The sequence below is a fragment of the Pantoea sp. GM01 genome (assembly GCF_000282675.1).
GTDB classification, from domain to species: domain Bacteria; phylum Pseudomonadota; class Gammaproteobacteria; order Enterobacterales; family Enterobacteriaceae; genus Pantoea; species Pantoea nemavictus.
Genome location: NZ_AKIU01000085.1, coordinates 1 through 57,671, shown reverse-complemented (window position 1 = coordinate 57,671; position 57,671 = coordinate 1). Strand labels below are relative to the sequence as shown.

Annotated in this window: 51 protein-coding genes and 1 pseudogene (1 of these 52 running past the window's edge); 21 read left to right on the top strand and 31 right to left on the bottom strand. The window is 57.4% G+C overall.

Features of this window, described 5'->3' with window-relative positions:
- Together PMI17_RS21835 and PMI17_RS21830 are read right to left on the bottom strand one after the other, a co-directional pair.
- A protein-coding gene (locus PMI17_RS21835; RefSeq protein WP_007892921.1) for an amidase crosses the window boundary here: on the bottom strand, window positions 1-1,037 show its 5' portion. The gene continues 307 nt to the left of window position 1, outside the view; the window shows 1,037 of its 1,344 coding nt (coding positions 1-1,037); the start codon lies at window positions 1,035-1,037; its stop codon lies off the left edge, out of view.
- Between the two features lie 12 nt (window positions 1,038-1,049).
- Window positions 1,050-1,730 (bottom strand): DUF2848 domain-containing protein, encoded by a 681-nt coding sequence (locus PMI17_RS21830; RefSeq protein WP_007892919.1) that lies wholly within the window; start codon window positions 1,728-1,730, stop codon window positions 1,050-1,052.
- Between the two features lie 114 nt (window positions 1,731-1,844).
- Between PMI17_RS21830 and PMI17_RS21825 the strand changes: the two genes are divergently transcribed.
- Window positions 1,845-2,519: a GntR family transcriptional regulator gene (locus tag PMI17_RS21825; protein ID WP_007892918.1), complete on the top strand. Its 675-nt coding sequence runs from the start codon at window positions 1,845-1,847 to the stop codon at window positions 2,517-2,519.
- Between the two features lie 29 nt (window positions 2,520-2,548).
- Here PMI17_RS21825 and PMI17_RS21820 read toward each other — a convergent pair whose 3' ends face one another.
- From PMI17_RS21820 to pth, 3 genes are all read right to left on the bottom strand, one after another.
- Window positions 2,549-2,938: a cupin domain-containing protein gene (locus PMI17_RS21820; RefSeq protein WP_007892917.1), complete on the bottom strand. Its 390-nt coding sequence runs from the start codon at window positions 2,936-2,938 to the stop codon at window positions 2,549-2,551.
- Window positions 2,939-3,232: 294 nt separating this feature from the next.
- Window positions 3,233-4,324 carry a redox-regulated ATPase YchF gene (gene ychF, locus PMI17_RS21815; RefSeq protein ID WP_007892915.1) on the bottom strand — a complete coding sequence of 364 codons (1,092 nt, stop codon included), beginning with the start codon at window positions 4,322-4,324 and terminating at the stop codon, window positions 3,233-3,235.
- 111 nt (window positions 4,325-4,435) lie between these two features.
- A complete protein-coding gene (gene pth / locus PMI17_RS21810; protein WP_007892912.1) occupies window positions 4,436-5,023 on the bottom strand; it encodes an aminoacyl-tRNA hydrolase in 588 nt (195 codons plus the stop codon).
- 258 nt (window positions 5,024-5,281) lie between these two features.
- Here pth and ychH point away from each other — a divergent pair, with 258 nt between their 5' ends.
- Window positions 5,282-5,557: a stress-induced protein YchH gene (gene ychH / locus PMI17_RS21805; RefSeq protein WP_007892909.1), complete on the top strand. Its 276-nt coding sequence runs from the start codon at window positions 5,282-5,284 to the stop codon at window positions 5,555-5,557.
- Here ychH and PMI17_RS21800 read toward each other — a convergent pair.
- From PMI17_RS21800 to lolB, 4 genes are all read right to left on the bottom strand, one after another.
- A complete protein-coding gene (locus tag PMI17_RS21800; protein WP_007892906.1) occupies window positions 5,554-6,729 on the bottom strand; it encodes a GGDEF domain-containing protein in 1,176 nt (391 codons plus the stop codon). The genes ychH and PMI17_RS21800 overlap by 4 nt on opposite strands.
- A 228-nt stretch (window positions 6,730-6,957) precedes the next feature.
- A complete protein-coding gene (gene prs, locus PMI17_RS21795) occupies window positions 6,958-7,905 on the bottom strand; it encodes a ribose-phosphate diphosphokinase (RefSeq protein ID WP_006118899.1) in 948 nt (315 codons plus the stop codon).
- 136 nt (window positions 7,906-8,041) lie between these two features.
- Window positions 8,042-8,899, bottom strand: a complete 858-nt coding sequence (gene ispE / locus PMI17_RS21790) for a 4-(cytidine 5'-diphospho)-2-C-methyl-D-erythritol kinase (protein WP_007892898.1) — start codon at window positions 8,897-8,899, stop codon at window positions 8,042-8,044.
- Entirely contained in the window at window positions 8,896-9,519 is a 624-nt protein-coding gene (gene lolB / locus PMI17_RS21785) for a lipoprotein insertase outer membrane protein LolB (protein WP_007892895.1), read from the bottom strand. Before lolB ends, ispE begins: the two co-directional genes overlap by 4 nt.
- Before the next feature lie 216 nt (window positions 9,520-9,735).
- Here lolB and hemA point away from each other — a divergent pair, with 216 nt between their 5' ends.
- Genes hemA through kdsA form a run of 6 tightly spaced genes read left to right on the top strand, consistent with a single transcriptional unit; the run spans window position 9,736 to window position 15,042 of the window.
- Window positions 9,736-10,992 carry a glutamyl-tRNA reductase gene (gene hemA, locus PMI17_RS21780; protein ID WP_007892893.1) on the top strand — a complete coding sequence of 419 codons (1,257 nt, stop codon included), beginning with the start codon at window positions 9,736-9,738 and terminating at the stop codon, window positions 10,990-10,992.
- A gap of 41 nt (window positions 10,993-11,033) precedes the next feature.
- Window positions 11,034-12,116, top strand: coding sequence for a peptide chain release factor 1 (gene prfA / locus PMI17_RS21775; RefSeq protein WP_007892891.1), 1,083 nt, complete (start codon window positions 11,034-11,036; stop codon window positions 12,114-12,116).
- Complete coding sequence (gene prmC, locus PMI17_RS21770; RefSeq protein ID WP_007892888.1) at window positions 12,116-12,955, top strand: peptide chain release factor N(5)-glutamine methyltransferase; 840 nt, start codon at window positions 12,116-12,118, stop codon at window positions 12,953-12,955. Before prfA ends, prmC begins: the two co-directional genes overlap by 1 nt.
- A 2-nt stretch (window positions 12,956-12,957) precedes the next feature.
- Window positions 12,958-13,356 (top strand): SirB2 family protein, encoded by a 399-nt coding sequence (locus tag PMI17_RS21765; RefSeq protein WP_007892885.1) that lies wholly within the window; start codon window positions 12,958-12,960, stop codon window positions 13,354-13,356.
- Entirely contained in the window at window positions 13,353-14,162 is an 810-nt protein-coding gene (sirB1, locus tag PMI17_RS21760; RefSeq protein WP_007892883.1) for an invasion regulator SirB1, read from the top strand. Before PMI17_RS21765 ends, sirB1 begins: the two co-directional genes overlap by 4 nt.
- A 25-nt stretch (window positions 14,163-14,187) precedes the next feature.
- On the top strand, window positions 14,188-15,042 hold the full coding sequence (gene kdsA / locus PMI17_RS21755; protein ID WP_007892881.1) for a 3-deoxy-8-phosphooctulonate synthase: 855 nt from the start codon (window positions 14,188-14,190) through the stop codon (window positions 15,040-15,042).
- 74 nt (window positions 15,043-15,116) lie between these two features.
- Here kdsA and chaA read toward each other — a convergent pair whose 3' ends face one another.
- Window positions 15,117-16,202, bottom strand: a complete 1,086-nt coding sequence (gene chaA / locus PMI17_RS21750; RefSeq protein ID WP_007892878.1) for a sodium-potassium/proton antiporter ChaA — start codon at window positions 16,200-16,202, stop codon at window positions 15,117-15,119.
- Window positions 16,203-16,570: 368 nt separating this feature from the next.
- Here chaA and PMI17_RS25015 point away from each other — a divergent pair.
- Both PMI17_RS25015 and PMI17_RS21745 read left to right on the top strand, forming a co-directional pair.
- Window positions 16,571-16,721: pseudogene (locus PMI17_RS25015) on the top strand (ChaB family protein).
- 235 nt (window positions 16,722-16,956) lie between these two features.
- Window positions 16,957-17,625, top strand: a complete 669-nt coding sequence (locus tag PMI17_RS21745; RefSeq protein ID WP_007892873.1) for a gamma-glutamylcyclotransferase — start codon at window positions 16,957-16,959, stop codon at window positions 17,623-17,625.
- Window positions 17,626-17,631: 6 nt separating this feature from the next.
- Here the strand turns inward: PMI17_RS21745 and PMI17_RS21740 are convergent, their stop codons facing one another.
- The 8 genes from PMI17_RS21740 to PMI17_RS21705 all read right to left on the bottom strand — a co-directional run bounded on the left by PMI17_RS21740 (window position 17,632) and on the right by PMI17_RS21705 (window position 26,604).
- A complete protein-coding gene (locus tag PMI17_RS21740) occupies window positions 17,632-19,047 on the bottom strand; it encodes a serine/threonine-protein kinase (protein ID WP_007892872.1) in 1,416 nt (471 codons plus the stop codon).
- Between the two features lie 66 nt (window positions 19,048-19,113).
- Window positions 19,114-20,064 (bottom strand): hypothetical protein, encoded by a 951-nt coding sequence (locus PMI17_RS21735; protein ID WP_007892870.1) that lies wholly within the window; start codon window positions 20,062-20,064, stop codon window positions 19,114-19,116.
- A 13-nt stretch (window positions 20,065-20,077) separates the two neighbouring features.
- On the bottom strand, window positions 20,078-20,854 hold the full coding sequence (locus PMI17_RS21730) for a PP2C family serine/threonine-protein phosphatase (protein ID WP_007892868.1): 777 nt from the start codon (window positions 20,852-20,854) through the stop codon (window positions 20,078-20,080).
- Window positions 20,851-21,963, bottom strand: a complete 1,113-nt coding sequence (gene tagH / locus PMI17_RS21725) for a type VI secretion system-associated FHA domain protein TagH (RefSeq protein ID WP_007892865.1) — start codon at window positions 21,961-21,963, stop codon at window positions 20,851-20,853. Before tagH ends, PMI17_RS21730 begins: the two co-directional genes overlap by 4 nt.
- Before the next feature lie 33 nt (window positions 21,964-21,996).
- A complete protein-coding gene (tagF, locus tag PMI17_RS21720) occupies window positions 21,997-22,695 on the bottom strand; it encodes a type VI secretion system-associated protein TagF (protein WP_007892859.1) in 699 nt (232 codons plus the stop codon).
- A 13-nt stretch (window positions 22,696-22,708) separates the two neighbouring features.
- Window positions 22,709-24,823 carry a type VI secretion system membrane subunit TssM gene (gene tssM / locus PMI17_RS21715; RefSeq protein WP_007892857.1) on the bottom strand — a complete coding sequence of 705 codons (2,115 nt, stop codon included), beginning with the start codon at window positions 24,821-24,823 and terminating at the stop codon, window positions 22,709-22,711.
- Complete coding sequence (icmH, locus tag PMI17_RS21710; protein ID WP_007892855.1) at window positions 24,823-26,037, bottom strand: type IVB secretion system protein IcmH/DotU; 1,215 nt, start codon at window positions 26,035-26,037, stop codon at window positions 24,823-24,825. The genes tssM and icmH overlap by 1 nt, the downstream gene beginning before the upstream one ends.
- 72 nt (window positions 26,038-26,109) lie before the next feature.
- Window positions 26,110-26,604 carry an SH3 domain-containing protein gene (locus PMI17_RS21705; protein ID WP_180821976.1) on the bottom strand — a complete coding sequence of 165 codons (495 nt, stop codon included), beginning with the start codon at window positions 26,602-26,604 and terminating at the stop codon, window positions 26,110-26,112.
- A 484-nt stretch (window positions 26,605-27,088) separates the two neighbouring features.
- On the opposite strand from PMI17_RS21705, the gene PMI17_RS21700 reads away from it, so the two are divergent.
- From PMI17_RS21700 to PMI17_RS21655, 10 genes are all read left to right on the top strand, one after another.
- Window positions 27,089-28,309 carry a nitrate regulatory protein gene (locus PMI17_RS21700; RefSeq protein ID WP_007892853.1) on the top strand — a complete coding sequence of 407 codons (1,221 nt, stop codon included), beginning with the start codon at window positions 27,089-27,091 and terminating at the stop codon, window positions 28,307-28,309.
- Between the two features lie 259 nt (window positions 28,310-28,568).
- Window positions 28,569-29,825, top strand: a complete 1,257-nt coding sequence (locus tag PMI17_RS21695) for a CmpA/NrtA family ABC transporter substrate-binding protein (RefSeq protein WP_369751419.1) — start codon at window positions 28,569-28,571, stop codon at window positions 29,823-29,825.
- Window positions 29,826-29,836: 11 nt separating this feature from the next.
- Entirely contained in the window at window positions 29,837-30,709 is an 873-nt protein-coding gene (ntrB, locus tag PMI17_RS21690; RefSeq protein WP_007892849.1) for a nitrate ABC transporter permease, read from the top strand.
- Between the two features lie 10 nt (window positions 30,710-30,719).
- The gene (locus PMI17_RS21685) at window positions 30,720-31,508 is read left to right on the top strand and encodes an ABC transporter ATP-binding protein (protein ID WP_007892847.1); all 789 of its coding nucleotides are present in this window, start codon (window positions 30,720-30,722) and stop codon (window positions 31,506-31,508) included.
- Window positions 31,509-31,517: 9 nt separating this feature from the next.
- Complete coding sequence (gene nirB, locus PMI17_RS21680; protein WP_007892846.1) at window positions 31,518-35,585, top strand: nitrite reductase large subunit NirB; 4,068 nt, start codon at window positions 31,518-31,520, stop codon at window positions 35,583-35,585.
- Complete coding sequence (locus tag PMI17_RS21675; protein WP_007892845.1) at window positions 35,582-38,185, top strand: nitrate reductase; 2,604 nt, start codon at window positions 35,582-35,584, stop codon at window positions 38,183-38,185. The genes nirB and PMI17_RS21675 overlap by 4 nt, the downstream gene beginning before the upstream one ends.
- An 11-nt stretch (window positions 38,186-38,196) precedes the next feature.
- Complete coding sequence (gene cobA, locus PMI17_RS21670) at window positions 38,197-39,030, top strand: uroporphyrinogen-III C-methyltransferase (RefSeq protein ID WP_007892844.1); 834 nt, start codon at window positions 38,197-38,199, stop codon at window positions 39,028-39,030.
- 87 nt (window positions 39,031-39,117) lie between these two features.
- On the top strand, window positions 39,118-40,269 hold the full coding sequence (flhB, locus tag PMI17_RS21665) for a flagellar biosynthesis protein FlhB (protein WP_007892843.1): 1,152 nt from the start codon (window positions 39,118-39,120) through the stop codon (window positions 40,267-40,269).
- Window positions 40,262-42,349, top strand: a complete 2,088-nt coding sequence (flhA, locus tag PMI17_RS21660; RefSeq protein ID WP_007892841.1) for a flagellar biosynthesis protein FlhA — start codon at window positions 40,262-40,264, stop codon at window positions 42,347-42,349. The genes flhB and flhA overlap by 8 nt, the downstream gene beginning before the upstream one ends.
- Entirely contained in the window at window positions 42,349-42,756 is a 408-nt protein-coding gene (locus tag PMI17_RS21655) for a flagellar protein FlhE (protein ID WP_007892839.1), read from the top strand. The genes flhA and PMI17_RS21655 overlap by 1 nt, the downstream gene beginning before the upstream one ends.
- 45 nt (window positions 42,757-42,801) lie before the next feature.
- On the opposite strand, the gene PMI17_RS21650 is transcribed toward PMI17_RS21655, so the two are convergent.
- The 8 genes from PMI17_RS21650 to galB all read right to left on the bottom strand — a co-directional run bounded on the left by PMI17_RS21650 (window position 42,802) and on the right by galB (window position 50,265).
- On the bottom strand, window positions 42,802-44,115 hold the full coding sequence (locus PMI17_RS21650; RefSeq protein WP_007892837.1) for a cytochrome c: 1,314 nt from the start codon (window positions 44,113-44,115) through the stop codon (window positions 42,802-42,804).
- Window positions 44,116-44,125: 10 nt separating this feature from the next.
- On the bottom strand, window positions 44,126-45,727 hold the full coding sequence (locus PMI17_RS21645) for a GMC family oxidoreductase (RefSeq protein ID WP_007892836.1): 1,602 nt from the start codon (window positions 45,725-45,727) through the stop codon (window positions 44,126-44,128).
- Window positions 45,720-46,247, bottom strand: a complete 528-nt coding sequence (locus tag PMI17_RS21640; RefSeq protein WP_036622017.1) for a sugar dehydrogenase complex small subunit — start codon at window positions 46,245-46,247, stop codon at window positions 45,720-45,722. Before PMI17_RS21640 ends, PMI17_RS21645 begins: the two co-directional genes overlap by 8 nt.
- Before the next feature lie 16 nt (window positions 46,248-46,263).
- Window positions 46,264-46,719 carry a heme-binding protein gene (locus PMI17_RS21635; RefSeq protein ID WP_007892834.1) on the bottom strand — a complete coding sequence of 152 codons (456 nt, stop codon included), beginning with the start codon at window positions 46,717-46,719 and terminating at the stop codon, window positions 46,264-46,266.
- 115 nt (window positions 46,720-46,834) lie between these two features.
- Entirely contained in the window at window positions 46,835-47,719 is an 885-nt protein-coding gene (locus PMI17_RS21630; RefSeq protein WP_007892829.1) for an NAD(P)-dependent oxidoreductase, read from the bottom strand.
- Between the two features lie 3 nt (window positions 47,720-47,722).
- Entirely contained in the window at window positions 47,723-48,811 is a 1,089-nt protein-coding gene (locus PMI17_RS21625) for a 4-oxalomesaconate tautomerase (RefSeq protein ID WP_007892828.1), read from the bottom strand.
- Window positions 48,812-48,814: 3 nt separating this feature from the next.
- Entirely contained in the window at window positions 48,815-49,528 is a 714-nt protein-coding gene (locus PMI17_RS21620; protein ID WP_007892827.1) for a 4-carboxy-4-hydroxy-2-oxoadipate aldolase/oxaloacetate decarboxylase, read from the bottom strand.
- Window positions 49,525-50,265: a 4-oxalmesaconate hydratase gene (gene galB / locus PMI17_RS21615; RefSeq protein WP_007892824.1), complete on the bottom strand. Its 741-nt coding sequence runs from the start codon at window positions 50,263-50,265 to the stop codon at window positions 49,525-49,527. Before galB ends, PMI17_RS21620 begins: the two co-directional genes overlap by 4 nt.
- Window positions 50,266-50,394: 129 nt before the next feature.
- Here galB and PMI17_RS21610 point away from each other — a divergent pair, with 129 nt between their 5' ends.
- Complete coding sequence (locus PMI17_RS21610) at window positions 50,395-51,621, top strand: LysR family transcriptional regulator (RefSeq protein ID WP_007892822.1); 1,227 nt, start codon at window positions 50,395-50,397, stop codon at window positions 51,619-51,621.
- Here the strand turns inward: PMI17_RS21610 and aroQ are convergent, their stop codons facing one another.
- The 5 genes from aroQ to argS form a co-directional block, all read right to left on the bottom strand.
- The gene (gene aroQ / locus PMI17_RS21605) at window positions 51,622-52,053 is read right to left on the bottom strand and encodes a type II 3-dehydroquinate dehydratase (protein ID WP_007892818.1); all 432 of its coding nucleotides are present in this window, start codon (window positions 52,051-52,053) and stop codon (window positions 51,622-51,624) included.
- On the bottom strand, window positions 52,050-52,889 hold the full coding sequence (locus PMI17_RS21600) for an amidohydrolase (protein WP_007892816.1): 840 nt from the start codon (window positions 52,887-52,889) through the stop codon (window positions 52,050-52,052). The genes aroQ and PMI17_RS21600 overlap by 4 nt, the downstream gene beginning before the upstream one ends.
- Window positions 52,889-54,148, bottom strand: coding sequence for a gallate dioxygenase (locus PMI17_RS21595; protein WP_007892815.1), 1,260 nt, complete (start codon window positions 54,146-54,148; stop codon window positions 52,889-52,891). Before PMI17_RS21595 ends, PMI17_RS21600 begins: the two co-directional genes overlap by 1 nt.
- Window positions 54,149-54,165: 17 nt before the next feature.
- Window positions 54,166-55,545, bottom strand: coding sequence for an aromatic acid/H+ symport family MFS transporter (locus tag PMI17_RS21590; RefSeq protein ID WP_007892813.1), 1,380 nt, complete (start codon window positions 55,543-55,545; stop codon window positions 54,166-54,168).
- A 445-nt stretch (window positions 55,546-55,990) separates the two neighbouring features.
- Window positions 55,991-57,671, bottom strand: a 1,681-nt coding sequence (argS, locus tag PMI17_RS21585) for an arginine--tRNA ligase (RefSeq protein WP_007892811.1), incomplete at its 5' end; no start/stop codon positions are given.

Sequence of the window (57,671 nt, the reverse complement as noted above, 5' to 3'; positions counted from 1 at the left end):
CGCCGCTGATAAAGCTCGGCGGCATCCTCGGCATTCAGCAAGCTGCCGCGTTTGATGCGCGTCAGAACCTGCGGATCGTAGGCGTCAGGCTGGGACAGCGCGTACGCCTGATGCCACTGCCAGGCTTCCCAGGCGGTAATGCCGCCGCGCGCGTTCATCGTATCCAGCTCCGCCAGCTCATCGAGCGGCAGTTCGGTGAGCTGCACACCCTGGGCGCGCAGCACCTCGAGCGCGCGTAGCCAGGCCGCACTGACGTGCTGGTCGAGCCCGGCCAGCACGCGCGTTTGTGGAATGACGAAATGCGCATCAGAGAGTTCACGCTGATCCATCACCAGCGGTTGGTCGGCAATCACGCTATCGAGCAGCCAGCAGCTGCGCACGTCGTGTGCAATCACGCCGATGCTGTCGAGCGACGCCGCCAGCGGCAGGGTACCGCGCTGGTCAATGCGGCTGGCGCTGGGTTTAAAGCCGGTTAATCCGCACAGCGCCGCAGGAATACGCACCGAACCACCGGTGTCGGTGCCGACTGCCGCCAGACACATGCCATCGGCCACCGCCACCGCCGCGCCGGACGAGGATCCGCCTGGAATACGCTTCTCAGTGCGCTGCCACGGATTGGCGGGCGTGCCGTAGTGCGGATTGATGCCGAGGCCGGTAAAGGCGAACTCGGTCATGTTGGTTTTGCCGACGAGGGCCGCGCCGGCCTGTTGCAGCCGTTCAACCATGCTGGCGTTGGCCGCGGCCGGAGTGCCGTTGCTGAGTAAATGTGAGCCGGCGAGCGTCACTTCTCCGGCAACATCAAACAGATCTTTGATGCTGATCGGCAGGCCATCAATCGGGCTGCGCGCCTGACGCTGCTGCCAGCGCGCGCTGGCCTGTTCCGCCTGCTGCTGCGCCTCGGCGGCATACACGCGGGTGAAAACTCGCTGACCTTCGCCGGGTTCGGCGGCGATGGCACTCAGCGCATCCTGCGTCAGTTCTGCGGCAGAGCCTTGTCCGGCGAGCAGCTGCTGGCTCGCTTGCCATAACGTCGTCATAAAGAATCCTTATCAGGCGATGACCGGCAGCGCGCCGGTAATGTAGGTGTGTTCCAGCGTGCGATTCAGCACCGGATCGTGCAGTGCCATGCGGAATTCACTCGCTGGACGAATGCCGCCGATGGCGCTCAGCGTGCCGCACGACATGGCAAAGCCTTCCTCCACCTGGCGATCGGCGAAATAGCGCTGCAACAGATCGATTGGCGTGAGCAGCGATGACAGCGCACCCTGTTGATAGGTGACCCAATCGCCGTTCACTCTGATCCAGGCGCGCAGTTCCAGCTGGTCCCAATGCGCTTTCACTTCGGACATGCGCCAGGCATGACCGGCCACCGGCTTGATGCACGCCTGTTTAGATAGCGCCACGCTGAAGGTTTCCAGATGGCGATCGGTGTGATCGGAAATCAGCGAAACCCAGTATTCGCCGCGGTGGAAAAACACAAAGGGTTCGGCTTCGCCAGAGGTCTGTTCGCCGACCACTTCCAGCCGGGTTTGCTGAGTGAGCTGGTTAGTGGCGACGCGGTAAAACAGCGGCACTGCACCAGGAGCGGGCACGCCAAGTGCCTCGAGCTCCCTGATATGGTGCAGTACCGCAGCCTGATCGCGGCCAACCCAGCCGGCAATCACCAGCGCATTAACCTCTACATCCAGCACTGCGGCGTCTGCGTAATCAGTCGTGAAGCGTAATTGCATGGCTAAATCTCCAAAGTTGAAATGCGTGTGAAATTTCACAGTAATTTCAATCTAGCCATTTTCATGCCAGGTTTTTGTGTAAGATGTCTCAGTTACCTAATAAGGATGCGCGTGATGAGTAATGATATTGCTGAAAATGTGAGCTCGCCGACCCAGCCGAAGAGCCTTTCTCTCAACGAACGGGCGTATCTGGCGTTCAAGCACCGGCTGATCACGCTGCGTTACAAGCCCGGTGACTATCTGAATATCGCGCAGGTGATGGATGACCTTGAGATGGGCAGAACGCCGGTGAATCAGGCGGTGCATCGGCTGGAAACGGAAGGGTTACTGCAAATTATTCCACGCAAAGGGGTGATGGTTTCACCGTTATCGATTGATGATGCGCTGGAGTTAATTGAGGTGCGTTTAGTCAACGAGGCGCTGTGTTTGCGTTTGGCCTCGCAGCGCGTTAATCCGACGCAGATTGCTTATTTGCGCGCAATGAATCAGCGCATTGCCGACGCCAGCGCAGCGCGCGACCGGGAACAGATGATGTTGCTGGACCGCGAATTCCACCAGCTGCTGGCGGACATCGCCGCCAATGGACGCCTGGCCGATATCCTCAGCATCATCCATGCGCAGGCGCAGCGTTTCTGGGCGACGACGCTCTCCAGCGCTGCGCATATGAATGAAGTGATCGCCGAACATGAAGCGATTATCGCCGCGCTGGAGCAGGGCGATGCCGAGCTGGCGGAAGCCGCCGCGCGGGTGCACATCTATTCGTTTAAGCAGGCGCTGCTGAATAATTGACGGTGTTTGTGCGCGGATTAACGCTGAGATCAATACTCTGCTTCTTCGCCTGGCAAAGGCACCGAGAGTTCCATGCCCGCAACGCCGGCATAGAAAATAATCAGCTCGGCACTCTCATCGGTAGTGAAGCCGCGATGCGCGATATCGATGGATTCATTAAATGCCTCGCCGGCACGGAAGGTTTTACTTTCACCGTTGTCTTTGTCCTCAATGGTGAGCGATCCCGACAAAATATATGCGCTGTTAGGCATCGGATGGGTATGCCACGGCAACTCGGAGTGTGCAGGAATGGTCATCTTCATCACGGTAATTTCCGGTTGACCCGTCGGATAATTTTCTAATCGCTGACCATTCCAGGCTTGCCCGCTCTGGAGCAAGGTTTCCGCTGTATTGTGGTGGTTGTTGTCAGAACGGCTCATTAGCACTCCCGCGCATAAGTGAGTGATAAATTCCTTATGCACAGGATATTGGAAATTGACGAGGCCGCTTATTCAGTCAAAAAGTGATTAATCGCTACGCGTTACCCGCAATCCTGCGGGTTAACTGTTGCTCGGTCAGTGAGCTTCCCCACTGTTCGCTTTACAGATGTGTCAGCGGGATTCAGGAGTAGGTCAGATTTGATGAAATAAAAAATCCACGCAATTGCGTGGATTTAAGGGTGTTTGTCAGCCTGAAGGAGATTCAATGAAATCTCATGTGACCGCTGCGGCCATTTAGACGTTGAACAGGAAGTTCATCACATCGCCATCTTTCACGATGTACTCTTTACCTTCTGAACGCATCTTGCCGGCTTCTTTCGCGCCTTGTTCGCCTTTAAAGGCAACAAAGTCATCAAAGGCGATGGTCTGCGCACGGATAAAGCCTTTCTCGAAGTCGGTATGGATTTTACCGGCTGCCTGCGGCGCAGTAGCACCTACCGGAATGGTCCATGCACGCACTTCCTTCACGCCAGCGGTGAAGTAGGTTTGCAGGTTCAGCAGCGCATAACCGGCGCGGATTACGCGGTTCAGGCCCGGCTCTTCCAGACCCAGTTCAGCCATGAACTCGTCGCGCTCGTCATCTTCCAGCTCGGCAATGTCCGACTCAACCGCAGCACACACCGGAACGACGACAGAACCTTCGGCTTCGGCAATGGCACGTACCTGATCGAGGTACGGATTGTTTTCGAAACCGTCTTCGTTGACGTTAGCGATGTACATGGTCGGTTTCAGCGTGAGGAAGCTGAGGTAGCGAATCGCCGCTTTCTCGTCAGCATCCAGCTTCAGTGCGCGCAGCATGCCGGCTTCAGACAGATGCGGCAGGCATTTTTCCAGCGCAGCCAGTTCAGCTTTAGCATCTTTGTCGCCGCCTTTGGCTTTCTTCTGGCAACGCTGAATGGCACGTTCGCAGGTGTCGAGATCCGACAGCGCCAGCTCGGTATTGATAACATCAATATCTTCCGCCGGGTTAACTTTGCCCGCAACGTGGATGATGTTGTCGTTCTCGAAGCAGCGCACCACGTGGCCGATGGCTTCGGTTTCACGGATGTTGGTCAGGAACTGGTTACCCAGGCCTTCACCTTTGGATGCGCCTTTTACCAAACCGGCGATATCGACGAATTCCATGGTGGTTGGCACCACGCGCTGTGGTTTAACAATCTCGCTCAGCTGATCGAGGCGCAGATCGGGCATTGGCACCACACCGGTGTTTGGCTCGATGGTGCAGAACGGAAAGTTGGCTGCTTCGATACCCGCTTTAGTCAGCGCGTTGAACAGGGTGGATTTACCGACGTTCGGCAGGCCCACAATACCGCATTTAAATCCCATGGTCTGATTACCTTTCTCACTGAGTGCGCAGCGCTGCAGAGCAGCGCCGACAGATTCAAAAAATTTCGCGCATTATACACAGAATTGCCCTGCGCGGCGCGGGAATTGGCCTTAGCCAGCCTTGAAGGCGTGCAGGCGGTTCATCGCCTTAATCTTGTCTTCTTTCAGCCACAGCTCGGTGCAGCGCACCGCTTCATCCACGGCATCGTCGATCAACTTTTGTTCGCTGGCCGGCGGTTTGCCCAATACAAAACCGGTCACTTTATTGCGATCGCCCGGATGGCCGATACCGACGCGCAAACGGTGAAAATTATTGTTATTGCCCAGTTTGCTGATGATATCTTTCAGGCCGTTGTGACCGCCGTGGCCGCCGCCTTGTTTGAACTTTGCCACGCCCGGCGGCAAATCCAGCTCATCGTGCGCCACCAGAATCTCCTCCGGCGCAATGCGATAAAACGTCGCCAGCGCCGCTACGGCTTTGCCACTCAAATTCATAAAGGTGGTGGGCACCAGCAGGCGCACATCTTCGCCCGCCAATGACAAGCGCGCGGTATAGCCGAAGAATTTGGGTTCATCTTTTAACGACTGATTGTGACGGCTTGCCAGCAAATCCACATACCAGGCTCCGGCGTTATGGCGCGTTGCGGCGTACTCGGCGCCCGGATTGGCTAACCCTACAATCAGTTTAATGCTGCTCACGATGTTTATCCTGCCTTGCTGCGGAAAGGGCGATAGTTTACTGCCTGACGACACGGATGACAAAGGCCACAAACAGTAGATGATGCCGCTGTGTGACTAATCAATTTCTATCGAAATCAAGGCGCTGGCAGTAAAGATTTGTCAAAGGTTGTGAAGGATCTGTGATCCTGTACGCAACTTACCCGGCAGGTATTGCCTAAGCTTATGGCTAGTTAACTATATGTGCTGTTTTGCATTTTATAAGGATGGAGGTGGATCATGAAACGTCAAAAATGCCGCGTGGTAGGTAATGGTTTGATGTGTCTGGGTTTACTGACGATGGTGCTCGGTGTCGGTTATTCCATTATTAATCAGCTCCCTTCACTTAACCTGCCGCAATTTCTCGCGCACGGCGCCATGTTCAGCATCTTTGTTGGCGCGTTGCTGTGGCTGGTGGGTGCCCGCGTTAGCGGACGCGAAAGAGTTGAAGATCGCTATTACTGGTTGCGTCACTACGGCGACAAACGCTGCCGTCGCAATCACACTTCACATTAAGTGAGAGCGGTTTCCTGGCGTGGCTGTAACTGTGCAAGATAACGTTCGATACGGTTACGGCCGCTGGCTTTAGCGTGATACAGCGCTTCATCAGCCAACGCCAGCAGCGGTGGAAAAGGTTGGCCGGGCTGCACAGCAGTGGCGAAACCAATACTTACGGTGTAGCGCACGTCGTTAGGTTGCGACAGCTGCGTTGCCAATCGGATACGTTCACACACCCGCTGCGCCTGCTCGGCATCGCCTGGAATAATTGCTGCAAACTCCTCACCGCCCAGACGGGCAAAATGACCTTCCTCCGGCAATAACGCCTGTACCACCTGACAAAAATCGACTAAAACCTGGTCGCCTTGCTGATGCCCAAAGCGATCGTTGATGCTTTTGAAATGGTCCAGATCGAAGAGCACCGCGCTGTAAATAAATGGCTGTGACTGACGCGCGCTGCGTAGCACCATTTTATCGGCCTGTTCGAACAGCGCGCGGCGGTTCCACACGCTGGTGAGCGGATCGTGCATCGAGGCCAGCTTATGGGCGATTTGCGTGCGTTCATTGACCATCGCCAGAATGGTGAAGGTGAGGCCGATGACAAACAAAATCGATTCAAGAATCACATACACCGAGAAGCTGGAGCCGCCAATGGCGCCGCGTACCGGTGAAGCCACCGCGTCATCGAGAAAGATGCGCGCAACGTGAAACAACAGATGAATCCACAGCAGAATTTGCGCTGGCCAGAAGGTGACGGTTAACGACGCGCGTACGCGCCACAGCAAGCGGATCAGCGCTCCGGTATAGATGATGCACAACAGGCACACCACCAGCACGCGCTTCGGCTGGCTGTAATAAAACTCGGGAAACAGGCACAGAATGGCCCACAACAATCCGCCGCCTAACCAGCTGAGTCCAAGAGGTTTTGCACAGAAAATACGGAAGGCATTCAGTAGATTACCGTAGGCGAGCAGCAACATCACATTGCCAAGCGCCACCGGCAAAAAATGCAGACCAGCGCTGCGTAAACTGCTGAGAAGCACCGCGGCAAAGGTTAAAACCAGCGCCAGCGTGGTGCAGCCCAGCACGCGATCGTATTGCGCACCGACCCAGGCAAAAATCAAAATGATACTTAAAAACCCCAGCACATAGAGCTCGCAAACAAACAGTGTGTAAATGTCGAGAGTCATAGTGGTCGGAGCTCTTAGCTAAAGTGTGGAGAAAAATACCATTAATCATTGGACCGCTAAAGGGCAGCAATGCGCGTAGGCAGAAAAGAGTGGATGGCAGCGAGAATAGCGGATTTTAACGAAATTTATCGCGGAAATATCAGCGGGGAAAGTGGCTTAATCGGTGAGTAAAGTGATGGCGAGCAGGCAAAGAAAAACCGGGCACAAGGCCCGGTTTCACACGATGAATTAATGCTCAAACATCGCGGAGATGGATTCTTCGTTGCTGATACGACGAATCGCTTCGGCCAACATGCCAGACAGCGTCAATGTACGCACGTTTGGCAGTGATTTCATCTCTTCCGACAGCGGAATGGTATCGCAGACAATCACCTGGTCGATCACCGATTTACGCAGGTTTTCTACTGCATTACCGGAGAAGATGGGGTGAGTGGCATAAGCGAATACGCGTTTCGCACCGCGCTCTTTCAGCGCTTCAGCCGCTTTGCACAGCGTACCGCCGGTGTCGATCATATCGTCGACCAGTACACAGTCACGGCCGGCAACGTCGCCGATGATGTGCATCACCTGAGAAACGTTCGCACGCGGGCGGCGTTTGTCGATGATAGCCATATCGGTGTCGTTGAGCAGTTTGGCGATAGCGCGAGCGCGCACTACGCCACCAATGTCTGGGGAAACGACAATCGGATTTTCCAGACCAATCTGCAGCATATCTTCCAGCAGAATTGGGCTACCAAATACGTTATCCACCGGAACATCAAAGAAGCCCTGGATCTGTTCAGCATGCAGGTCAACGGTGAGAACACGGTCAACGCCTACGCTTGAAAGGAAATCGGCAACCACTTTGGCGGTGATCGGCACACGAGCAGAACGCACACGGCGATCCTGACGCGCATAGCCAAAGTAAGGAATTACAGCAGTAATACGACCAGCAGAAGCCCGACGCAATGCGTCGACCATCACAACCAGCTCCATCAGATTATCATTGGTGGGGGCACAGGTGGACTGGATGATGAAAATATCACCACCGCGTACATTTTCGTTGATCTGTACACTTACTTCACCATCACTGAAACGGCCAACAGCGGCGTCTCCGAGGCTAGTGTAAAGGCGGTTGGCAATACGTTGTGCTAGTTCCGGGGTGGCGTTACCAGCAAATAGCTTCATATCAGGCACGAGAAGAACCTCAGGCTTGGCGTCCAGAGAATGAACGGCTCTAGAGTAACCGGCGAATACCAAAGAGCATGTTCATACGGGTGTGTTAATGCGCAACGTGCAGTATCTGGAACGTGTGACACTGTCACGGAAACGCTTATAGCCCAGAAAGTGTGCGCTGCAACGGCGAGATATTAAGCCCGCGCGCCACAAATCCGCAAATCCATTTCGGGGCAAGCTCCAGCACCTGACGTGCGGCGGACTCGGTGTCAAATTCAGCAAACACACAAGCTCCGGTCCCAGTCAGGCGCGACGGCGCGTATTCTAGCAGCCAGGAAAGCAGCTCATCAACCTTACGAAAACGTTTTCTTGCCACAGCCTCACAATCATTGTGAAAAGGACGGTGCAACAGTTCATCTAATGTGCGGATTGGTGAATCACGCGTCAGATCGGGATCGCGGAACAGATCGGGCGTGGCAATGCTGACGCCGGGATGCGCCACCAGATACCATTTTTCCTCAGGTGTCGCGGGGTGTAACTGTTCGCCAACGCCCTCGGCAAAGGCGGCGTGTCCGCGCACAAACACTGGCACATCCGCGCCCAGTTTGATGCCAATCGTTGCTAAGTCATCAACGCTCAACTGGGTGTGCCACAAATGGTTGAGCGCTACCAGCACTGTGGCGGCATCGGAAGAGCCACCGCCTAAACCGCCGCCCATTGGCAGCACCTTCTCCAGCGAAATGGTTGCGCCGGCATGTGCTGGCAAGGTGCCGCGGGCGGCAGCGAACTGTTTCAGCGCCTGAGCTGCACGTACAATCAGGTTCTCTTCATCCGGTACGCCATCCAGCGGCGTCAGCAGCGTAATCTTGTCGCTGCTATCGGCTGCAATCTGTAACGTGTCGCCGTAATCAAGAAACTGAAACAGCGTTTGCAGGTTGTGATAGCCGTCTGAACGACGGCCGGTGATGTATAAAAACAGGTTCAGTTTTGCTGGCGCAGGCCACGTGGTGATCATTGGGTGGTCCAGCTATCCATGCGCAGTTTGATACGTTGACCGCCTTCAGTCAGCTCCAGATTCGCCGGCAGCGGCGGGTTAACCTTGCTGTCGTAATCCGAGATATTCACCTTCCACTGCTGGCCATTGCGACTGTAGTTCAGGCTTTGCAGCTGATAGTGGCTGTTGAGCTGATAATCGCTGGCATCGCCGGGCAAGCCCATCATCCACTGACGCAGATTGGCGAGTGGGATATCCATGCCGGTAAGCTGTGAAATCATCTTCTCAGCATCGTTGCTCACGTAACGCTTGCCTTTATTATCGACGATCTGCACTACCGAACCCTGCGCATCAAGCTGCAGTTCGGTGCTGCCGAGCGGATTGGTCAGCAGTAGGCGATAGCGATCGGCGGCGGTTTGCTGCCAGTTAAAGCGCGCATACACTTTTTGTTTATCCGAAAGATAAGCGAACGCACCGCGCGTCTGATACTGGCTGATTTTGGTTACAGCCTGCTGGTGCTGCTGCCATTGGGGTGACGTGGTGCTTGGGCCCGGACCTTGTGGTTTGTTAATGGTACATGCAGCCAGTAACACGCTGGCAAGGGGTAAAAGGCGCAGTAACTTGCGCGGGGGCAAATGCATCACGTGGTCATCTCCTCAGACACGTTTTTACTTCGTAACCGGTAACGCTAACCATCCGCAGGTAAGCCGTCAATGCTGTTATGGCAATAATTGCGCACGATCAGTTTAATCTTATTACAGTCATAGGCTTTGTATGGCTTTTCTTGACCTGTGGCATCTTGTAGAATGCGCAGCACAAAACCCTGACAACTATTGGGATATCCCAACCCGAATCACATGACGCTGCTTGCACTCGGAATCAACCACAAAACTGCACCTGTTGCGCTACGCGAACGCGTTGCGTTTACACCAGACACGCTGGAACTGGCGCTGAATAGCCTGCTGTCCCAGCCGATGGTGCAGAGCGGTGTGGTCCTTTCGACCTGCAACCGTACTGAACTCTACCTCAGTGTAGAGCAGCAAGCCGACCTGCAGGAGAAGCTGGTGCGTTGGCTGTGTGACTACCACGATCTGCGTGAAGAGGATGTGCGTAACAGCCTCTACTGGCATCAGGATAACGCGGCGGTCAGCCATCTGATGCGCGTTGCCAGCGGGCTGGATTCGCTGGTGTTAGGTGAACCGCAGATTTTGGGTCAGGTAAAGAAAGCCTTTGTTGACTCGTCACGCGATCATGCGTTGAGCAGTGAACTGGAGCGCATGTTCCAGAAAACCTTCTCCGTAGCCAAACGCGTGCGTACCGAAACCGAAATCGGCGCCAGCGCGGTGTCCGTGGCCTTCGCCGCCTGTTCACTGGCACGCCAAATCTTTGAATCGCTCAGCACCGTTAACGTGCTGCTGGTCGGCGCCGGTGAAACCATCGAGCTGGTGGCGCGTCACTTGCGCGAACATCACGTGAAAAAGTTGATGATTGCCAACCGCACCCGCGAACGTGCGCAGCTGCTGGCCGATGAGGTTGGCGCGGAAGTGATTGGTCTGGCCGATATCGAAACGCGCCTGGCCGATGCCGACATTATTATCTCTTCTACCGCCAGCCCGCTGCCGATTATCGGTAAAGGGATGGTGGAGCGCGCGCTGAAGGCGCGTCGCAATCAGCCAATGCTGCTGGTCGATATTGCCGTACCGCGCGATGTCGAGCCTGAAGTCGGCAAGCTGGCGAATGCCTATTTGTACAGCGTTGATGATCTGCAGGCGATCATTGAGCAGAACATGGCGCAGCGCAAAGCGGCTGCCGTGCAGGCTGAAAGCATTGTGGTGCAGGAGAGTGGCGAATTCATGGCCTGGCTGCGCGCACAAAGCGCGGTAGAAACCATCCGCGAATATCGTTCACAAGCCGATGAAGTGCGTGCCGAACTGCATGAGCGCGCCTTGATGGCGTTGCGTCAGGGCGCTGACGCGGAAAAAGTATTGCAGGAACTGGCCCACAAGCTGACCAACCGTTTAATTCATGCACCAACCAAATCACTGCAGCAGGCCGCGCGCGACGGCGACAGCGAACGCCTGCAGATCTTACGTGACAGCCTCGGTTTAGAGTAATCTGGTCAGTCACGACCTATCACTGGGATACCCGCTATTACATGAAGAGCTCTATTGTTGCCAAGCTGGAAGCGCTCCAGGAACGCCACGAGGAAGTGGAAGCGTTGCTGGGCGATGCCGGCGTGATTGCCGATCAGGATCGTTTCCGCGCGTTGTCACGCGAATATGCTCAGCTTAGCGACGTCACACGCTGTTTCCGCGAGTGGCAGCAGGTGCAGGAAGACGTTGAAACCGCCGAAATGCTGCTGGAAGATCCGGAAATGCGCGAAATGGCGCAGGAAGAATTGAAAACGTCACGTGAGAAGCGTGAAGAGTTAGAGCAGCAGCTACAGGTGCTGCTGCTGCCAAAAGATCCCGACGATGAACGTTCGTGCTTTGTCGAAGTGCGCGCCGGCACCGGCGGTGATGAAGCAGCGATTTTCGCTGGCGATCTGTTCCGCATGTATAGTCGTTACGCAGAAGCGCGTCGCTGGCAGGTGGAGATCATCAGCGCCAACGAAGGCGAACACGGCGGCTATAAAGAGGTGATCGCCCGTATCAGCGGCGACGGCGCTTATGGCCGCTTTAAGTTTGAATCGGGCGGCCACCGCGTGCAGCGCGTACCGGAAACCGAATCGCAGGGGCGTATTCACACCTCAGCCTGTACCGTTGCGGTGATGCCGGAACTGCCAGAAGCTGAAATGCCGGAAATCAACGCGGGCGATTTGAAAATCGACACCTTCCGTTCTTCCGGTGCCGGTGGACAGCACGTTAACACCACCGATTCCGCGATTCGTATCACCCACTTGCCAACCGGTATTGTGGTGGAGTGTCAGGATGAGCGCTCACAGCATAAAAACAAAGCCAAAGCGTTGGCGGTGCTGGGCGCGCGTATTCATGCCGCTGAAACCGCCAAGCGTAATGCCGCTGAAGCCTCCACGCGTCGTAACCTGCTGGGCAGCGGTGATCGTTCTGATCGCAACCGCACCTATAACTTCCCGCAGGGCCGCGTCACCGATCACCGCATCAACCTTACCGTTTATCGCCTCGACGAAGTGATGGAAGGCAAGCTGGATGCGCTGATTGAGCCGATTGTGCAGGAGTATCAAGCCGATCAGCTGGCGGCACTGGCTGGTCAGGACTAATGATCATTCGTCGCTGGCTACAGCAGGCTGTGGTAGCGCTCTGTGGCGGCGACAGCCCGAAGCGCGATGCGGAAATTTTGCTGGGTTTCGTCACGGGCAAGACCCGCAGCTGGCTTGTGGCGTTTGATGATGCGGAACTGGATGCGGCGCAGCAGCAACAGCTGAATGCGCTGCTGGCGCGGCGTGTTAACGGTGAGCCAATTGCGCATCTGGTGGGCGAACGTGAGTTCTGGTCGCTACCGCTGCGCGTCAGCGATGCCACGCTGATACCGCGTCCGGATACCGAAGTGCTGGTGGAGCAGGCGCTGGCGCATCTGCCAACCACCGCCCGCTCCGTGCTGGATTTGGGCACCGGAACCGGTGCGATTGCGCTAGCCTTAGCCAGCGAGCGGCCAGCGTGTCAGGTTATCGGCTGCGATCGCATTGCAGCGGCGGTGGAACTGGCGCAGGACAACGCGCAGCGCCTGCACATCAATAACGCCACCTTTATTCTCAGCCACTGGTTTGACTCACTTCCCGCCCAACGTTTTGACCTGATTGTCAGCAATCCGCCCTACATTGATGCCGCCGATGAACATCTGCAGCAGGGTGACGTACGCTTTGAGCCGCTCAGCGCGCTGGTGGCGGACGATCAGGGTTTAGCCGATTTACGATTCATTATTCACACCGCACCGGGCTGGCTGCAGTCTGGCGGCTGGCTGCTGTTGGAACATGGCTGGCAGCAAGGCGCAGCCGTGCGTGCCATCATGCTGCAGCAGGGTTACCAGGCGGTGAGTACCGTTGACGATTACGGCGGAAATCCGCGCGTCACGCTAGGACAATTTTTAATTAAGGAATAACGATGGCGAGCTGGTATCCCCTGATCAAACATTTTCATCTGCTAACCGTGGCCCTGACCATCAGCCTGTTTTTGCTGCGTTTTTACTGGCAGTGCACCGGCTCAGCCATGCTACAGCGCCGCTGGGTGCGGATTGTGCCGCACGTTAACGACACGTTTTTGCTGTTAAGCGGTGCGCTGTTAGTGATGATTACCCACTTTTATCCGTTCACCCCGCAAGGAAGCTGGCTGACGGAGAAGCTGTTAGCGGTTATTATCTACATCGCCTTAGGTTCCGTGGCATTGAGCCGTCGCCCACGTAAAATGGGGACACGTTGGATCGCCTGCCTGATTGCAATCGTAGCTTTACTGTTTGTGATTAAGCTGGCGATGACCAAAATGCCGTTATTGGGGATTGTATGACCTCGCCAGAGCAACTCGATTACAGTGAAACACCGTTGAGTGAAGCGGTGATTGGCGCCACATGCGCCATACGCAATGATTTTTCTGCGCCTTCTGTGCAACAACAGTTGGCCGCGCTGGTTGATGAAGCCCGTGAATTCGTTAGCAGTGAACAGGACGCCGATCTGCAGCTGGGTAAGCTGTTAGAGCTGTTCTATCGCCAGTGGGGATTTGGCGGCGCCAGCGGCGTCTACAATCTCTCCGATGCGCTGTGGATTGACAAAGTATTGAAGAGCCGCCAGGGCACCGCGGTATCGTTAGGCGTGATTCTGCTGCATATCGCCGATGAGCTGGAGCTGCCGCTGATGCCGGTGATTTTTCCCACTCAGCTGATTCTGCGTGCCGACTGGCTCGACGGCGAAATGTGGCTGATCAATCCGTTCAACGGCGAGACGCTGGATACGCATACCTTGGAAGTGTGGCTAAAGGGCAACATCAGCCCAACCGCCAAGCTGTATAACGACGATCTCGATGAAGCCAAGACCATTAACGTGATGCGCAAGATGCTCGACACCTTGAAATCCGCGCTGATGGAAGAGAAGCAGATGGAACTGGCGCTGAACGTCAGCCAGGTGCTGCTGCAGATCGATCCAGACGATCCTTATGAAATCCGCGATCGCGGGCTGATTTACGCGCAGTTAGAGTGTGAACACATCGCCCTGACCGACTTGACCTATTTCGTTGAGCAATGTCCTGAAGACCCGGTCAGCGAAATGATTAAAGTGCAGATTCACGCAATCGAACAGAAACAGGTGACGCTTCACTAAGCGTCACAAGATATAAGGAAAGATCATGACACAGAAAGTAGTGAATATTGGCGATATCAAGGTCGCAAACGATCTGCCATTCGTTCTCTTCGGCGGCATGAACGTGCTGGAATCGCGCGATCTCGCCATGCGCATCTGCGAACATTACGTTAAGGTCACCGATAAACTCGGTATCCCCTACGTGTTCAAAGCCTCTTTTGATAAAGCAAATCGCTCTTCCATCAAGTCTTATCGCGGTCCAGGCCTGGAAGAGGGCATGAAGATTTTCCAGGAGCTGAAGCAGGCTTTCGGCGTGAAAATCATCACCGATGTGCACGAAGCTTCCCAGGCGCAGCCGGTGGCTGACGTGGTTGATGTCATCCAGCTGCCCGCTTTCCTCGCACGCCAGACCGATCTGGTGGAAGCGATGGCGAAAACCGGCGCAGTTATCAACGTGAAGAAGCCTCAGTTTGTTAGCCCTGGCCAGATGGGCAACATCTATGACAAATTCGTCGAAGGCGGCAACGATCAGGTTATTCTGTGCGACCGTGGCAGCAACTTCGGTTACGACAACCTGGTGGTCGACATGCTCGGCTTCAACGTGATGAAAAATGTCACCCACAACAGCCCGGTGATCTTCGACGTTACCCATGCGCTGCAGACCCGTGACCCGTTCGGTGCTGCGTCCGGTGGACGTCGTGCGCAGGTTGCTGAGCTGGCGCGTGCCGGTATGGCGGTTGGCATCGCGGGTCTGTTCATTGAAGCGCACCCAGAGCCAAACAGCGCCAAATGCGATGGCCCATCCGCGCTGCCGCTGGACAAACTGGAGCCGTTCCTGGTGCAGATGAAAGCGATTGACGATCTGGTGAAGCGTTTCCCAGAGCTGGATACCAGCAACTGATTGTTATCAGATGTGAAAAAGGCGCCGATGGCGCCTTTTTTATTGCCTGGCCGCCAGCAAGGGCGATCGGTCACTTACAGCATAATCGTCAACAAATACCCGGCAAACAGCGCCAGATGCGCGGCCCCGTTCAGTACGTTGGTGCGTCCGGTTGAGAACGAAATATGGCACAGAATCAGTACGGCGCTCATGATCACCATTTGTGGCGGCTCAAGGCCGAACACCAATTGCTGGTCGGTCAGGGTGGCAATAATGGTAACCGCCGGAACGGTAAGAGAAATGGTCGCCAGCACCGAACCGAAGAACAGATTCATCGCGCGCTGCACCTGGTTCATCAGCACGGCTCTAATCGCGCCTAAACCTTCCGGCGACAGAATCAGCAGCGCCACCAGGAACCCGGTAAACTGCGCCGGTGCGTTCAACTCGGTCAGCAGGCTTTCCAGCGGGTTAGCGTTCATCTTGGTGACGGTGATTACCGCAATCAGATGCACAATCAGCCACGCGGTATGCCACAGCGAACTGTGCGCTGACGGCTTGCCGTGGTGCGGATCGTCACCATCATCTTCGTGCTCATATACAAACAGACTTTGGTGAGTTTTAGTTTGAATCAGCAGGAACACGCCATACATCGCCGCAGAGATGGCCGCAATAATCAGCGCCTGCGTGGTGGTAAAATTACCGCCCGGTAACGCATTGGGAAACACCAGCACCAGAATCGCCAGCGGGAAAATGGCGATCATGTACTGCTTAACGCCCGCCAGGTTGACGTACTGGGTAGCAAACTTGCGGCCTCCCAGCAGCAGGGCGAAGCCGACTAAACCGGCGGTCACTATCATGATGATGGAGTAGAGCGTATCGCGCATCAGCGCAGGCGCGGCATCGCCGGTGGCCATTAGCGCGGAGATAAGGCTAACTTCAAGAATCACGACCGAAAGGCTGAGAATCAGCGAGCCGTAAGGTTCGCCTAAACGGTGCGCCAGTACGTCGGCATGACGTACAACGCTAAAAGCGCTAAAGAGGATGGCGACCAGCGCCAGCAGGTTGATGCCGATCACCGGCAGAAGCGCTGTCTGGTTGCCGAAGAAGCTCAGCACCGCCAGCGCAGCAACGGGGAAAATCAGGGAGTACTCTGTGTGACGGGTTTTCTCATGTGCAGGCATTTACCATCCTCTCCGGAAAAAAGAACCAAGCAGGCAATCATTGCCTGATAAATATAATGAGTTTTCTGACGCAACGCAGTGTAACTTTTCATCAGCTGTGCTGCTGTGACTTTACGCGATTTTACTAAAAGCGGTTATCAAACATAACACGACAAAAGAGTGAGTTATTGCAGGATTACGTCACATATTCATTGTGTTGCGATAGTGACAAACTCACTTATTAACGATATTCATCCCGTTAATTCTCCTTCATGCTCTGTTTTATAGTGGTTTAACCCTCTTTTATCGTTGTTGCCAGTAAAAGTGTGGGTTTGCGTTTTAGCGCAGATGTTCCATGCTTAACGCTTAGGGTTGAAACAGGAGGAACTATGCCTTATTCATCAAACCGTGAGCTGCCGGACAGCGTGCGTCATGTCTTGCCGAGCCACGCGCGAAGAGGTTGCCCATAAAGTCGCCTGGTCAGCGGTCAAGCAAGAGTACGCTAAAGGTGAAGACGACAAGTGGCACCCTAAACATTAATTTCCCCTGCGGGCTAATGCGGCCCGCTGCGCCATTTCCCCTCATCATTCAAGTTCCCCGCCAGGCAGCCGATGCTATTTACACAGAATTTCCCTTTTGTGATCGGGGTCAATCTTGAAATTTTTGTTAAAAATGAATTAATGTCTTCTCTTAAGTCGATGCAACGCGCGTCGCCTGTAGACATCAGTTTTCAGCAAACACACCGGCAAGATGTCAGTGCAGCAGAGGAGGTACAGTGTTAACGCGGGAATTTTTATTAAAAGCAGATTGTAAAACATCATTTGGCGATATTGATGAAGCACTGTTCTGGAGTTGCGAAAAGCGTGCGGCATCGCTCTCTGCCACGCTTGCCTGTCGCCCTGACCAAAGTCCGGTGTGGATTTTTGGCTACGGTTCGCTGATGTGGAATCCGATTTTTGAAGCGGCCGAAGTCGCACCGGGCCGGTTAGAAGGCTGGCATCGCGCCTTTTGTCTGCGTCTGATTGCCGGACGCGGCACCGTTACCGCACCTGGCCGCATGCTGGCGTTGAAAGAGGGCGGCTCAACCAGCGGGCTGGCGTTCCGTTTGCCGGAATCGCGTCTGCACGATGAACTGGAGTTGCTGTGGAAGCGTGAGATGATCACCGGCTGCTATCTGCCCACCTGGTGCGAACTGCAGCTGGAGGATGGTCGCAACGTTACCGCGCTGGTGTTCATCATGGACCCGCGTCATCCGCTGTATGAAACCGACTCCTGCCGCCGCACCATCGCACCGCTTATCGCGCAAGCCAGTGGCCCGCTGGGCACCAACGCACAGTATCTGTATGCGCTGGAGCAGGAGCTGGGTAATCGCGGTATGCAGGAAGAGGCGTTGACGCGCCTGGCGGCAGAAGTCAGAGCGCTGCAGAGTTCCGCAGCGCGCTAAGACTTATCACTGTGCGGGGTTGATCAGCCAGGTTCCAGGCTGATCGATGGTCAGTGATTGGCTATAAACCTGGTTGCCGTTACGCACTTCGATGCGATAGTTACCGGCAGCCAGATTCAGCGAGGCAAATCCGCTGCTCGAAGGTTTCACATCTTTGGCTTCCCCATTCAGCATCACATTCTCGCCCGCCTGCAAGCGCAGATAAACCGTTGCCACCGTGGGCGAACTGCTCACCGCGCTACTGCCTTGAGCAGCAGGCGCTGCCGGAGCGGTGGTAGCCGCGACGGGCGGCGCTTCACTGTGACGATTCGCTTTCCATACCACCACCACCACCGCCAGAATGGCAATCGCGGCGGCTGCCACTAATCCAGGCGATAAGCGGCGCACGTTGCGCGGGGTTAAGGGCTCAACGGCTGCTGCAGCGTGATTGACCGCCAAAACCTGCGGTTCCGTTGTGACCATGACCGGCTCTGCTGGCGCAGGAGGCTCAGCCACCGTCGGTAAAGTTGTCGAGAGCGCTTCGACATCGCTGACCGGCAGGTCGATCAAACTGGCAAAGGCATCAATGCTTTGCGGACGATCCTCGGGCTTCATCGCTAACGCGCAGTCAATGGCGTGCAGCAACGGCAGCGAATAACCTTCCGGCTGGCGCTCTACCAGCGGTTGATAGTTATCTTCGATACAGCGCACCACGCTGACCGGCGGCGCATGACCGGTGATCAGATTGTGCAGCACCGCACCGAGGGCATAAATATCGGTCCACGGACCTTGCTCGATTTCGCCTTCTTCACTGTATTGTTCAATCGGGGCAAAGCCGGGCTTCAGCATGATCTCAGTTTCGTCGGAAAGGTTGCCAATCTCTTTGCGCGCCGAACCGAAGTCGAGCAGCACCGGCAGCTGGTTTTCCTGAATCTGGATGTTATCCAGCGAGATATCACGGTGCAGATAACCGGCGGTATGGATGGTATCAATCGCCCCAAACAGCGGCGGCAGCAGGCGACGGATCCAGCTTTCATCAATGCTGTCCGGGCTGGTGATCTGCCACTCTTTCAGCGTCATGCCGCTGTAATAGAGCGTGCCCATATAAGCGGTACCGTTCTCTTCCCAGAAGCGCAATACGTGCAGCAAGCCGGGATGATTGAAGCGCGCCAGCAGGCGCGCCTCCTGAATAAAGCTGTTGCGTCCTGCGGTAAATAACTTATGGAAACGCTCACCGCGCAGTTCCAGCGACATATCCGCCGCGCGTACCGCCAGCGACACCGGCATGTACTCTTTGATGGCGATAGTGCGCTCCAGCTGATGATCCCAGGCACGGTAAACAATGCCAAAGCCGCCGCCGCCAATCACTTCCTTGATTTCAAATTCATTAAACCGGTAGCCCGCAGGAAGGGCGTTAGGTGTATGGTTTTCGTTTGCCGACATAGTGAACTCTCTGAACACGTCCTGAAGCGCCCCGTCATACGGTTGACGGCAGGCAACGACCGCTAATTAATTAATGTTACGCCAGGCACCAATCGCCGGATCGGCGAGATCCGCATGCAGGGTGTCAATCAGTAACACAGTCACTTTTTGCTGTGGCATAAACTGCGGCGACCAAACGCCGCGTAATGTTTCAACCCGCTTCTTCAGAACATCGTTATCCTGGTCAGCGGTTTTGTCCATCTTCACTAATAGCGTGCCGCTAAAGCGCCACACATGTTGTTGGGCATCAAAGGGCAGCACCAGCCAGCTATCATCGGCATCCGGACGCGTAACAATCATGCGCTGGTTATTGACCGAAACCACTTCCAGCGGCGGACCACTCATTTTCAGGTCAGCAATGGGATAGCCCTGATAGAAGTTGAGCGCCACTTTGTGCGCTTTGCCTGCGCTCATCAGCGTCATGTCGCTTGGGCCTTCCAGCCAGCCTTCCGTAGAGCAGTGCTGTTGTGGATTATCCGGAATAAACAGCGATTCGCCTTTATCGTCCCACCAGGTACGGAAGTGGCAGCCGCCGGGCAGCGCAAAATGCTGCAGCGGTGTGCTATCCGCCGGGCGCGACAAATCGAGTGGCGCCGCATTAGTACTGGTGGCGCTGACGGTGGCATCGTTTAACACGATCGGCCGCCAGTTCTGCAGTTTGGCCGCGCTGCCGTTTGCCAGTACGCTGCCCTCTTTGTTGGTCATCTGCCACGGCAGCTCATCCAGTAAACCGCACTGATTTGCCAGCAGCGTACCGACGCGCGGCAGGAAGCTGGTTAAAATGCTGGAGTCGGTGCTTTTGCCGGAAACGATGCGCAGCGGCAGCGTCTCTTTACACCAGTCATTGGGCGCCTTACTGGCCACGTCATCGATATAGACTTCCAATGACAGGCTCGGGGAATACACCACGCGATAATCTTCTGCCTGCGCATTTAAGGCCAGCAACAGGGTTGCGAAGCCCGTCAACCACACTTTCATAAGAATCCTTGGATCAATAACGTGACGGCAGAAAACGTGCCGCATCAGCCTGGGAGTAAAGCAGCGTCGCTTCCTGCGGTTCGCCAATCCAGACTGCCAGAGCGCTGAGATTGTCGCTTTTCACACTGCGGTTAACGGCTTGTTCCATCAAAGTCAGCCACTCTTCGCAGGCATTTACCATGCGCAGTGCCAGTTCCATTTCGTGGGTGGTGAGATTGAGCCAGAATCCGTCGCTGCAGACGAGAAACGCGTCGCCATCGGTGAGTGAAATAACCTCACTAAACGTGGCCGGGCGTGCAGGCTCCACACCGAGCGCATTATAGAGTAAATTACTGTTAATGCCGGTATTTTCATAGCCCGCCTCACGTAACTGCTGGGCCAGACTGTGGTCACGCGTCACCTGATTCAGCACTCCATGACGGAAGTGATAAACCCGGCTATCCCCGGCGTGCGCCCACCATGCGCACTGTTTTTCGCGGTCGACAAACAGCGCGGCGAGGGTGGTGCTCATGCGTGAAAAATTCGGATTTTTTCCCTGTGCCTCAATCAGTACCTGCTGGCAGTGTTCGATGGCGGCGCGCGTGCTTTCCGGGGTAAAGGTCTCGCTGTGCTGTAACTGCGTCAGTAAAGTATCGCGCACCAGCTGAGCGGCGATATCACCGCCAGGCAGACCGGCAACGCCATCACACACCAGAAAACAGGCTTTGTGATCGTCCAGTTCGGCGCCGGTGCGGTCCTGATTTTCGTCGCGCATACCTTGCTGGCAGCGGCTGGCAAACATCATCTTCATGCGTCTTCGGTCCGTGTCTGAGAATCTTTGTACTGATTCACTTCCATATCATAGGCATGCAGGAAGGCTTCGCCGAACAGCGTGTGGAAGTCATCTTCAATTTCACCGGCGGTGCGCTGATAGTGGCGCGAGAAATAATCCCACATTGCCGCTTTGCGACCGCTGCTGAACCCAAGCTTTGGCAACACGCCATCTTTACGCGCCTCCTCTTCAAGGCGCTGCGGGCTAAACGATTGCAACATCGCGGCGATAATGGCGCGGATACCGGCAATCATGCCAAGCTGATGCGCCTGTAAATCCACCAGCGCATCACGCACCGCCGGTTCCGGCGGCATAAAGCCGGGCATCTGGCTTTGATACATCTGCATCAGCACGGTTTTACCCGACGGCAGAATTTTAAACGGGTTATTGGCTTCATTGAGGATCATCGTCATGTCGGCTTTCACGCCGCGCTTCAGAATCGAGCGCGAGGAGAGCAGGGCGACGGTGCCTTGCGAGAACAGACTTAGCATGCGGCCGGTCACGCGCATCTGCTCTTCGGTGATGGTGGTTTGCTGGCCGTTGTTCAGCCCCATGCCTTCCAGCAGCGCGGCGATCAGCTTGTCCTGGCTGGCACCAGGCAACACGTTCGGTAACGTCGGCGCATCGCTTTGCGGGTCGATAGCCAGACGCGGATCGTTGCGGCGCTCAGCGCGGGCGACAGGTTCGGGGATGGCCTCCGGCTGCTGCAACATGCCAAGCGGATCGTCAGTGTTATCGGCAAAAAAAGCCAGCGGATCGCCCCGACTCGCGTTGAGGTTATTAGGATCGCGCACCTCAAGCCCGTACTCACCAATTTGCAGCGTATCACCATCTTGCAACGCCACTTGCGAACCGCGTTGCAGCGCGACGCCATTCAGCACCACCGAGGTGACGCTGCCTTGATTGGTTAAACGGCACTCGCCTTCCGGCGAAAGGTGTACCAGCGCCTGCAGACGCGATATCGCACGCGATTCGTCGGGCAGTACCAGATCGTTATCCTGACTGCGGCCGATGGTGCCGCCGGGCGGTTTGAAATCAACCGTTTTTGCCGGCACATCCGTATTGCACTGCACAATGGTAAATTGCATGAGTCTTCCCGTTAACAAGGCAAACGCTGCGGCCTATTCAAACATCGGTGGATAGAGGCCGTTGCGGCCCGGCTGTGCACCAGACGCCGGGTTAAACAATAACGTAAACAGTTGCGCAGTAAGCGGGCCACTGTGCTTATGCGTGGCATGGCTAAAACCGTCACTGCGATTACTCCACCAGTAGCTGATGTGCTGCTGCGGATCGAACCTGTCGGCCACTTCACGCCAGCTTAGCGTGCAGGGCAAATCCTCAAAACCAATCACGTCCATGATGTCGCTGCGCTGGGTATCCGGCACCATCAGCGGCGACAAATGCTGCATTTGCTGCTCCAGCGCATCGGGGTTGAGCCGATCGCGTACCGCGTGCAGCAGCAGCGCGCCAAGCTCCTGAAACCAGTCGCCGGACATCGCCAGCTGCGCACTGTGCCAGTGGCTCAGTGGAAAACTACGCAGCGCCAGCAGCGGCCAGGCACGGCCCACGCGATCGCTCGAGGGCAGCAGACAGCCCATCTGCACCTGCTGGCGCAGCGGCGAAAGCGGTAACACAAAATTCCATACCGGCGCCTGCAAAAACTGCGCGGTGCTGGCTCCCGGCTGCTGATGCCAGTGCATCAATCCTTGTTGAAACCAGTGGCTCCACGGCGTCACGGTATGTTCGCTCAGACGCTGGCGCAAAAAATCGCCGGTAGCCGGTAACTTGCCGTACCAGCCCGGCGCAGTGTGTGTCGGCATCGTTACCTCACCATTACTCACTGTGTCTGGTCAATCGCTGCGCAGCGGCATGCGGCGCAATCGCCAGCGTATTGCTACTTTCACCGGCATTTTTCAGATTCTCCGCAAGCTTGCGCATCATTAATGCGTTATCGCGTGCATACGGCGAAGATTGAATCTGCTGATCCAGCAGCTGGCTAAGATGCCAGTCGAGCTGCTGCAAATCACGCGCGCTGACATCACTGGGCAGCGTACGCTGCAGGTTTTGCATCAGCCAGCCACGCAGAAACTCGCCGTCATAATTGCGCGGCTGATACAGCATCTGATAGGCACGCAGCGCATTGCGACTGTATTCGTTATCGTTGCCTGGATCGTCACGCAGCAAATTAGTGATCTGCTGAGCCACGCGTGGCAACAGGAGAGACTTAAGCGCATTTTGATAAAGCGCCCACGCCGCATCGCTTACCTGGGTACCACGATACAAACCTACGCGCATGGTAAGCGGTGGATTGTCGAGGGAAAAACGCTCAGACAACGGCAGTTTGACCAGGTTATTTAAGAAGGGTAGCAGATCAAAAATATTATCGGCGGGCTGATGAATCACCTGCTGACTTTGCACGGTGATCGGCGCAATGCGCTCAGCTACCTGATCCAGATAACGCTGATTCTGTACGTAGCTGGTGAGCCACAAACAGGAGAGTAGCAGCAGGGCGCCGGTGAGCACGCCATAGCCAATCCAGTGGAACAGGCGGTTACGGTATTCCCAGTGGCGATTGCTGCCTGCTAAACCGCTTTCGCGAAACACCAGGTCACTCAGCAAATCACGGATAAAGAAACTCTGGCCTTTATTGCCGGGAATCGGGCTGCTGCGATTGACGCTATCCCAGGCTGCCAGGCTGCTTTCACCGGTATGCGGCAGCTGCAATTTGCGGTTCAGCTCACCCATGATGCGGTCAAACGGCAAACCTTCCTGGGTGCCGCTGGTAAAGAACAGACCGCGCGCCGACCAGGCAATTGGCTCCTGATGGCTGGAGAACACCACGTCGAGATACTCATTCAGCAGCGGACGCAGCGAGCTGAACTCCTGCGGGAACAGGAAGCTGTCGGCGCGCTGCGTCAAATCGCGTTCGCTGGCCATCACGTTGGCCAACTGCTGCTGCAAACGCTGCTCTAAGTGCTGATATTGCTGGCTAAAGCTGCGGTGCCAATCATCTTTATGCGGTTTGCCCGGTTCCCACGGAAAGGTAAAGCCCCAGATGGCATCGCGCTGCGGCTTGCTCTGGCTGCCGTAAAAGCTCATAAAACCTTTAAGCAGATCGGTTTTGGTTACCATCACGTAAACCGGGAAATGAATGCCGGTGTGCTGATGCAGTTCCGCCATGCGCTCACGCAGCGCGCTGGCCTGCGCATGGCGCGCCTCCGCCGAATCGGTGAGCAGATCGGAGACGCTGATAGTCATGATCACACCGTTGATTGGCTGGCGAGTGCGATAGCGTTTCAGCAGGTTGATAAAGCTTTGCCATTCAGCGCCGTCGCGCGCGCGCTGACTCTCCTGCAAGGCGTAACGGCCAGCGGTGTCGATCAGCACCGCGCTGTCGGTAAACCACCAGTCGCAATGTCGCGTACCGCCGACGCCGCGGATGGCCGCTTTGCCGAGGCTGTCGGTCAGCGGGAACTCTAATCCGGCGTTGAGCAGCGCCGTGGTTTTACCGGCACCCGGTGCGCCAATCATCACGTACCACGGCAACTGATAAAGGTAGTGACTCTGAAAGCGTGCCAGCCAGCTCTTCTGATGACGACGACCAAATTGCGTGCGCTTGAGGCGCAGTGCTGCTTCGCTGAAGCGCTGCGCCAGCAGCGTTTCGGTAGCCTGACGATCGGATAACTCTTCCTGGCTCATCTGCTGCAAACGATTAAGCAGCTTGCTGTTGAACCAGCCGCGCCACAGCGCCGGAATAAACTGGAACAGCAGCCACAGCAAGAACAGCAGACCCACCACCAGCTGACGCGGCAATACCGGCTCGAGCGGCCGCGTATCGCCCCAGCTCCACAGCGGGCCGAGCATCCACAGCACGCAGCTGAGCGCGGTGACGCCAATCAGGCTCCACAGTAAGCGATGGGTTAAGAGATGTTGCAGTGATGCGCGCATCATTGGCCTCCCTGATGATTGCCGAGGGTTTCCGGTGTCGCAAACAGGGTGATTTCCACCCGGCGATTGCGCGCGCGGTTTTCATTGCTGTCATTCGGCAGCAGCGGATTACTGTCGCCGCGACCTTCCGCTTTCACGCTGTGGCCTTCAGCTAACTGCGGATTAAGCAGCTGCGTCACCGCGCGTGCGCGGGCAAAAGAGAATTCATAGCTTGAGGCGAAACGGCCGTCGACCGGGCTGTTATCGGTGTAGACCGAAACCAGCACCGTGCCTTTGACGGTTTTCATCGCGCTGGCAACGTGGGCCAAAAGCGCGCGACCCACCTGATTCACCACGGTGCCATCACTGGAAAACAGTTTATCAGCGGGAATGATCACTTTGCTGCCGAATGCGCCGTCGCTCACTTCCAGCTGACCGGCGGCAATCACATCATTAAGGCGTTGATGGAGATCGAGCAGCGCCTGCGGCGAAGTAGGGCGACGGCCGGGCGTGATTTGGGGCAAGGGAGTTTGATAGATAGTACGTAACAGCGGTTCGGCCGCGTTGCCCAGTCGCCAGTTCAGCCCGCTATAAATCAGGCTGGCCACCAGGGTCGCTAAGGTCACGCAGGCCCATAGCGGCACCATCGGACGCGTTAAGGTGCTCACCAGCGGATGCACTTCCACCAGCGGTACCGCGGCATTCGCGCTCGACGGGCGGTTTTCAGCAATCAGTTGCGCCAGACGTTTCCGGATGGCTTCGCACTGCACGCGGCCATTCTCACTGCCGCGATAGCGCCCTTCATAGCCGAGCAGCAGGCAATAGTGGATCAGTTCCAGCAGCCAAAGATGCTGCTGTGGACTTTGTGACACGCGCGAAAGCAGCTGGAAAAACTTCTCGCCGCCCCAGCTTTCATTATGAAAAGTCACTAACATGCCGTTACCAGACCACACGCCGCGCGTGCCCCACGGCGTTTGCGCCGCGGCTTCATCCAGCACGCTGCACAGGCAGTAGCGCGCGCCGATGATCATCTCAAACGGCAGCCCCGCTTGTTTACAGCGCTGCTCAAACTGACGGATCTCTTCGATCAGTAACTGACGCAAACCGGCAGGATCGTCATGCGTGGCGGCCTGCCGTATGCGGACGACGGCATTCAGAATCGGTGCTGCGGCATTAAGCAAAAGGTTATCATTGCCCGCGACAATGCCATCGCGAGCAAGGGAATCCTGAGTCATTAAATCTTGGTTATCCAGGCAAGGGCGAAAATCACAGCCATGTCGAGAAGCACTGTGCGCCGGATTGCATTATCAGTCTAAGATCCAGGTCGCGGTATCGTTAGTGCGACAAGCTTTACTGGCGCCCCCAACGGCCACACAGACCTGTTTGCTGTTACGGCGAGGACGTGGACGATCGCTACGGATGGTCGCGTCATAACGGCTGCTCTCCACGCCGGCTTTTGGCGGAATATAGCCGATCAGCTGACCATTCGGTTCATCAGCCACCGCAAGCCAGCTGTGTTCAACCCGACCCAGAACTTCAAACGGTTTGGCGTTATCGAGATAGCGCACCACCTTGCCACCAAAATCAGGCGTGGTCATCACGGAAGCCGCATACAGTGCGCGATAGCTCTCATTAACCGGCGTGAACTCAGCAGGTGCTGCCACCGCATGACGATGGACCAGTTGCACGCCATTCACTTCGCTGGTTACCAGTGTGTCATCAGTAACGGGCGGCGGTGGCGCTTTACAAGCAGCCAGACTTAACACCGCGAGTAAGACAAGCACGAGACTCTTATTCACCATGATCCTCAAATTTCATCAGATTAGCTGCAGAGTAATCTGCGGCACGGGCCGGTTAGGCAGGCAGATTAGGCAGCAAGAAAGCCATCAAAAAAACAGACAGATTACAGAAAGATAGTGCTGAACTAAGTCTACCTAAGACTTTTGAGAATTCAAACCATTGCACCACTCGAAATCCCGTGCTAGCGGGCGAAAAAGCAGCGCAGGCCGATGATATAAAACACATAGTCACGGTGATAGATAAGCTCAGTTAATTTATTCGGTGCGGTAAGCGATACACGTTGGCGTAACGGCTTTTGGTGACTGCTAGTGCCAATCATAAATGGTAAATAAGATTAATCTATTTATGTGAAATAAAAAAGATTGCCCAGGGAAACAATTTTCTTAATTTCGGAATTTCCGCGCCCGATTCTGCCGTTATTTATCCTGGTACGGCACGGGTTTTGCTTAATTAACTGCTTTAACCGGTAATGGGCAGGAGATAGCAATGAATCGGGCTTTAGAGTACCTGCGTGCCAGTCGCGCCAGTGAAATTGCCAGCTTGCAACGTTTGCTGCGTACCGGTGAGCAAATCACCGCCATCAGCGAGCTTATTCACGTGCTGCAGCGTGAGCGAGGTGCCAGCAATATCTGGCTTTGCTCGGCAGGCCGGCTGTTTGGTGCGGAGCTCAAGCAGCGTGCGGCGGAGGTAGAGCAGCGCGAGCGAAGTGCGATGGCGGTACTGCCGGAGGCAGAGGCACAGCCCGGCTATAGCCGTTTTTGCATGTTGATCGCCACTGCGCTGCAGGCGCTAGACGGCTTAACGGCGCTACGTCAGCAGGTGCACAACCGCAGCGTAACGCAAGCCCAGGCGATGGACGCCTTTAATCACATTATCTGCACTCTGCTTAATCTGGTGTTTGAAGCGGCGGACACCGCCAGCGAGCCGGATATCTCACGTGCGCTCATCGCGCTATTCAGCTTTATGCAGGGTAAAGAGCTAGCGGGACAAGAACGCGCCACCGGTTCTGCAGGATTTGCTGCGGGTGAATTTAGCGAGGCACAGCGGCAGTGCATTCAGGCGTTGATTGATGCCCAGGAACAGAGTTTTGCCACTTTCAGTCAGTTTGCTGATGCCGAGAACCTGCAGCGCTGGCGCGTGATAGCCGATGCAGGCAGCCAGATTGAGCGGTTGCGACGCATCGCTTGTACCGGTGCGCAGTGTGGCGAAAATGGCGTACTGCTGTGGTTTACGCTGCTTAGCACGCGGCTTGATCAGATGAAGCAGATCGAAGATACGCTGTGTGCCACCTTGATGCGCAGCTGCCAGCGCGCGATTGCTGCCGCGCAACAGGCAGACCATCCGGCTCTCGCACCGACGGAAGATGCCAGTTTCTCGTTATATGTCGCTGGGGCCAGCTGGCTCTCCGGCAGCGAAACCACACTCGACAGCAATGGCCTTGCGCCACAACTGGGTCGATCGGTGTTAACCCTGATCCGCGAACAGGCACACCGCTTACAGGTGCAGGCCGATGAGCTGGCCATGATGCGCACCTCACTGGATGAACGTAAGATCATCGATCAAGCCAAAAGCTGGCTAATGCAGCAGCATCATTTCAGCGAGCAGGATGCGTGGCAAGCGCTGCGTAAAAGCGCCATGAATCAGAACAAACGCGTGCTGGAAATTGCCCAGGCAGTGCTGGCGGTTGCTGCGACGTTGAAGGCATAACCCGAACGAGGTAGCTGCACAAACCCTGTGCGTAGGGTGCGTCAGCACAGTGCAAATCCGGCGCTCAACGCGCAGTTTATTGCCTCTGCGCCTAATAAATCATTGAAAAATTTTTTGGCACAGGCTTTGCAGTACCCTACAGACATTGCGCATTTGTTTTGCCAACGGCGGTGAAGCGAGTGCTTTGGATAAAGGCGTCCGGCCCCCTGTTTTATAGGTGGAAGGACGCCTTTTTTTATTCCTTTTTTTCAGGATGCGCATGATGAGCAAAACGCGGTTTACGGTGTCACGGCGTCAGTTTCTGGTAGGAAGTGCAGTGGTTGGCGGGAGTTATTTACTGCCGGGTTTACGCAATGCGGTGTGGGCCGCCGGTTCCGATGCGCCTGAAAAAAGCAGTGTTCGCATCGGGTTTATTCCGCTCACAGATTGCGCACCGGTGGTGATGGCGGCTGTAAAAGGTTTCGATAAAAAATATGGTCTGACGCTGCAACCGAGTAAGGAGGCCAGCTGGGCGGCGGTACGTGACAAACTTACTGCGGGCGAGCTGGATGCAGCACACGCGCTGTATGGCATGATTTATGGCCTGCAGTTGGGCATCGCCGGGCCGCAGCATGATATGGCCAATCTGATGACGCTCAACAACAACGGCCAAGCCATCACGCTGGCTAATCAGCTGAAAGATCAGAAAGTCACCGATGCAGGCAGTCTGCAAAAGCTGATCGCCAGCCAGGCGAAAGGGACGTTCACCTTTGCGCATACTTTTCCCACCAGCACCCACGCTATGTGGCTCTACTACTGGCTGGCCAACGCCGGTATCGATCCCTTTGAGGATGTCCGCACCGTGGTAGTCCCGCCGCCGCAAATGGTGATGAACATGAAGATGGGCAACATGAGCGGCTTCTGCGTTGGTGAGCCGTGGAATCAACGTGCCATCAGCGACAACATCGGCTTTACCGCGACCACCACTCAGCAAATCTGGCCGGATCATCCAGAAAAAATTCTCGCCACACGCGCGGCATGGGTGCAACAGAACCCGAACACCGCGCGTGCGCTAACCGCCGCCGTGCTGGAAGCCGCACGCTGGATCGACGCTTCTGACGATAACCGCAAAGAGACCGCGCAGGTTCTCGCTGGCCGCGCGTGGATCAATACCAAAGTGGAAACGTTGGAGGGCCGCATGCTGGGTCACTATGAAAACGGCCTCGGTCAGCGCTGGCAGGACGCGCACGGCATGCGCTTCTTCCACGACGGCGAAGTGAGTTTCCCGTGGATTTCCGACGGTATGTGGTTCCTGACGCAGATGAAGCGCTGGGGGATGGTGAAAGCCGAGCCAGATTATGCCGCAGTGGCGCGTCAGATTAACCGCATCGTTATCTACAAACAGGCTGCCAGCGCGGTGGGCGGCATCGCCGTGCCAGGCAGCGACATGCGCAGCAGTACGCTGTTCGACGGCAAAGTGTGGGACGGCAGCGATCCCGCAGCCTATGCCGACAGTTTTGCCATTAAACGCAGTTAAGCGAGGTCATGATGAAATCAGAAGCACGCACGCTCCACTCTGCGCCAATTACCGCGCAACCTGCACAGGTGATTGCGCTCAAGGTGGCACCCGCACCGCGTCGGCGTCAACGTCGGTTACGTCCACTGCTGCAACGGCTGATCCCCGCCAGCTTCGGCATCATTCTGCTGCTGTTTGTCTGGCAACTGGCATCAATGTCGAGCAAAGGCTTTCCCACGCCGTATGCCACCTGGCAGGCTGCCGTCACGCTGTTTGCCGATCCGTTCTACAACAACGGCCCCAACGATCAGGGCATTGGCTGGAACGTGGTGGCGTCGTTGCAACGTGTGGCGATTGGCTTTGCCCTGGCAGCGCTGGTGGGCATTCCCGCAGGCTTCCTGATTGGCCGCTTCAGTTTTGTCGCGCACATGTTCAATCCGATCATTGCGCTGCTGCGTCCGGTCAGTCCGCTTGCCTGGTTGCCGATTGGCCTGTTGCTGTTTCAACGTGCCGAACCGGCCTCAAGCTGGACCATCTTCATCTGCTCAATCTGGCCGATGGTGATCAATACCGCCGAAGGGGTGCAGCGTATTCCGCAAGATTACCTCAACGTTGCGCGCGTGCTACGACTCAATGAGTGGACGGTGATGCGCCGCATTCTGTTCCCGGCGGTGCTGCCTGCGGTATTAACCGGCATGCGTTTGTCGATGGGCATCGCATGGCTGGTGATCGTTGCCGCTGAAATGCTGACCGGTGGCCTCGGCATCGGTTTCTGGATCTGGAACGAGTGGAACAACCTCAACGTAGAAAACATCCTGATCGCCATCGTGGTGATTGGTGTCGTCGGGCTGCTACTTGAGCAAGCGCTGATGCTGCTGGCGCGCCGTTTTAGCTGGGATAAATAAGGAAACCCTAATGAATCCAATCATTCGCTTACAGCAGGTTAGCCAGCGCTTTACTACCGGCGGCGGCGAGTTCCTCGCTCTCGATAATGTCAGTTTTGATATCCATGAAGGGGAAACGCTCAGCCTGATTGGTCACTCCGGCTGTGGCAAATCCACGCTATTGAACCTGGTCGCCGGGTTGACGCAGCCGAGCAGCGGCGTGCTGCTGTGTGAAAACCGTGAGATTAGCGGTCCTGGTCCAGAGCGCGCCGTGGTGTTTCAAAACCATTCGCTGCTGCCGTGGCTCACGGCGTATCAAAACGTTGAGCTGGCGGTGCAGCAAGTGTTCAAAGGCCAGATGAACAAAGGCGAGATGCGTGAGTGGATAGAGCACAACCTCAACCGGGTGCAGATGGGGCATGCGATGCATAAGCGTCCATCGGAGATCTCCGGCGGCATGAAGCAACGCGTCGGCATTGCGCGAGCGCTGGCGATGAAGCCGCGCGTGCTGCTGCTGGATGAGCCGTTCGGCGCGCTGGATGCGTTAACGCGAGCCCATTTGCAGGACAGCGTGATGCGCATCCAGCAGGAGCTCAACACCACCATTGTGCTAATCACACACGATGTGGATGAAGCGGTGCTGCTGTCCGATCGCGTGTTAATGATGACCAACGGACCCGCCGCACAGGTTGGTGACATTCTCAACATCGATTTGCCGCGTCCGCGTTCACGTGTGGCGATGGCCGATGATCCGCGCTATCACCAACTGCGCCAGCAAATTCTGCACTTCCTGTATGAAAAGCAAACGGCAGTGGCATAAGGAGCAAAGATGGCGCAGCGACTGGTAGTGATTGGTAACGGCATGGCAGCAATGCGCATGGTAGAGGAACTGCAACAATGTTCTGCAGTTCGTTACACTGTCACGGTCATCGGCCGTGAGCCGCACGGTAATTACAACCGCGTCATGTTATCGCCGGTGTTGGCGGGTGAAAAAGCCTTTACTGACACGCTGATTCACTCACCCGAATGGTACGCCGCACACCAAGTGCAGCTGCTGATGGGGGAAGAGGCGCTGGAGGTGGATATTGATGCCCGCACGGTGCTGACCGATCGGCGCACGCTGCACTGGGACAAGCTGGTGTTCGCCTGCGGTTCGCAGCCGCGCATGCCGGATCTGCCGGGCATTGATCGCCCACAGGTGCAGGGTTTCCGCACCGTGCGTGACGTGAATATTATGCTGGCGAAGCGTGGCCCCGTTGTCGTGGTGGGTGGCGGATTTATCGGCGTGGAGGCGGCGGCGGCACTGCGCCAGCGTGGGCGCGACGTCACGCTGTTACATCATCGTCCGTGGCTGCTTGATCGCCAGCTGGATGCCCAGGCGGGTGCGCTACTTCAGCAGCATCTAACTCAGCGCGGCATTGCATGTCGGTTGAGCACGTCATTGCAATCAATTGAGGCTGATAGCGTCACGCTCAGCAATGGCGCAGTCATCGCGGCAGAACAGGTGGTGATCGCTATCGGTGTGGTGCCCGAGGTGGCGCTGGCACAGGCGGCGGGCGTGCCATGCCAGCGCGGTATTCTCGTCAACCGTCAACTGCAAAGCGCAGTGCCAGATGTTTATGCCCTCGGTGAGTGCTGCGAAATCAACGGTGAAACCTTCGGCTTGAACGCTCCCTGCCTGGCGCAGGCAGCGGTTCTGGCGGCGCAACTCGCCGGCGAACCGCTGGCTGATTTTCATTATCAGGAGCACGGTACGCGGCTTAAAGTTAGCGGCATTGAGATGTTCAGTGCAGGTGACATCAGTGAAGGCCCATCCCTCATCAGTTTTGATCCTGTTCATCAGCACTATCGCCGCCTGTTTTTGCGCGATGGCATATTGCGCGGCGTGCTGCTGTTTGGCGACAGCCAGGCGGCTGGCGCGCTGTTGCCCCCCCTTCAACAGGCCGCCCGCGTGGGAATCAACGCGCTGTTCGGCCTTGACGACAACACAACGCAGCCGAGCGCTGCAGGAAGCCCGATGATGAGCAAACCTCTTCTCGCCGTGATTGGTCACGGCATGGTCAGCCACCATTTTCTCGAGCAGCTGGTCAGTCGCGAACTGCATCAGCACTATCACATTGTGGTCTACGGCGATGAGCCACAGATGGCTTACGATCGTGTGCATCTTACCGACTACTTCAATGGCAAAAGCGCCGAAGACCTGTCGCTGGTGAGTAATAACTTCTTTCAGCAATACGGCATCGAACTGCGCTGCGGCTGTGAAGTGGTGGCGATTGATACCGATAAGCGCAGCCTACGTGATGCCAGCGGCGCGGAACTGGCATGGGATAAGCTGGTGCTGGCAACCGGCTCGGTACCGTTTGTACCGCCGGTGCCTGGCCACGATGATGCGCATTGCTTTGTTTACCGCACATTGGCCGATCTGGACGCCATTGCCGATTGTGCCAAACAAGCTACGCGCGGCGTAGTGATCGGCGGCGGGCTGCTCGGTCTGGAGGCCGCCAATGCGCTGAAGCAGCTGGGACTGGAGACGCATGTGGTGGAGTTCGCGCCACGTCTGATGGCGGTCCAGTTGGATGAGGGTGGGGCGCAGATGCTGCGCGGCAAGATCAGTGCGCTCGGCGTGCAGGTGCACACCAGCAAGCAAACAGAAGCGATCGTGCGTTTACCCGAGGGTAGCTTGCAGCTGCGCTTTGCCGACGGCAGCCTGCTCGAAACCGATCTGCTGGTGTTTTCCGCCGGTATCCGTCCGCGTGATGCGCTAGCACGGGCGGCAGGCATCCAGTTGGGCGAACGTGGCGGCATCATGATCGATGACGCTTGTGCCACCAGCGCCGCAGAGGTGTACGCAATTGGCGAGTGCGCACTGTGGCAAGGACAGATTTTTGGTCTGGTTGCCCCGGGCTATCAAATGGCGCGCGTGCTGGCGGCGCAGCTGGCACAGGAACACCTGGCATTCAGCGGCGCCGATATGAGCACCAAGCTCAAGCTGCTCGGCGTAGAAGTGGCGTCGTTTGGCGATGCACATGGCCGCACCGCCGACAGCCAAAGCTATCAGTGGATCGACAATCCCAAAGGCATTTACAAAAAACTGGTGGTGTGCAAAGAGGGTAAAACCCTGCTTGGCGGCGTGCTGGTGGGCGACAGCAGTGATTATGCGAGCCTGCTGCAGATGATGCTCAATCAGCTACCGCTACCGGAAGCGCCCGAAAGCCTGATTCTGCCACAGCTGGCTGGCGCGCCAGCGAAAGCGCCTGGCGTGGCGGCATTGCCCGCTAGCGCACAAATCTGTTCATGCCATAACGTCAGCAAGGCGGACATTTGCAGCGCGGTGCAGAGCGGCTGTGGCGATATGGCGGCGATAAAAAACTGCACGAAAGCCGCCACTGGCTGCGGCGGTTGTACGGCATTGGTCAAACAGGTGATGGAGTTCCAGCTCGCCAGTCAGGGCGTGGAAGTGAAGAAGGATATCTGTGAGCACTTTGCCTGGTCACGCCAGGAGCTGTATCACTTGATTCGCGTTGGTAACATCACCCGCTTTGAACAGCTGTTACAGCTCCACGGACGCGGTTACGGCTGTGAAGTGTGCAAGCCGCTGGTGGGTTCGCTGCTGGCGTCGTGCTGGAATGACTATCTGCTTAAACCGCAACATCTGCCGCTGCAGGACACCAACGATCGCTACTTTGCCAATATTCAGAAAGACGGCACCTATTCGGTGGTACCGCGCGTGCCGGCCGGTGAGATCACGCCGCAGGGGTTGATGGCAATTGGCGAAGTGGCAGCTCGCTACGATCTCTACACCAAAATCACCGGCGGTCAGCGCATCGACCTGTTCGGTGCGCGCCTCGATCAGCTGCCGGATATCTGGGAGCGGCTGATTGCGGCGGGCTTCGAAACCGGTCACGCCTACGGCAAATCGCTGCGCACGGTAAAATCCTGCGTTGGATCCACTTGGTGTCGTTATGGCGTGCAGGACTCCACCGCCTTCGCCATTGCGTTGGAGAATCGCTACAAAGGGCTGCGCGCACCCCACAAAATTAAAATGGCGGTCTCTGGCTGCACGCGTGAGTGTGCTGAAGCGCAAAGCAAAGACATTGGCGTAATTGCCACCGATAAGGGCTGGAACCTTTATGTCTGCGGTAACGGCGGCATGAAGCCGCGCCATGCCGATCTGTTCGCCAGCGATCTCGATGATGAAACCTTACTGCGCTATGTCGATCGCATTCTGATGTTCTACGTGCGTACCGCCGATCGTCTGCAACGCACCAGCGTGTGGATGGATAACATGGAAGGCGGGCTGGCTTATCTGCGTCAGGTGGTGATCGATGATTCACTCGGCATTGCCGCGCTGCTGGAACAGGAGATGCAGCTGGTGGTGGATCGTTATCAATGCGAATGGCACAGCACGCTGCAGGATCCTTCGCGTCGTGCGCTGTTTACCGCCACCATCAACAGCCAGCAGCCTGACGAAACCCTCAACTATGTGCAGGTACGCGGCCAGCGTCAGCCTGCGGCGCTGGAGATCATCCCAGCCACCACCTTGCCCGCTGAACCCTGGAGCGCAATTTGTGATGCCGATGCCATTCCACCTTCTGCCGGGATTGGCGCACGCCTCGGCGGTCAGCGCGTGGCCTTGTTCCGCTTCGGCGACGCAATTTATGCGCTGGAAGATATTGAACCCGGCACCTCAGCCAGCGTGCTGTCACGCGGTATTCTCGGCGATGTAGCGGGTGAGCCAGTGGTGATTTCACCGCTCTATAAACAGCGTGTGCGGCTACGCGACGGGCAAAGTCTCGATAACGCTGAGCATCAGCTGCGCTGCTGGCCGGTGCGCGTGGAGGGCGGCAAAGTGTGGCTCGGTCATCAGCCGATTCTCACGCTGGCGGCGGCATCATGAAAACCACCTGTCCGTACTGCGGCGTAGGCTGCGGCGTGGAGGTGAACGCGTTGGATGCGCCGGTCAGTGGCGATCGCCAGCATCCGGCTAATTTGGGTCGGCTGTGTGTGAAAGGTTCGACGTTAGGCGACACACTGACGCACGAGGGGCGTTTGCTGTGGCCGCAGATTAACGGTCAGCGTGTCAGCATGGATGCTGCGCTGGATCATGTGGCAAGCGAATTTCGTCGTATTATCGATCGACATGGCCCGGAGGCGGTGGCCTTTTACGGCTCGGGGCAGCTGTTAACGGAGGATTATTACACCGCCAATAAGCTGATGAAGGGCTTTATTGGTGCAGCCAATATCGATACCAATTCGCGTTTATGTATGGCCTCAGCGGTAATCGGTTACAAGCGTGCCTTTGGCGCCGACGCCGTGCCGTGCTGCTATGACGATTTCGAACAGGCAGATCTGGTGGTACTGGTGGGATCTAACGCAGCGTGGGCGCATCCGGTGGCGTGGCAGCGCCTGGTGCAGGCTAAAGCCAATCGCCCGGAGATGCAGCTGATCGTGATCGATCCACGTCGCACCGCCAGTTGTGACATTGCCGACCTGCATTTGGCGCTGCAGCCGGGGTCGGATAGTGCACTGTTTGCCGGTCTGCTGAACTGGCTGGTACATCATGACGGCGTGGATGCCAGCATGTTGCCGCATCTGACGAATGTGGAAAGCACCTTAGCCGCCTGTGAAGCGTGGGATGTGGTGGCGGTAGCACAGGCTTGCCAGCTGAACGAGCGCGACATCCTCGCTTTTTGGCAGCAGTTTAATGCGCAGTCGCGGGTGCTGACGTTGTGGTGCATGGGCATCAATCAATCGCAAACCGGTAGCGATAACAATAACGCCATCCTCAATGCCCATCTGCTCACCGGCAAGATCGGCCGTGCCGGCTGCGGCCCGTTTTCGCTGACCGGACAGCCGAACGCCATGGGCGGACGTGAAGTGGGCGGTTTAGCCAATCAGCTGGCGGCGCATATGGGTTTTAGTGCGCAAGAGGTTGATAGGCTAGCGCGTTTCTGGGGTAGCGAACGCATTGCGTGCCAGCCCGGACTGACGGCGCTAAATCTGTTTAACGCCATTGAACGGGGTGACGTGAAAGCCGTGTGGATTATGGGCACCAATCCGGCGGTTTCTATGCCGGAAGGCAATCGCGTGGCCCAGGCGCTGGCGAACTGCGAGTTGGTGGTGGTATCGGAAGTCAGTGCACAAAGCGATACCGCGCGGTTTGCCGACGTGCTGTTACCGGCCCAGGCGTGGGGTGAGAAAAATGGCACGGTGACCAACTCCGAACGGCGTATTTCTCGTCAGCGCAGTTTTATCGCGCCTGCAGGCGAAGCAAAGGCTGATTGGTGGCTGCTGGCACAGGTGGCGCAGCGCCTCGGTTTTGCTGCGGCGTTTGCCTGGCAGCATCCGAGCGAGATTTTTGCCGAACACGCCGCGCTTTCGGGCTTTGAGAATCAGGGTACGCGCGCATTTGATATCAGTGCATTAGCGCCAATTACGCGCGAGCAGTATGACCAACTTGAGCCAGTGCAGTGGCCAATCAATGGCAATGCCCCCAGCGGCACTGCGCGACTGTTTGCCGAGCGCCACTTTTTTCATGCCGACGGTAAAGCACGTCTACTGCCACCGGCAATGCCCGTCAAAAACCTCACCAATCAGCACTATCCGTTGTTGATGAACACCGGTCGCATCCGCGATCAGTGGCACACCATGACGCGTACCGGCAACGTGCCGCGTCTGATGCAGCATTTCGATGAGCCGTTTGTGGCCCTGCATCCACTCGATGCGGCGGCACACGGTTTGAGTCATGGCGACGTCACGCGCGTGCAGTCGGCGCTAGGGTGGTGGAGTGGGCGCGTGACCATCGATAACGGACTCAGGCGCGGGCAGCTCTTTGTGCCGATGCACTGGACTCGACAGTTCAGCGGCCAGGCTAATGTCGACGGATTAGTGGCGGCCAGCTGCTGCCCTGATTCGGGTCAACCGGCATTAAAACAGACCGCGGTGCGTTTACAGCCGCTACGTCCTCAATGGCAAGGTTGGCTCTGGCTGCCGCACATCATCACGCCGCCGCAGCTGCTCTATTGGTCGCGTGCGCCGCAGTCCGCGGTGCAGCGCTATGTCCTGGCGGGCTGCACAAATGCCGGCGAATGGCTGATGCAGCTGCCGGGTTTGTCACAGCTGCAATGGCAGCAGGCGCAGGCGGGGCAGCAGCTGCATGTGCTGGGCTGGCGTGAAGGCGAGCTGGCGTGCGCATTCTATGTCGCGCCGTGGTTGCCGGAGATCGACCATCAATTTGTCGCGCAGGCCTTCAGCCATGCGCCGGATTCGCCGCAGCAGCGGCATGCGCTTTTGGGTGGACGGCCCGCTCAGGGCACTCGCCAAGGGCGCACACTCTGTAGCTGCTTTGGCGTGGGGGAAGTGGCGATCCGCCAGGCAATCGCACAGGGCTGCGACTCTCCGGCAGCGCTCGGGGCGGCGCTGAAGTGCGGCACTAACTGTGGCTCCTGCCTTCCGGAGCTGAAACAACTGATCTCATCCCTGCGCGTGGCGCAGTAACGGAGAACACCATGACGCAAGCCAGTGAATCCCTTGAACAGTTGTTTAATCCCTCAGGCAGTGAGCAACCGCAAGGCTGCGTCTGGTTGGTCGGTGCCGGACCGGGAGACGTCGAGCTACTGACGCTTAAAGCCTGGCGATTGATCAAGCACGCTGATGTGGTGGTGTATGACCGCTTAGTGAGTGAGGCGATCATGGCGGAAGTGCCGGCGAGCACGCTGGCGATTGATGTGGGTAAACAGCCCGGTAGCCACGGCTTAAAGCAGGAGCAGATTAATCAACTGCTGGTGGATTTAGCCCGAAGCGGTCGGCAAGTGGTGCGACTAAAAGGCGGTGATCCCTTTATCTTTGGACGCGGCGGCGAAGAGATGCTGTGCCTGCAACAAGCCGGAATAGGTTGCCAGATAGTGCCTGGCATCACTGCGGCTGCGGGATGTGCGGCGAGTAGCGGCATTCCCTTAACGCATCGTGATTGTGCGCAGTCGCTGCGGTTGATTACCGGTCACGGTAAAAGCGGCGAACCGCAGCTGGCGGATGCCAGTTTGGCCGCAGAAAATCAGACGCTGGTGTTTTACATGGGGCTGAAGTGGAGCGCCAGCATCAGCGCACAACTTCAGGCGCACGGGCGCAGCGCGCAGACGCCGGTGGCAATCATTGAGAATGGCACACGGGCCGATCAGCGCGTGCTCATCACCACGCTTGCCGAGCTACCGCAGACGGTGCTACGAGAACAAGCGCGTTCACCTGCGCTGTTGCTGGTGGGCGACGTAGTGCGCTTCTATCGCCCGCCCGCCACCCTGCAAACTCACGCGCAGCAGAGCGCAATTTCACTTATGGCTAAATAAACTCACATTTCTCCCCTTTAATCCGCGCTTTAGCCTGAGAGGGTTTTGGCATTCTATGCTCAGAATTCCTGCCAGCTGAGGTGCGTTGTGGCTGAAGAGAGTAACGAGGACAAAACAGAATCGCCCACGCCCCACCGACTTGAAAAAGCGCGTGAGGAGGGGCAGATTCCGCGTTCGCGCGAGCTGACTTCAGTGATGATGCTGTTGATTGGGCTGCTTATTTTGTGGGTCGGCGGTAACAGCATGGCGGAGCGCCTGGCGAGCATGGTGGCCACCGGTTTTCGTTTTGATCACGGCATGGTGAACGATGACAAGGTGATTATTGGCCACATTGGCAGCCTGATTAAACAAGCGGTGATTGCGCTGCTGCCGCTAATGGGCGGTTTAGTGGTGGTAGCCCTTGCCGGACCGATGGCATTGGGTGGTCTCAACTTCAGCGGTAAATCCATCAAGTTCGATCTCAAGAAGCTCAATCCGTTAACCGGCATCGGCCGCATGTTCTCCGGACAAACCGCGGCCGAGTTGGTGAAGTCGATCATGAAAGCGGTACTGGTTGGCGTGGTCGCCGGTTGGTACATCTGGAGCCATTGGGAAGAGATGCTGCGCCTGATGAGCGAATCGCCGGTCAACGCGCTGCACCACGGTCTAACGCTGATGGCCGCCTGCTGCGGGCTGATCATGCTGGGATTGTTCCCGATGGTCGGTTTTGACGTGTTCTGGCAGCTCTACAGCTACTTCAAAAAACTGAAGATGACGCGACAGGAAATCCGCGACGAACACAAGCAAAACGAGGGCGATCCGCACGTCAAAGGGCGTATTCGTCAGGCGATGCGGGCCGCCGCACGTCGCCGCATGATGGCCGATGTGCCGACAGCGGATGTCATCGTCACTAACCCGACGCACTACTCGGTGGCGCTGAAATATCAGGAAGGCAAGATGAACGCGCCAAAAGTGGTAGCGAAAGGCGCGGGTGATATCGCACTGAAAATTCGTGAATTAGCCAAAGAGCACCGCATCCCGATTCTGGAAGCGCCGCCGCTGGCGCGTGCGCTGTATCGACACACGGAAATAGGCCAGTTCATTCCCGGCGCGCTGTATGGCGCGGTGGCAGAAGTGCTGGCCTGGGTTTGGCAGCTACGACGCTGGAAGCGTGAAGGCGGCCTGATTCCAAACAAACCAAAAAACCTGCCGGTTCCGGCAGACATGGACTTTGCAGGAGAGAACAGAAACGATGGCTAATTTAGCCGAGAAGCTGCGTTTACCGGGCAACTTTAAAGACACGCAATGGCAGGTGCTGGCGGGGCCGGTACTGATCATGTTGATCCTGTCGATGATGGTGCTGCCGTTACCCGCATTCATTCTTGACCTGCTGTTCACCTTTAACATTGCGCTGTCGATCATGGTGCTGCTGGTGGCGATGTTTACCCAGCGCACGCTGGAGTTCGCCGCATTCCCGACCATTCTGTTGTTCTCGACGCTGCTGCGCCTAGCACTGAACGTCGCTTCCACGCGTATCATCCTGCTGGAAGGTCACACCGGCGCCGATGCCGCCGGACGCGTGGTGGAAGCCTTTGGTCACTTCCTCGTCGGCGGCAACTTCGCTATCGGTATCGTGGTGTTCATCATCCTCGTTATCATCAACTTCATGGTCATCACCAAAGGTGCTGGACGTATCGCCGAAGTCGGCGCGCGTTTCGTGCTGGATGGTATGCCAGGTAAGCAGATGGCGATCGATGCCGACCTCAATGCCGGTTTGATTGGTGAACAAGAAGCCAAACAACGCCGTACCGAAGTGACGCAGGAAGCCGATTTCTACGGCTCAATGGACGGTGCGAGTAAGTTCGTGCGCGGTGATGCCATCGCCGGCATCCTGATCATGGTGATTAACATCATCGGCGGCCTGCTGGTCGGCGTGGTGCAGCACGGTATGGATCTCGGTCACGCCGGTGAAACCTACACGCTGTTAACCATCGGTGACGGCCTGGTAGCGCAGATCCCGGCGCTGGTGATTTCCACCGCGGCAGGTGTCATCGTGACGCGCGTGGGCACCGATCAGGATGTCGGCGAGCAGATGGTGACCCAGCTGTTCAAAAATCCGCGCGTGCTGATGTTGAGCGGCGGCGTGATTGGTTTGCTCGGTCTGGTGCCGGGTATGCCGAACCTGGTGTTCCTGCTGTTCACCGCTGCGCTGTTGGGCCTGGCCTGGTGGCTGCGCGGTCGTGAAATGCAGCCGAAGAAACCCGTAGAATCCTCAGGTTTGGTCAAACCGCAGGAGACGCCAGCCACTGTGGAGGCGTCATGGACCGATGTGCAGCTGGAAGATTCGCTGGGGATGGAAGTGGGCTATCGTCTGATTCCGATGGTCGATCACCTGCAAAACGGCGAACTGCTGGGCCGCATCCGCAGTATTCGTAAGAAGGTGGCGCAGGAGGTCGGTTTCCTGCCGCCGGTGGTGCATATCCGTGACAACATGGAACTGCCGCCCGCGCGTTATCGCATCCTGATGAAAGGGGTGGAGATTGGCAGCGGTGATGCCTATCCGGGCCGCTGGATGGCGATCAATCCAGGCACCGCCGCCGGTTCGTTGCCGGGTGAGCCGACCGTCGATCCGGCCTTTGGTCTGGCGGCGATCTGGATCGATAGCGCATTGAAAGAGCAGGCGCAGATTCAGGGCTTTACCGTGGTTGAAGCCAGCACCGTGGTGGCAACCCACCTTAATCATCTGATTGGCCAATACGCCAGCGAGCTGTTTGGTCGTCAGGAAGCGCAGCAGCTGTTGGATCGCGTCACCCAGGAGATGCCGAAGCTGACCGAAGATCTGGTACCGGGCGTCATCACCCTGACCACGCTGCACAAAGTGCTGCAAAACCTGCTGACCGAACGCGTATCGATTCGCGACATGCGCACCATTATTGAGACGCTGGCGGAACATGCGCCGGTGCAGAACGATCCTCAGGAGTTGACCAGCGTGGTCCGCGTGGCGCTGGGACGTGCCATCACCCAGCAGTGGTTCCCGGGCAATGGCGAAGTGCAGGTGATTGGCCTCGATGCCACGCTGGAGCGTCTGCTGCTGCAGGCATTGCAGGGCGGCGGTGGACTCGAGCCGGGTCTGGCCGATCGCTTACTGGTGCAGGCGCAAGGTGCGCTGCAGCAGCAAGAGATGGCGGGCGCGCCGCCGGTATTGCTGGTGAATCATCCGCTGCGTGCGCTGCTGGCGCGCTTCCTGCGCCGCAATCTGCCGCAGCTGATCGTGCTGTCGAATATGGAACTGACCGATAACCGTCAGATCCGCATGACCGCCACCATTGGAGGCAAGTAATGCGCCGCTGGTGCTGGGCATTAATGATGTTGCCGATAATGGCGATGCCGCTCGCGGCCAACGCGGCCAGTGGTGCCTGGACCGCCAACGCCAGCGGCCCCAGCCTCGGCGTGCGCGGTAACTGGCTGAAGACGCCGGCGCTGCGTGCGCCGTCATCCGCACCGGGCACTATTTCTGTGGTGAACTGGCGCTATCAGCTTAGCCGTCCTGCGCCGTCGGGTTTGCTGGTGCGCTTATGTGCCGCCGATCGCTGTGTCGAAATCGAAGGGGCCAGCGGCAGTACCCGGGGTTTAGCCAACGTCGCCGCAGAAGAGACGCTGCATCTGGCCTTTGGTTTTCAGGGCAAGGGCGCATTGCCGCCGGGCTTGCGCGTGGTGAGCAGTGAAGTGACGGTGAATTATCAGTAACCACTAAACTATCGGCGACGCTTATGGCGCCGCCGATAGTCTCAATTAAGGCTTATCCCCCTGACTGAAGAGGGGTGGATAAGCCAGCTTTGCATCCTGCCTTAATTCCTTAACCTGCTTCGCACTCACCTCGGCCGCTGCCGGATTACCAAACTGCTGACTGACAAAGTTACTGACGTCAGCCACCTGCTGATCGCTCAGCTCCGGCGCAAAGGCGGGCATAAACACGTCGCCTTCTGTCATGTGACGATGCACACCGTTGAGGATCACTGACACCACGTTGGGTGCATCTGTCGCACCGGTGCTGGTGTGGTGGAACAGCGATGGATAAGCATGGAAGCCCGTGCCCGATCCCGCACCTTCCGCACCGTGACAGCTGGCGCAGTTGCCGGCAAACAGCACCGCACCGGGCTGCGCGTTGCGCGTTGCGTCATCTGCGCCGCGCAGTGCAATCAACGCGGTTGACGCTTGTCCCCAGCTATCACGCGGCTTGGTTTGCTGCTTATCCGCCTGTGGCTTGACGCTGCGCAGATAGGTAGCGATATCTTGCAAGTCACTGTCCGGCAGATATTGCAGGCTGTGCTCAATCGCTTCGGCCATAGGACCGGAGGCGCTGGCTTTATTAGCGACAAACCCGGTTTTCAGGTAGGTTACCAGCTGCTGCTGGCTCCAGTTGCCAATGCCCGCCTGCTTGTCCGGTGTAATGTTGTACGCCGTCCAGCCACCGAGATCGCCACCGGCCAGCGCGTGATCGCTGTCCATGCCCATGGTCAAATTACGTGGTGTGTGACAGGTGCCGCAGTGCGCCAGCGCTTCGACCAGATAGCGACCGTTATTCCACTGCGCGCTCTGCTGCGCATCGTTCTGTAATTCGCCCTTATCAAAGTTTAACCATTTCCAGAAGCGCATGCCCCAACGCTGGTTGAACGGGAACGGCAGGTCGGTTTGGGGTGAGGCCTGATGTACCGGCGGCATCGACAGTAAATAGGCTTTAATCGCCAGCACATCGTCGCGCTTCATTTTGGTGAAGGAGTCATACGGCATCGCCGGATAGAGCTGCTCGCCGTTTTTGCCAATGCCGTCGCGTACCGCGGCAACAAACTGATCGTCACTCCAGCTACCAATTCCGAACTGCTTATCGGCGGAGATATTGCTGCCCCAGATCTGACCGAAAGGCGTACTGACGGCAAAGCCGCCGCCAAACAGCGGACCGTTGGTGGCGGTATGGCAAGCGGTACAGTCGCTGGCGCGTGCCAGATATTCACCGCGTTTAATCTGCGCGGCGTTGTCTGCCGCCTGAGCCACGGCACACTGCATCAGGACCAGCGCGATAGCGGCCTGAAGAAATACAGGTTTCATCGGGTAATCCTTATAAGCTTGCCAGCACGCTGTCGGCCATGCGTAGCGCCAGCGCGGTGCCGGTCAGGGTGGAGTTCACCGTCGACGCTGAGGGCATAATGCCGGTGCCGGCGATAAACAGGTTCGGGTGGTCGTGAGTGCGGCAGTGGCCATCCACCACCGAATCCTGCGGATTGCTACCCATGATCATGGTGCCGGTGATGTGCTGATTGTTGTCGTAAACCCCGCGTGGGCTATAAATCGCCTCCGTTCCGCCCATCTGTTTAACCATGCGCTGGAAGTCGACCATCGACTGGTCATAGCCGCGATGCACGTATTCCGGGAAGCTGTAATGAACCTCGAGACGAGGAATGCCCCAGGCATCTTTTTCCGTTTTGCTCAGGGTGACGCGGTTCTGCGGTTCCGGCAGCATCTCCAGCAGGCACTTCAGCTGGACAAAACGCTCGGCCTGGAAAGCCAGCTTGTCATTGAGCGCCTGGCCGTAATAACCCTGACGCACCAGGCGTTCGGTGAGATAGCGCACCGGCGAGGTATTGGAGAGGTCGATACGCAGCGCCGAACGTTCAGCGCGGAAATCACCGTCACGCAGATTATTGATACTGCCGGGACGCATTGGGCCACGCCCAAACCACACCGGCTCATCGGCGTAAAACTCTACCGACGATCCTGGATGATCCATCAGATTACGCCCCACCATACCGGAACGATTGGCGATGCCGTCCGGATAGCGTTCGCTGGCGGAGATCAGCAGGATTTTCGGGCTCTCAATGCCGTTCGCCGTCAGGACAAACTGTTTGCCGGTGACGCGATGGCGCACTTTGTTTTGGTCAAGATAATGCACCGCCTGAATGGTGCCTTTATCGTCGGCTTCAATGCGAAACACCACCGCGTTGGTGACAATTTTCACCCCGGCATCCAGCGCCTTGCGTGCCGCTATGCCGCCGTGATACTGCGCATCAATCGGGCACACTGGCATGCAGTTATTATTGCCGCAGCAGGCTGGACGACCGTCATAGGCGATGCTGTTGCGTGCCTGTGGACCAATGCCAACCTCATAACCCAGCGGACCGAGACGCTGCTTCAGGCGATCAAAACCGTACGGCAGCGGGATGCCTGGCAGCGGGTAAGGGCGTGAGCGTGGAGAAGCCAGATCGCTATCGCCGGATACGCCCATCTGATACTCGGCGTCACAGTAATAAGGCTCCAGCTCGGCATAGCTGATCGGCCAGTCACGACCAACGCCGTACAGCGACTGAATACGCATATCGTTGGGTAACAGGCGGAACGCCTGGCCAGCCCAGTGCCACGTGGTGCCACCAGTACCGCGCAGATACTGGGCGCGATAGGGATCTGGGCCTTTCTGGATCAGATAGTTATTATCACTGGGAATAAATTTCGGCTGCGGTGCCCACGGCTGCGGCGGATAGGGTTCAGTGAAGTCGCCTTTAAACGGCGAGTTGCGGAAATATTCCACTGCGCGGTCGCGTTTGATCTCCGGCCCGGACTCCAGTATCAGCACCGACGCGCCGGCGTTAGCCATCTTCAGTGCCGCCAGTGAACCGGCAATACCGGCACCAATCACCACCACATCGGCGCTTAATGAATCAGACATGTGCTCTCCTTGCTGGCGGTTGCGTCCAGAAGTTAGGTTGCCCCGGCGCGTAGCTCGGTGGTAACAGCCAATCGCGTACCCGCTGATAGCTGACAATATTTTCGAAGGCGATGCATTGCGGCCGTGGCAGCGGGCCGACGACGCCCAGATACCAACCGGAAACCAGCGCCTGATAAAGGTCGTTCAATGCCTTGGGCTGGGAGCTCAACAGCGTCAATAGCGTGCTGCCGTTGGCGGCGGGCTGCTGCTGCAATAGCGTGCTGAGTGTATCGAGTTGGCTATCAAGCTGCGGGACATGCTCGTGCAGCCAGCTGTACAGGCGCTGGGCCAGTAGAGTATCCGGCTGTTCCAGCCCGGTGAGGGTGACGGAAATTGCGCGAAAACTGGCGGAGGGCGCAACCGCGGCGGCCAGCGGGGGGGCCGCGAAAGCGAGGTTGCCGGGCAGCACCTGCGTCAGGACGCCAGCCACCAGCAGGCCCGCCGTGCCGGTCAATAGCCGGCGGCGTGAAAGAGTCATCAGAAAAGATTCCTTGAAGTTACTTCAGCGCCTGAGCGGCAGCCTCTGAAGCCTGATTGTCCAGTTCCTGTTTGGGGGTGCTAACGCCGACGGCGCCGACCACTTCATTCTGCAGCTGGAGCGGGAAGCCCCCGCCGAGTGCGACGGCATGCGGGATGGCGAGAACGGTGGTTTCACCGCTCTGCAAACGCTGCATAAATTTCAGTGAGGGGGCGTGATACAGCGCCGAGGTGCGGGCTTTACCTATTGCGGCATCCACACAACCCGGCGACGCGCCGTCAAGGCGCTGGAAGGCCAGCAGCGTGCCGCTGGCATCGACCACCGCCACGCAGCCGGTACTGTGTTGCGCGCTGATGCTATTTTTCACACTGGTCATGACCTGGTTGGTGTGGCTGGCGTCCAGCGCGGCGGCGCTGGCCTGGCCGATACCCGCTGCCAGCAGCAGGGAAAGGGCGACAGATGCTCTACTCTTCATTTTTTGCTTCCGATATTTATTGTTTTAAACGTGCTTCTCGTCTCGCTTACGCTACGCTGTTGCAAAAATGTAAACAATTGCCGATAAACAAAACGCATACCTCTATCCGTATAACTCATTGAGGTGGATAGATCTTATCCAGTGTCTCTTGCCAGATGAACGGTGTCAGTTGTTGATAGCGCAGGGAACGTGCGTTTAACGCATCAATCAGCCCTTGCTGTGTCGCAACAATTGCTGCGCTCATCGCGGCCGGTACGTTGACGTCTTGCAGCGTTTTCACCACTTCCTGCATCTCTTCAGCGCGGCGCTGGCCGTGTTCCGCCACGCGGCTGATCAGGTAGTGCGGCAGCTGATCGTTCCAGCCAAGCGAAGGAAAACTGGCGTGCAGCGAGTCGAGCACCGCTTCTTCAACGCCGTACTGCCTCGCCGCACTCAGACATTCGGTGGTCAGCGCTTCCAGTCCTTTAATCATGACGCTGCGGCACATCTTAATCGCCGAGGCTTCACCCACTTCGCAACCCAGCAGGCGGCTGTTGCAACCGAGCTGTTGCAGCAGCGGCTGCACTTGAGCAGCCTGAACGCCGCCAATCAGCAGCGGCGTAGCCAGGCGCTTTGGCGGCACCGGCGCCATCACCGCCACGTCGACATAGCTGGCACCGCTGGCGCTAATCACCTCCGCCGCAGCGCGTTTGGTATGCGGTGCCACGGAATTGAGATCGAGAAAATGCTGGCCATGGTGTAATAGCGCTGCGGCCTGCTGCGCCACGTTCAGTGCCTGCGATGCGGTGACCGTGGAGAACACCAGTACGGCATTCTGCAGCGCTTCAGCCAGCGAGTTGGCTAACCGCACGCCGCTGTGCTGCGCTTTTTGCCGCAACGCGGGCAGGTTCTCCGCCTCAAGGGCTTTGCGATCCCATACCGTCACCGCATTGCCCTGCGCCTGTAAGTCATGGGCCAGAATGCCGCCCGCTTCACCAAAACCGATAAACGTGATGTTCATCCATTACTCCATGCTGAATGGCCAAATCGCCGCCGGAATCAACACCTCACCGGCAAAAATGGCGCGCGCGGTGCGCAGCAGACCGCAGCCCGCCAGCGGGTTATCGCCGCTGCGCTGCAGCAGCACGCTGAACTCACCGCTCGGATGTTCCACGCTCAGACGCTGCTGAGGCGCATCGCTGGTACGCGCCAGACCGTCGGCGACGCTGCCCGGAATCAAACAGGCGCTGGCGACGCTCACCGCGCCGAGCACGCCAATCGAGGCGTGGCAGCGGTGGGGAATAAAGGTGCGTGAGCTGATCGCACCGCCGTGACGTGCCTCAGCCAGCAGGGTCACTTTCGGCACCGTGCGCTGGCTGACATCACCCAGATTCATGCGTGGCCCAGCCTGCAGGCGAATCGACTCCAGCCGCTGTTTCAGCTCGCTGTCGTTGTCTAATTCGTCGCGGCTTTCATAGCCGCTGCGATTAACATCCGCAGCTCGCACCAGGATCACCGGCATACCGTTGTCGATGCAGGTGACGTCGATACCGTCAAAGCGATCGCGCGGTTGACCGGTCGGCAGCAGGGCGCCACAGCTCGATCCCGCAATATCGTTGAAGGTGAGGGCGATCTCGCCCGCCGTGCCCGGTACGCCGTCAATGCGCAGTTCGCCGTCATAGTCGACTTCCCCGCCGGGCGTGGCGAACGTTGCTTCGGCAATTTGCCCGGTGTTGTGCATAAAAATGCGCACCATGGTGCATTCACGGCCCGCCGCGACCAGCCCGCGCTCGACGGCGAAGGGGCCGACGGCAGCGAGAATATTGCCGCAGTTTTGTCCGTAATCGACGCTGGGGCGATCGACATTGACCTGGGCAAACAGATAATCGACATCGGCATCGTCGCGGCTGGACGCGCTGACGATCGCCACTTTGCTGGTCAGCGGATCGGCGCCCCCCAGGCCATCTATCTGACGGATATCGGGCGATCCCATCACCGCTAGCAGCACCCGGTCACGCGCCGTGGGATCGGCTGGCAGATCCTGGGCCAGAAAGCAGGCGGCTTTTGAGGTGCCGCCGCGCATCAACAAGCAGGGAATGCGACGCTGGCGCATGGTTTACTCCTCCAGTTGCTCAAGCGTGTCGAGATAGCGCAGGCCTTTTTCCGCCAGGCGCGGGCGCATCTGGTAAATATCCAGCCCCAGTTCACCGTCTGCCAGGCGGGCGCGTTTACTCTCCTCTAGCGCTTCACGCTGACGCGCTTTTTCTGCCACGCTGGCGGCGTCACTGCGCGGCACCACTACCACGCCGTCGTCATCGGCCACGATCACGTCACCGGGCCAGACCAGCTGTCCGGCGCACACTAGCGGGACATTGACCGAACCGAGCGTCTCTTTCACGGTGCCTTGCGCATATACCGCACGCGACCAGACCGCGAAACCCATTGCGCGCAAGGTGCGGCTATCACGCACCCCAACATCCGCCACCAGTCCGCGTACACCGCGCGACTGAAGCGAGGTTGCCAGCAGATCGCCGAAAAAGCCGTCGCTGCACGGTGAGGTGGGCGCTACCACCAGCACATCGCCCGGCTGACACAATTCCACTGCCACGTGGAACATCCAGTTATCGCCTGGCGCCACCAGCACGGTGATCGCACTGCCAGCAATGCCACAATCCTGCTGAATGGGGCGAATGGCGGGATCGAGCAAGCCTGCGCGCCCCTGCGCTTCATGCACGGTGGCGACACCTGAACGGGCCAGGACATCGATATCCACCGCAGCAGCACGTTGAATATGGCGTACCGCCACGCCTTTTTTACCGATGAGGCTCATGCCAGATCCTCCGTTACGCGCGGGAAGATGCTTTGATAACCTTCGCCATAAACGATATCGCGCTGACTGGTGATCCCGACGTTACGCTTGGCCTGCACGCCACGCTGCTGCGCCACGCGCGTGTAGTATTCCCACAGATGTTCCTGCCCGGCCATGCACTGAATCGCCTGATATTTTTTATCCCACACTGAGGTGATATCCAGCAGTACATCCGGTTTCCAGCTGCACTGCTCTGGCTGGTGCGGTTCGAAGCAGTAGACCGGCGGTGCACCAATGATTTTTTCGCCCGGACGATAGCCTTCAGCCTGGGCAATAATGCGTGCTTCCTGCGCCAGATGCGTGGCCATCGGATGATCGTAGTTGTAGGGATCCTGCAACGAGTGCGTCAGGACAAAGTGCGGCTGCACCCGGCGGTAAACGTCGGCCAGACGGAACAGGGTTTCTTTGTCGGCACGCAGCGGATAATCGCCGAGGTCAAAAAATTCGATGCTGGCACCCAGAATGTCGGCCGCCGCCTGCGCCTCGCTGCGCCGGGCCGCTTTCACTTTCGCCTCACTCATCTCACCTTTACGCCACAGCTTGGCCGATTCACCGCGCTCGCCAAATGAGAGACAGACAACGTGAACCTCATAGCCCTGCGCATGATGAAGCGCGATGGCGCCACCCGCGCGCCAGACGAAATCCGCTGAGTGAGCGCTGACCACCAGCGCGGTTTTTTTTGGGGTGTTATCAGTCATGGCATACTCCTCCGCTGTTTTTTCCATGCTGTCACTGCCGGCGCGGTGCGGATAATTCATTTGATTGCAGCGGGTATGCGTTTTATTTATATTGCGACATCGATCGGTGGAGAAAGTGGGCAGGGAAAGATGGCGGAAAATGCGAGTCAGGAACTGACAAACCTGATGCAAATCAGAGCCTTTTGTCAGGTGGTAGCGCAGGGCAGTGTTTCTCGTGCGGCAGATGAATTATTTCGCACCCAGTCGGCGATTACGCGTGCCATTCGCGACCTGGAACTCACGTTAGGCGTCACGCTGTTTGAGCGCCACGCTGGCGGCATGATGCTAACTGACTTTGGCAAATGTGTGCTGCCGCGCGCCTTACGCGCGATTGAGGAGTTGCATCAGGTACCGCAGCGCCTGGCAAAACTACAGGGGCGCGGCGCACAACGTAACGATGCGGAACCGCTGTGGCTGTTTAACGTGCGTCGCCTGCAAATTTTTATCACCTTGTGTCAAACGCGGCATATGCAGACGGTGGCGGCGCGTCTCGGACTCAGTCAACCGGCGGTGAGCGCTGCGCTGCGCGTGCTGGAGAATGGCGCCGGCCTCGCGCTGCTGGAGCGTACGCCACATGGCATGATGCCCTCGCTGGCCGGGCGTGAAATCGAGCCTTACGTACGGCGGGCTCTGAATGAACTGCGCCATATTCCGGCCGATATTGCCGCGCGTAGCGGGATTCTGGAGGGGACCGTGCGCGTCGGTGCGCTGCCGCTGGGACGTACGCGCATTCTGCCGCAGGCGATCGTGATGCTGACGGCGCGTTATCCGGGCGTGCGCGTGGTGACCAGTGAAAGTGCCTTTGGCGTACTGGCCGCAGAAATGCGCTCTGGCGATATTGATTTTATCTTTGGTGCGCTGCGCCGTGATGAAGACGCGCTGGACGTCACGCGCGAAACGCTGTTCTCCGAGCGTATGGTGTTGCTGGCGCGCCACGATCATCCGCTGGTGGGACGCGAGATTGCTACCGACGATCTGCGCGCTGCGCGTTGGGTTCTGCCGCGTTCGGCAACGCCAGCGCGCTATCTGCTGAATAACAGTTTCCAGGCGATGGGCATTCCGGCGCCCGATCCGCTGTTGGAAACCGGCGATCTGGCACTGGTGCGAGGCTTGCTAATGCAGTCGGATATGCTGGCGGCGGTCTCCGCTCATCAGCTGGAAGTTGAGCTGGCATCCGGCGCGCTGGTGGCGTTGCCGGTGCCTTTACCGGATACCGAACGCGCCATCGGGCTGACGGTGCGCGCGGGCTGCCTGCACTCTCCGGCAGCGGATGCGTTGATCCGCTGCCTGCGTGAAGTGTGCGGGCAGGGCGAATAATTAGCCCGCGTGTGCTGCTTCCATCAACGCATAGCGATAGCCGCGAATGCCGTAGCCGCAGATAACACCCTGCGCGACGTCCGAAAGATAGGAGTGGTGACGGAAGGGCTCACGTTTATGCACGTTCGTGATGTGCACTTCCCATAGCGGCAGCGCTACCCCGGTGACCGCATCACGGATCGCCACCGAAGTGTGCGTCCATGCCGCCGGGTTGATCACCAGCGCCTGCGCCTGCAGGCGTGCCTGCTGGATCCACTCGATCATTTCACCTTCGTGGTTAGTCTGGCGAAACTCAATGGCAACGCCCAACTCTTCGGCCGTCGCCCGGCACAGCGCTTCCACGCTCTCGAGCGTATCGGCACCGTAAGTTTCCGGCTCACGGGTACCCAGCAAATTGAGGTTCGGGCCGTTCAAAACGTAGAGGGTTCTCATCGTGACTCCTGTAGTTCAGTAAAACCAAACAGCCGCTTTGGCGTGTGCCACAGCACCTGGAGGCGGCTCTTTTCGTCGGGGATCAGCTGTTCGATGAGCAGCAGTTGCGTGCCCATATCCATGCGTTCGCTGGCGCGCAGGAAGGGCCAGTCGGATCCCCACATGCAGTTTTCGGCACCGAACGCCTGCAGCAGTGCCCGCAGATAGGGATGACCATCGCTGAAGGGATAAGGCTGGCGGGAAAATTTCGCCAGCCCGGACAGTTTCACGCTGGTGCGCTGCTGATCGGCCAGCGACAGCAGCGCCTGAAACGCCGGTTGCTTCAGGCCTGCGCTGACGTCCGGTCGACCTGAGTGATCAATCAGCAGGCGCGCGCGGGTGCGTGACAGCAGCGGCATCAGTGCCAGCAGCTGGTCGTTCTGCACCTGAATTTGGGCAAACAGATCCAGCTCCGCCAGCCTGCCCATCAGGCCATCCAGCTGGATAAACGGTTCGGTGCCCAGCATCGCCACGTTAAGCGCGATCCCGACAATGCCCTGCGCTTTCAGGCTGGCGAGCGTATCGCTATCGACATCACGCGGCGTGACCGCAATCCCCTTGAAACGGCCTTCACCGCGCTTGATGGTATCCAGCAGGCAGCGGTTGTCGGTGTTGTAACCCGAGGTCGGACCGACAATCAGCGAATGGCGGATGTTGTAGGCCTGCATCACGGCGCGATAGTAATCTGGCGTCGCCAGCTCGTGCCCGTCCGGGTTATAGGCGCTTTCGGGCGCCCAGGGAAAGTTTTTGGGATCAAAAACGTGGTGATGGCAGTCAATGACCGGTTGCGTAAACATCAGTCTGCTTTCCCCGCCACAGAGTAGAGCACCTGTTGATTGCGCGTCTGCTGGAACTGCTCCAGCGTTTCGCCACGCATCGCCGAGTAGATATGCAGGTTAGACACGCCGACCACTGCACCCAGTTTTTCCAGCAGGAAGAAGCTGACGCCGTAGTGGATCATGCCACGCCAGTCGAGCTGGGTGATGAGCGCCTGCTCTTCAGCGGTCAGCCCGGCTTCCTGATACAGCGCCTGCGGCTCCGCGCGGAAACGCTTACGCCATTCCGGTTGAATCATGCGGTGCAGGAAGCGGTTGATTCGCAGCGCCTTCAGGCTGCGCGCTTGGGTAAAGGGATAGGTGCCTGGCAGTTTTTCCACCCCGCTGAGCTGCAGGTTGATCTTATCGCGCTGGCGCTGATGCACATCTACCGGTGCCTCGCGCGATTGGTTTTCGAGGATCAGCGTGGCGATGCCGGTCATTGACGGCAGATAGTAGTCCTGATGCAGTTTCTCAACGTTAGCCGACAGCGCACCGCGCATGATCAGCCACATGATCACTTCGGCGCCTTCCAGACCACCGAGCGTGGCGTATTCCGCCAGAGTGATTTCGGTCAGACGCTCAGGGTCGTTGACCAGCAGATCGATAAACTGGGCATCCCATTCTGGATTGTTGAAGCCGCAGCGCTCGCCGTGTACCTGATGTGAGACGCCACCGGTCGCCACCACGGCAACCTTCAGGTCTTCGGGGAAACTCTCCACCGCGCGTTTCAGCGCCTGGCCCAATTTGTAGCAACGTCGCGCCGTTGGAATCGGGAACTGTAAAACGCCCACCGCCAGCGGAACTACCTGCATTGGCCAGCCGCCTTGCCACGGCGCCAGCGCCGACAGCGGAGAGAACAGGCCGTGATCCAGCGCTTTGTCCTGGAAGAATGACATATCGAACTCATCGGCCATCAGGCTGGCACCAATATGTTGCGACAGCGCTGCATGGCCTTTTACCGGCGGCAGATCGCGCGCGCCACCCCCCTCATCGGCGACGGCATAGTCGTCATCAATGCCCAGTACAAAGGCTGAGTAGTGATCGAAAAAGAACGAGGTGACGTGATCGTTAAACACATACAGCAGCACGTCCGGTTTCTTCTCCTCCAGCCAACGCTGCATTGGCGCAAAGCCATCGAATATCGGTGCCCAGGCACCTTCCTGCTGCTTGTTGTGATCGACCGCAAAGCCAATGGTAGGTGTATGAGAAACTGCCAGACCGCCTATGATTTTAGCCATGAGTTGTGACCTCTATTTCATCGATTATTCAGGGTACGCGACAGGGACGGCAGGTCATTAAGGTCGATGCCTTTGACCTGACGGGCCACCTGCGCAGGGTGATGTCGGGTGATGGAGAGTGCCGCCAAAACTGCCGGGAGCGACAAAACGATAAAAATAGCGGTTTGCCCAGGAAATACGCCGAGCAGCACGCCGCCCAGAGAGGAGCTGATAATGGCACCGCTACGGCCAATACCGTGCATCCAGCACACGCCAGTGGCGCGCATTTCGGTGGGGTAGAAAGCCGGAGAAAATGCCTGTAAGCCGGTTTGCGCCCCGTTGATGCAAATACCTGCCATGAAGACCAGCAGTGCCAGCAGATTAGGGCCAAAGCCCCAGATTCCCTGCGATACCAGGCAGAAGCTGCCGAGTAGATAGAACAGGGCAATAACGTATTTAGCTTTAAACCGGTCCATCAGCCCACCGACCAGCAGGCCGCCAACCGTTCCACCCAGCTGGAATAAGCCGGCAACAATCGCTGCGCGTTCCAGCGTCACACCGCCGGACCGCATAATGGTCGGCAACCAGCCGTTGAGCAGGTAGATGACAAACAGTCCCATAAAGTAGGTCAGCCACAGCACCAGCGTACCGCCCGCATATCCACGGCTGAACAGTTGCAGCACCTGGGCTTTCTTCGGGATCACCGGTGCATTAAGCACAAAGGCGGTCCCTGCGGCAAACTCACCGCCAAGGCGCTTAAGCACGGCGGCAATTTTGTCGCGACTGACCTTACGTACCACCATATACATGGCCGATTCGGGTAACAGCCACAGCAGGAGGGGCAACATCAGAAGTGGCAGCAGGCCGCCAAAGCCCAATACCGCTTGCCAGCCATAGTGCGGCAGCATGCCAGCAGCAATGAATCCGCCCAGCCCGGAACCAATATTAAAGCCGCTGTACATCACGGTGATCATTAGGCTGCGGCGGCGCTCCGGCATATATTCCGACACCAGCGTGACGCAGTTTGGCATCACCGCACCCAGCCCCAGACCGGTGAGAAAACGTAACACACCCATTTCCAGCGGCGTGCGGGCGAAGGCGCTCAGCAGGCTGAAGCAGGCAAACACGGCAATCGACAGCAGCAGCACGCGCTTGCGCCCCAATTTGTCCGACCACGGGCCAGCGATCAGCGCGCCAATCGCCACGCCAAACATGGCGGCACCAAGAATAGGTCCCATTTCCGCATGACTAATGCCCCAATCTTCAATCAGGGCCGGTGCAATGAAACCCATTGCTGCCGCGTCGTAGCCATCAAACATGATGATGATGAAACACAGGGCGAGGGTCAGCCACTGGTATCCGGTGATCGGGCGGGCGTCGATCCAGCCTTTTACATCGATAATGTCGTGATTGCTCATAGGGTACGCTCTGATTTTTTTATTAATTACGTCGCCGGGTTAAGACTTTTCTCTGCGCTAATGGACATCAACGGCATCACGTTAACCCGACGGCAGGGAGAGTTATTATTATTTTTTGCTGTTAAAACAGCTTGTTAAAGGTATTTTTGTTTCAACTTCGATTACCAAATTAGGGGGGCAGCGTAAGTTTGTCTGCCATAAAATGGTTATCAAGGTATGAGTTTTGTTTATTTGGTGAGCTGTGTCGTAAATTTTGGTATTGGCAAATTCACGGGAAAATTGCCAATGACGGGCGGATAAAAGCGGGTCAAAAAGGGTATTGGAGTAAGTGGACTATCGGCTGGGAAAGTGAGGATAAAGCGTAAGGCGTTGGCGGTGAGTTTGAGCGGGTGGGAAACAAAAGGTTAGCGGAGAATGTCCTTAGACACGCTCCGCTAAAAAGGTATTACATGCGCTCGACGGTTTTAATGCCCAGCGTATCCAGACCTTGCTTCAGCGTCTTCGCGGTTAAGGCGGCCAGCTGCAGGCGGCTGTTACGAATAGTCTCATCTTCGGCGGAGAGAATTGGGCAGTGCTCATAGAAGCCAGAGAACTGACCGGCCAGCTCATACAGGTAAGCACACATCACGTGTGGCGTGCCGTCGCGTGCGACCTGAGTAATCACCTCTTCGAACTGCAGCAAGCGAGTGGCCAGCTGCGCTTCGCGCTCTTCAGTCAGTACCATGTCGCCGCTCAGGCTATCGGCATCAATGCCGGCTTTGCGGAACACCGATAACACACGCGTGTAGGCATACTGCATGTAAGGCGCGGTATTGCCTTCAAATGCCAGCATGTTGTCCCAGTCGAAGATGTAATCGGTGGTGCGGCTTTTTGACAGGTCAGCGTATTTGACCGCGCCGATACCGACCACTTCTGACAGATCTTTCAGCTCTTGCGCCGACATCTCTGGATTCTTCTCGCTTACCAACGCATGCGCGCGCTCAACGGCTTCATCCAGCAGGTCCGCGAGGCGAATGGTGCCGCCGCTGCGGGTTTTGAACGGACGGCCATCTTTGCCCAGCATCATGCCAAACGCATGGTGTTCCAGCGGAACCGATTCTGGCACATAACCGGCTTTGCGCACGATGGTCCACGCCTGCTGCAGATGCTGATGCTGACGCGAATCGATGTAGTACAGCACGCGATCGGCATGCAGGGTTTCGAAGCGGTATTTGGCGCAGGCGATGTCGGTGGTGGTGTAGAGATAGCCGCCATCTTTCTTCTGAATGATCACGCCCATCGGTTCGCCTTCCTTGTTTTTAAACTCATCAAGGAAAACCACGGTGGCGCCTTCGCTGGTAACCGCCAGACCTTTTTCACGCAAATCAGCGACGATGCCCGGCAGCATGTCGTTGTACAGGCTTTCGCCCATCACGTCTTTGCGCGTCAACGTCACGTTCAGGCGGTCGTACACCAGCTGGTTCTGACTCATGGTGATATCGACCAGCTTCTTCCACATGCTGCGGCAATACTCATCGCCACCTTGCAGTTTCACCACGTAGCTGCGCGCGCGTTCCGCAAAGGCTTCGTCGGCGTCATAGGTGATTTTAGCTTCGCGGTAGAAGGCTTCTAAATCGGCCAGCGCGATCGCTTCGTGATTTTCATTCTGCTGCTTTTCCAGATAGGCAATCAGCATGCCGAACTGCGTGCCCCAGTCACCGACGTGGTTGGCGCGAATCACCTTGTGACCGAGAAACTCCAGCGTACGCACGGCAGCATCACCGATGATGGTGGAGCGCACGTGACCGACGTGCATCTGCTTCGCCACGTTCGGCGCGGAGTAATCCACCACGATAGTTTGCGGCGAAACGGTGCTTACGCCCAGGCGCGGCAGCTGCAGGGCCTGGGCGGTTTGCGCCGCCAGCCATGCACGGTCCAGAAAGATGTTGATAAAGCCGGGACCGGCAATTTCGACCTTGCTGGCGATGCCGTTGAGGTCCAGGTGCTGAATCACTTGCTCAGCCAGTTGGCGCGGTGCCTGACCCAGTTTTTTCGCCACGGCCATGATACCGTTGGCCTGGTAGTCACCGAACTGCACTTTCGCAGACTGACGAACCTGAGGTTCGCAATCGGCAGGGGCACCCGCC

Bases quoted from the DNA above. Each gene is read 5' to 3' on its own strand.
- PMI17_RS21825 (WP_007892918.1), top strand. From the start codon at position 1,845: ATGAGTAATGATATTGCTGAAAATGTGAGCTCGCCGACCCAGCCGAAG.
- ispE (WP_007892898.1), bottom strand. From the start codon at position 8,899: ATGATCACCACGTGGCCTGCGCCAGCAAAACTGAACCTGTTTTTATAC.
- lolB (WP_007892895.1), bottom strand. From the start codon at position 9,519: ATGCATTTGCCCCCGCGCAAGTTACTGCGCCTTTTACCCCTTGCCAGC.
- PMI17_RS21650 (WP_007892837.1), bottom strand. From the start codon at position 44,115: ATGAAACCTGTATTTCTTCAGGCCGCTATCGCGCTGGTCCTGATGCAG.
- PMI17_RS21620 (WP_007892827.1), bottom strand. From the start codon at position 49,528: ATGAGCCTCATCGGTAAAAAAGGCGTGGCGGTACGCCATATTCAACGT.
- PMI17_RS21635 (WP_007892834.1), bottom strand. From the start codon at position 46,719: ATGAAGAGTAGAGCATCTGTCGCCCTTTCCCTGCTGCTGGCAGCGGGT.
- PMI17_RS21590 (WP_007892813.1), bottom strand. From the start codon at position 55,545: ATGAGCAATCACGACATTATCGATGTAAAAGGCTGGATCGACGCCCGC.
- PMI17_RS21820 (WP_007892917.1), bottom strand. From the start codon at position 2,938: ATGAGCCGTTCTGACAACAACCACCACAATACAGCGGAAACCTTGCTC.
- PMI17_RS21630 (WP_007892829.1), bottom strand. From the start codon at position 47,719: ATGAACATCACGTTTATCGGTTTTGGTGAAGCGGGCGGCATTCTGGCC.
- PMI17_RS21830 (WP_007892919.1), bottom strand. From the start codon at position 1,730: ATGCAATTACGCTTCACGACTGATTACGCAGACGCCGCAGTGCTGGAT.
- PMI17_RS21645 (WP_007892836.1), bottom strand. From the start codon at position 45,727: ATGTCTGATTCATTAAGCGCCGATGTGGTGGTGATTGGTGCCGGTATT.
- cobA (WP_007892844.1), top strand. From the start codon at position 38,197: ATGACGCAAGCCAGTGAATCCCTTGAACAGTTGTTTAATCCCTCAGGC.
- galB (WP_007892824.1), bottom strand. From the start codon at position 50,265: ATGACTGATAACACCCCAAAAAAAACCGCGCTGGTGGTCAGCGCTCAC.
- flhA (WP_007892841.1), top strand. From the start codon at position 40,262: ATGGCTAATTTAGCCGAGAAGCTGCGTTTACCGGGCAACTTTAAAGAC.
- PMI17_RS21625 (WP_007892828.1), bottom strand. From the start codon at position 48,811: ATGCGCCAGCGTCGCATTCCCTGCTTGTTGATGCGCGGCGGCACCTCA.
- kdsA (WP_007892881.1), top strand. From the start codon at position 14,188: ATGACACAGAAAGTAGTGAATATTGGCGATATCAAGGTCGCAAACGAT.
- PMI17_RS21730 (WP_007892868.1), bottom strand. From the start codon at position 20,854: ATGAAGATGATGTTTGCCAGCCGCTGCCAGCAAGGTATGCGCGACGAA.
- PMI17_RS21765 (WP_007892885.1), top strand. From the start codon at position 12,958: ATGGCGAGCTGGTATCCCCTGATCAAACATTTTCATCTGCTAACCGTG.
- hemA (WP_007892893.1), top strand. From the start codon at position 9,736: ATGACGCTGCTTGCACTCGGAATCAACCACAAAACTGCACCTGTTGCG.
- tagF (WP_007892859.1), bottom strand. From the start codon at position 22,695: ATGCCGACACACACTGCGCCGGGCTGGTACGGCAAGTTACCGGCTACC.
- icmH (WP_007892855.1), bottom strand. From the start codon at position 26,037: ATGACTCAGGATTCCCTTGCTCGCGATGGCATTGTCGCGGGCAATGAT.
- PMI17_RS21700 (WP_007892853.1), top strand. From the start codon at position 27,089: ATGAATCGGGCTTTAGAGTACCTGCGTGCCAGTCGCGCCAGTGAAATT.
- ychH (WP_007892909.1), top strand. From the start codon at position 5,282: ATGAAACGTCAAAAATGCCGCGTGGTAGGTAATGGTTTGATGTGTCTG.
- nirB (WP_007892846.1), top strand. From the start codon at position 31,518: ATGGCGCAGCGACTGGTAGTGATTGGTAACGGCATGGCAGCAATGCGC.
- PMI17_RS21740 (WP_007892872.1), bottom strand. From the start codon at position 19,047: ATGTCGGCAAACGAAAACCATACACCTAACGCCCTTCCTGCGGGCTAC.
- PMI17_RS21735 (WP_007892870.1), bottom strand. From the start codon at position 20,064: ATGAAAGTGTGGTTGACGGGCTTCGCAACCCTGTTGCTGGCCTTAAAT.
- ntrB (WP_007892849.1), top strand. From the start codon at position 29,837: ATGAAATCAGAAGCACGCACGCTCCACTCTGCGCCAATTACCGCGCAA.
- tagH (WP_007892865.1), bottom strand. From the start codon at position 21,963: ATGCAATTTACCATTGTGCAGTGCAATACGGATGTGCCGGCAAAAACG.
- PMI17_RS21800 (WP_007892906.1), bottom strand. From the start codon at position 6,729: ATGACTCTCGACATTTACACACTGTTTGTTTGCGAGCTCTATGTGCTG.
- tssM (WP_007892857.1), bottom strand. From the start codon at position 24,823: ATGCGCGCATCACTGCAACATCTCTTAACCCATCGCTTACTGTGGAGC.
- PMI17_RS21600 (WP_007892816.1), bottom strand. From the start codon at position 52,889: ATGTTTACGCAACCGGTCATTGACTGCCATCACCACGTTTTTGATCCC.
- chaA (WP_007892878.1), bottom strand. From the start codon at position 16,202: ATGCCTGCACATGAGAAAACCCGTCACACAGAGTACTCCCTGATTTTC.
- PMI17_RS21595 (WP_007892815.1), bottom strand. From the start codon at position 54,148: ATGGCTAAAATCATAGGCGGTCTGGCAGTTTCTCATACACCTACCATT.
- ychF (WP_007892915.1), bottom strand. From the start codon at position 4,324: ATGGGATTTAAATGCGGTATTGTGGGCCTGCCGAACGTCGGTAAATCC.
- aroQ (WP_007892818.1), bottom strand. From the start codon at position 52,053: ATGAGAACCCTCTACGTTTTGAACGGCCCGAACCTCAATTTGCTGGGT.
- PMI17_RS21610 (WP_007892822.1), top strand. From the start codon at position 50,395: ATGGCGGAAAATGCGAGTCAGGAACTGACAAACCTGATGCAAATCAGA.
- PMI17_RS21695 (WP_369751419.1), top strand. From the start codon at position 28,569: ATGATGAGCAAAACGCGGTTTACGGTGTCACGGCGTCAGTTTCTGGTA.
- PMI17_RS21655 (WP_007892839.1), top strand. From the start codon at position 42,349: ATGCGCCGCTGGTGCTGGGCATTAATGATGTTGCCGATAATGGCGATG.
- sirB1 (WP_007892883.1), top strand. From the start codon at position 13,353: ATGACCTCGCCAGAGCAACTCGATTACAGTGAAACACCGTTGAGTGAA.
- PMI17_RS21685 (WP_007892847.1), top strand. From the start codon at position 30,720: ATGAATCCAATCATTCGCTTACAGCAGGTTAGCCAGCGCTTTACTACC.
- prfA (WP_007892891.1), top strand. From the start codon at position 11,034: ATGAAGAGCTCTATTGTTGCCAAGCTGGAAGCGCTCCAGGAACGCCAC.
- prmC (WP_007892888.1), top strand. From the start codon at position 12,116: ATGATCATTCGTCGCTGGCTACAGCAGGCTGTGGTAGCGCTCTGTGGC.
- PMI17_RS21705 (WP_180821976.1), bottom strand. From the start codon at position 26,604: ATGGTGAATAAGAGTCTCGTGCTTGTCTTACTCGCGGTGTTAAGTCTG.
- PMI17_RS21675 (WP_007892845.1), top strand. From the start codon at position 35,582: ATGAAAACCACCTGTCCGTACTGCGGCGTAGGCTGCGGCGTGGAGGTG.